The organism is Gordonia sp. YC-XJ4, from assembly GCF_059511865.1.
Map to the genome: position 1 here is coordinate 3,622,244 of NZ_CM183447.1, position 57,671 is coordinate 3,679,914.

The following is a 57,671-nucleotide window of genomic DNA, read 5'->3' on the forward strand; positions in this document are numbered from 1 at the left end:
CCGAGCATGCCGTCGACCACGATGCTCACCATCATCGCACCGGTGAACCCGGCCAGGATCAGCAACAGCGTGAAATAGAAGGCGGACAAACCATTTCCGGAGCCGTCGGGCAGCGGTGTCGCCTCGATGACGTCGACCTTGACCGGCTGCCACAGGGCCAATTGCGCCGCCCCGGAGAACGCGACGTCCGCCTTGGCCAGCTGGGCGCGCACGGTGTCGGTGAGTTGTTGACCCATCTGCGCGTTGACCTGCTCGGAGATCCGATCGGCGAAGGTCGTGGTGACCGCCGAGGCGAAGGTCCCCGACCCGCGGTTGATGTAGACGTCGATGGTGACCGGCTCCGGCCGGGCCTGCAGCACGGTGGCCTTGCCCAGTGCGAGAACGGAATCGGAGAAGTTGGCGCCGAGTGCCACCACGCCGTAGACCTTGCCGCCGTTGAGCTCGTTGAGTGCGGTGACCCGGTCGGTGCGGTGCACGGCGATGCCGCTCTTGGCGGCGTTGGTGATGATGCCGTCGGCGACCTGCTTGCCGTAATCGACCTGCGTGGAGGTGCCATTGCCGTTGTCGAGACTGCCGCCGCTGTCCTCGTTGACGATCGCGACCGGGAAGTTGTGCAGGTTCTTCTCCGGATCGGCGATGGCGCCCATGTAGAGGGCGGCCATGAACGACATCACGACCACCACCAACAGCAGCGGGAGCAGCCAGAACCGGGGCGAGGCCAGGACCCCGGAGATCGTGGTGGTGACCCGGACGTCCCGCTGTGGACGTTCGTGTTCGCCCGGCCGAGCCAGTTCCTCACCCTCGGGGACGTGCCCGGTCTCCTCGTGCCTGCCCATCGCTACCCCTCCGGTCCGCGGTGCGGGCCCACCTCGCCCGCACCAGCCTGCGGTGTCCTAGAAGCCCATGCGGCGCAACTGCTTTGGGTCGCGCTGCCAGTCCTTGGCCACCTTCACGTGCAGGTCAAGGTACACCTTCACACCCAGCAGCGCCTCGATCTGACGGCGCGCCGTGGTGCCCACTGCCTTCAGACGGGCACCCTTGTGGCCGATGATGATGCCCTTCTGGCTGTCACGCTCGACGTAGAGGATTGCGTGGACATCGACCATCGGCGCCTGCTCCGGTGCCCGATCCTCGCGCGGGATGATCTCCTCGATGACCACCGCCAGCGAGTGCGGCAACTCGTCGTGAACTCCCTCGAGTGCGGCCTCGCGGATGAACTCGGCCATCAGGACCTGTTCGGGCTCGTCGGTGAGTTCTCCGTCGGGATAGAACGCCGGGCCGGGCTCCATCAGCGACACCAGCACGTCGGTCAACACGTCGATCTGCTCACCCGAGGTCGCCGAGACGGGTACCACTTCCGATGTGGGTCCGAGCAATTCGGAGAGGGCGAGCAGCTGGGCGGCGACCTGCTCGGGCTCGACGCGATCGATCTTGGTCACGATGCCGAGCACCGTGGTCCCCGGCGCCATCTGCCGGACCTGCGAGACGATCCACCGGTCCCCCGGACCGATCCGCTCGTCGGCCGGGATGCAGACACCGATCACGTCGACCTCGGAGTAGGTGTCGCGGACCAGATCGTTGAGCCGCTGACCGAGCAGCGTGCGCGGCCGGTGCAGCCCCGGGGTGTCGACGAGGATCAGCTGCGCGTCGGGCCGATTCACGATTCCGCGGATGGTGTGGCGGGTGGTCTGCGGCCGATTCGAGGTGATCGCGATCTTCTCGCCCACCAGCGCATTGGTCAAAGTCGACTTGCCGGTGTTCGGCCGGCCGACGAAACACACGAAACCCGAACGGAATTCGGTCATGAAGCCGTGTCCGCCCCGGCACCGGCGCGGACCCGGTCGAGCACGGTGCCCGCGGCGTCGGTGACCACCAGCAGTGCGTCCGGGCTGATCTCGGCGAGCGTCGCGCGGCCCGGGTCGTCGGCGCCACCACCGACGATCACCGCTGCCTCGAAGGACTCGGCGCCACTCGACAGTGCGGTGACCACCGCGACCTGTAGTGCCGACAGTTCCAACGAGGCGGTACGCACGTCGGCACCGGCATAGGTTCGGCCGTCTCCCTCGCGGACCGCCGCGCCCGACGGCGACTGCGCCCGGCCACGCGCGCCGCGGGCGAGAGTCACCAACTTGGCGTCTTCGTCACCCAATGGCTCGCTCACATGGCCTCCTTCTGCTGGGCGTCCCGGCGCTCAGCGTATTCGCCGTTGCGTCGGGAGCGTTCGCCGCCCCGCGAGCCGCCACGCCTGCCCGGCGTGTCGTTGCGCTCGTCCTCTCGGGCATCGAGCGGATCCCGCTCGGTCTCGGGCTCCTCGATCTGCTCGACGAGCACGGTCGTGATGCGCTGGCGGCCTTGCCGATTCGGTCCGCCCTCGGCCACCAGTTGCAGGCCGTGGCTGGCGACACGAGCCCCCGGCAGCGGCACCCGGCCGAGTTCGAGGCCGACGAGCCCGCCGACGGTTTCGACCTCGTCGTCGTCGATGTCGATGTCGAACAGTTCGCCGAGATCCTCCACCGGCAGTCGCGCCGAGACCCGGTACCGACCGTCGCCGAGGTCTTCCACGGGGGCGACCTCACCGATGTCGTACTCGTCGGTGATCTCCCCGACGATCTCCTCGAGGACGTCCTCGATGGTGACCAGCCCGGCGATGCCGCCGTATTCGTCGACGAGCAACGCCATGTGGTTGTGGGTGCGCCGCATGTCCTCCAGAACCCGGTCCAGCGGTTTGGAGTCGGGGATGAACTCCGCCGGGCGCATCACCGCCGAAACGCTCACCGAGCGGGCGTCCTCGCCGCGCATCGAGCGCTCCACGAGATCCTTCAGATACACCACCCCGAGGATGTCGTCGGGGTTCTCCCCGATCACCGGGATACGCGAATGCCCGCTGCGCACAGCCAGACTCGTTGCCTGCGCGGCGCTCTTGTCACTCTCGATCCAGATCATCTCCGGTCGCGGCACCATCACCTCGCGGGCGTTGGTGTCGCCGAGTTCGAAGACCGACTGGATCATGCGGCGTTCGTCGGCGGCCACCACCCCGCTCGCCTCGGCGAGGTCGACGACCTCACGCAACTCGACCTCGGTGGCGAACGGCCCGTTGCGGTATCCCTTACCCGGCGTCACCGCGTTTCCGATGAGGATGAGCAACCGGGTCAGCGGGGTGAGGATCACGCCCAGGATCTGCAGCGCCGCGGCCGAGGCCAGCGCGATGGTGTAGGCGTGTTGACGACCGAGCGTGCGCGGGCCGACCCCGGCCGCCACATATGACACCATCGCCATCCCGGCGATGGCGACGGTCAGTCCCCACCCGATGCCCAGTTCGGACACGGCGATCACCGCGACCAACGCGACGGCAGCGGTTTCACACACCACCCGCAGCAACACCGCGAGACCGACATAGGTCGCGCGGGCGGCGAGCACCCGCATGAGCCGCACCGCACCCGCGCGCCGTTCCTTGACCATGTCCTCGACACGGGCGATCGACACGGTCGACACCGCGGTGTCCACCGCGGCGAACACTCCGCTGAGGACGACGAGGACGACGGCGGACAGCGCGAACCACAGATAGGCGGCCCCGGTCACTGCTCCGTCGAGCCCGCGGGCCGCTGCTGCGCGGAGCCCTCGTCACCTCCCGGGAATTCGGGGAACGGGGAGTCGGTGAACCCGATGTTGGTCAGCAGACGGGTGTCCCGATCGGTCTGGCGTTGCTGCTGGGCCTCGCGGTGCCGCTGTGCGTAGAACTCTTCGAGCAGACGGTTCTGCAGGCCGAACATCTCCTTCTCCTCGTCGGGTTCGGCGTGGTCGTAGCCGAGCAGATGCAGGACGCCGTGGATGGTGAGCATCGCCAGTTCGTGTTCGAGTGAGCGCCGGGCCTCGCGGGCCTGTTTGGCGGCGAATTCGGGGCAGAGCACGATGTCGCCGAGGATGGCGGGGCCCGGCTCGGCGGCGTCGGGCCGCCCGCCGGGCACCAACTCGTCCATCGGGAAGCTCATCACGTCGGTGGGACCGGGCAGATCCATCCATTGCACGTGCATGTCGGCCATCGTCGGCTCGTCGACACAGAGCACCGAGAGTTCGGCCCCGGGATGGACGTCCATCGCCTCGGTCGCGAATCGTGCTGCGGCGAGCACCAATTCGGCGGGGACGTCGACGCCGGACTCGTTGGCGAATTCGATGCTCATGAGCGTCGTCCCTGACTTGCCGAGCGCCGCGCGGCGCGATTGGGGCCACCGATGCGATCCGAGTCACGCAGTCGCGGGTTGTCCCGCGCCGCCTCCTCGGCCCGCCCGTAGGCGTCGACGATGTCGGCGACGAGCCGGTGCCGGACCACGTCCTGACTGGTCAGGGTGGCGAAGTGGATGTCGTCGATGCCGTCGAGGATGCGGGTGGCGGCCATCAGTCCGCTCTGCGCACCGCCGGGCAGGTCGACCTGCGTGGTGTCGCCGGTGACCACCACCTTCGACCCGAAACCCAGCCGGGTCAGGAACATCTTCATCTGCTCGCCGGTGGTGTTCTGCGCCTCGTCGAGGATGATGAAGGCGTCATTGAGCGTGTTGTGGGTCAGCAGGAAGTCCTCGGTGACATAAAGCGAATCCTCCGCCGCCACCCGGATGCAGACGGCTTCATCGGTACCCACCGATTCGATGCTCTCGATGTAGCGCTTGGGCGGCTTGGCCGTGGTCGCACCGTATTTCTGCGCCTTGCGTGTCATCCGGAACGGAGCGAGCCCATCCGGGAGACGAATGTCGAGGACGTGGGCGTCGTGTCGGTACAACACCTCTCGACCCCGTGCTTTACCAGGGGGCCGTCCCTGCGCGACGCGGGTTCGTCCGTAGACGACACCGCCCAGCGATCGCACCAGGAACATCACGTCATCGCGCAGCTGGTCCGAGACTGTCACGTACTGCACACGGCAGGACCGGCCGGTCTGGGTGACCGGGCCGCCATCGGTGTCCAGAAGCCCCTGCAGCACTGCCAATCGGACGTCGGACGAGTTGAGAAGGTACTGCTTCGGTACGAACTTCGTAGGGGACTTGGTGCCCCACAATCCGAGTTCGCGCATGGCGTGGGTGACCGGGTTCTCGATCGTGATCGGCTCACCGGGAGTAGTGATCCGGTTGAGGACGTAGTCGACGTCGGATCGCTGCCGTGCGCGAATACCCGGCACGGCCATGACCAACGCATCGACCAGCTCTCGGTCGGCTGTCGTGAACGATGGCGTGGCCATCCCCGCCATGCAGCCGTCACCCAGCATCAGACCGAGCGCATAGGGGTCGAGCGGCACCGGTTGGCGAGGAAACTCGGCAGCGCCACTCAAGAGCGGCAACTCGAACCGGTGATAGTGCGCCGCCCGGAGATTTCCGATCATCTCCTTCGTCTCGAGTACCCGCGGGCCGGTGCCGCGACGACGGTCGTCTCGCGTGTACACCGACCACAGGTGATCGGTGGAGCAGAGGGTGGACGCACCGTCCTGAGTGGTGACCCGCACGATGTCCTTGAACCCCTGCGGGTAGACGCCGAGGACCTCGGTCGGCGAGCCGTTCGAGCCGATGACATGGTCGCCGACCTCGATGTCACCGACCGGACGAAAGCCCTGTGGCGTGAGGACCCTGGTCGACACCGGCTGCGCCCGGCCACGCATATATGCCAGTGGCGCCACCTCGATCACCCCGGCGGCCATGAGCTTGGGGATCGACTCGGGGTCCATCATGTCGTGCAGTGCGTCGTAGAGCGGACGCAGATACGGGTCGATTTTCTCGCTGAGTGTGCCGGGCAGAAAGCCCAGTCGCTCACCGGCTTCCACCGCGGGCCTGGTGAGAATGATGCGGTTCACGCTCTTGGATTGCAGTGCCTGCACCGCCTTGGCCATCGCCAGATAGGTCTTGCCGGTACCGGCCGGGCCCAGACCGAACACGATGGTGTTGGCGTCGATGGCGTCGACGTAGCGCTTCTGGTTGAGCGTCTTGGGCCGGATGGTCTTTCCGCGCCGCGAGAGGATGTCGAGGGACAGGACGTCGGCGGGTGATTCGGTGGCGCCCTCGGACAGCATCGACACGCTGTGGCGGACGAGGTCCGGGGTCAGCGGGGTGCCGCGACCGACGAGGTCCACGAGCTCACCCATGACGCGCTCGGCGGCGGCGACGTCGGCGCCACGGCCACGCAGCGTGATCTGGTTGCCGCGGACGTGGATGTCGGCCGGGAGGAGTTGCTCGAGCGTGCGCAGATTGACATCGCTGGTGCCGAGCAGCCCGAACACCACCTCGGGAGGGACATCGATGGTGGAGGTGACCACAGGTCCGGCCCCTGCGGCGCCGCGCGCCGGCACGCGGCCGTCGGGGTTGTCGTCACTCACGTATCAGATCACTCCTGGAGTTCGGGGGGCGCCGTGCGGCGATGTGAGGTCAAGTCTATCCCTGCCCAACGGGCGATCCGCGATCGAATATTCCGTTCGCCGAAGTTGTCGGACCCTCCGCCTATCCTCACCTCGATGCAGTGCCGCATCGGTCCACACCTCCCCTCACACACATCGGAGAACGCAGATGAGCACGCATCCGGACACCACCCACACCCTCGGCCCCGCTGCCGCACCCACCACCGACCCGGGAATCGACCTCTACGCGCGATGGGCGGATCTGTGGAACGGACTGATCACCGCCGATGCACTGATGGCGCCTCGATTCCGTCTGCGCTACGCGCAGGCCGGTGCCGAACCGATCAACGAGATCGACGATCCGGCCACGTTCACCGACTTCATCGGTGAGTTCCGCGCGCAGCGGGCGGGTATCCACTACACACCGGATGACCCGGTGCTCACCGATATGGGCGCGGACGGGACGGGACACGTGTGCCGGCCCTACCTCGCCGTGATCCCGGCGACCGACGCCGAACCCGAACGCCGGATCAATGGCACCGACATCCTGCGCGCCGAGAATGGGCGGATCGTCGAGGTGTGGTCGGTGTCCTCACCCGGCCGGCCGTTCCGGCCCTGAGCGCCCGGGTCCTGGTTGCCCGGCCCTGATCACCACCGATCACAGCCCGCTACCACCTACAATCCCAGCGCCCGAATCGTCTGCCGATTGCACACGCTGCGCGGATCGACGAACGCGTCGTGCCCCTCCTCGGGCACGACGATCAGTTCGGCGGACTGACCGCGCGCGCATACCGTGCTGACGTAGCGGCGGCTGAGCTCCACCGGAATGGCGGTGTCGCGGTCGCCGTGGATGACCACGACATGTGCGTCGAATGGATCCTGCTCCATGGGAGAGGCGGCCCGATAGCGCTGGGCCGCCTGTGCGTAGGGACGGCCGATCAACGCCTGCACCGACTCCCGGCCGGCCTGTCCCGCGGCCACGAGATCCAGGGCCGCCGACTGGGCGACAACGGTGGTGATGCGGGTGTTCGCGGTCTGTGCCCGCAGCTGCGCGGTGGCCCACACCGCAAGCTGACCACCGGCCGAATGTCCCACGACCGCAACCGAATTCCAGTCGACGCGGTCGGCGACGGGTGCGGGCAGAGCCTCCCGGACCGGCCCGTCGAGCGCGTTGATCGCAGCGACGACGTCACGGCCGGTGTGCGGCCATCCGCCGCCGTCCTCCCCCACGCGCCGATACTCGATGTTCCAGACCAACGCGCCACGTTCGCCGTACTGCCGGGCGATCGCCGACTCGATGGTCAGCGAGAACTCGGTGGTCCAGTAGCCGCCGTGGATCAGCACGATCGGCCGCATCGTGGCGGGGAGATCGGCCTCCTCGGCAGCGTGATAGATGTGCCCGAACTGCGAGTTCGCCTCGCCGTAGGCGATCGCCGTCCGGTGCACCGCGCAGCGTCTCATCGGTCCCGCCGATCGGGTCTCATCGGGCCCACCGATCGGTGAGGACGCCGAGCGCGCCGAGGGCGACCGACGCGGCCGTCGAGGTGCGCAACACCTCCGGCCCCAGGATCACCGACTGCGCGCCGAGCGCGGTGAGGTCGGCGATCTCGCTGTCGTCGAGACCACCCTCGGGCCCGACCACCAGCATGATCGCGCGTGCCTGCGCCAACGGTAGGGTCCGCAGCGACACCGCAGCGGCCTCGTGCAGTACCGCGACCACACCACCGGCGGCGATCACCTCGGCGGCGTGGGCGCGCACGTCGATCGTGGAGGCGAGGTCGGTGACCTCCGGAATCCACGGGCGCCGACTCTGTTTGGCGGCCGCGGAGGCCGCGGCCCGCCATTTGGCGACACCCTTGTCGGCCTTGCCCGCCCAGCGGGCGACGCACCGTGCCGACTGCCACGGCACGATCCGGTCGACACCGGCCTCGGTGGCGAGGTCGACGGCCAGCTCCGAGCGTTCGGATTTCGGCAACGCCTGCACCAGGGTCACCGACGGCCGCGGACGGTCGGTGAACACGAACCGGTGGGCAAGCGCCGACAGCGCATCCTTGCCTTCGACCGCGGTCACCTCGCAGGTGGCGACCGACCCGGCGCCGTCACCGAGCAGCAGGGGCTCCCCCGGCCGCAGCCGCGCCACGGTCACCGCGTGGCGGCCTTCCGGCCCGGACAGCAGGGTGGTGGTGCCGGCCGGCGGGACCTCGTCGACCCAGAACAGGGGCGGGCTCACGTCCGGCCGATCAGCGTCCCGCGAAGGCGTTGCGCAGCCGGGAGAACAAACCGCCCGGCGCTGCTGCCGCCGAGGTCGTGACCAGGTCGATGGAATCGTCGGAGGCCTCGCGGAAGGCTTTCAGTGCCTCGGTCTGCGCGGCGGTCAGCTTGGCCGGTACCGCGACGTCGAGATGGACGTGGAGGGTGCCGCGGGCACCGGTGTTCACGTGCGGCATGCCCTGGCCCCGCAGTTTGACGACCTGCCCGGGCTGGGTCCCCGGCTCGATGGTGACGGTCGCGAGATCGCCGAGGATCGTCGGGACCTCGAAGCTGCCGCCGAGCGCGGCGTCGGCGATCGGTACCCGCAACGTGCAATGCAGGTCGTCCTTGTCGCGGATGAACACCTCGTGCGGGCGCTCGCTGACCTCGACGTAGAGATCTCCGGCCGGTCCGCCACCCGGCCCGACCTCACCTTGGCCGGCCAACCGGACCCGCATGCCGCTCTCGATCCCTGCCGGGATGCGCACGGTCATGGTGCGGCGCGAACGCACCCGCCCCTGGCCGCCGCACTTGTGGCACGGATCGGGGATGATCTCGCCGGTGCCGTGACAGGTCGGGCACTCGCGCACCGTCATGACCTGGCCGAGCAGCGAACGCTGCACTGCCTGGATCTCGCCGGCACCCTTGCAGGTGTCGCAGCTGATCGGCTTCGAATCGCCGTTGGTACCCGACCCGTGACACACATCGCACAGGATCGCGGTGTCGACGGTGATCTCCTTGTTCACCCCGGAGGCGCACTCCTCCAGATCGAGCTCGACGGCGACAAGCGCGGGCTCACCGGGCTGCACACGCGAGCGCGGCCCGCGGCTACCACCGAAAGTACTGCCGAACCCACCGCCGGAGCCGAAGAACGCCTCGAACACGTCGCCGAGGCCGCCGCCGCCGAAATTTGCGCCGAATCCACCTGCTCCCGGACCGGCCAGCGGATCGCCGCCGGCGTCGACGATGCGTCGCTTCTCCGGGTCGCTGAGCACCTCGTAGGCGGTCGTGACCTCCTTGAAGCGTTCCTCTTCTCCCGGGTTGACGTCGGGATGCAGTTTGCGGGCCATCTGGCGGTAGGCCCGCTTGATCTCCTGGTCGGTCGCGCCCTTGGCGACGCCCAGGATTCCGTAGTAGTCAGTTGCCACGGTTGTCTCGGTCCTTCGTTCTCACAGCTCACGTATGGCTCCGGGGATACCCTCACGGAGCCGGTGCATCGGATACCTCACCGAACGCGACGCCGGCCGCGCGCATTTCCTCTTCGAGGCGGATCTCCGCCGCCTCCGGTTCAGCGCTCGGCGAGCACCTCGCCCACATACTTGGCAACGGCCGCCACCGACGCGATGGTTCCCGGGTAGTCCATGCGGGTGGGCCCGACGACCCCGACCCCGCCGAACACGGTGCCCGAAGCACCGTACCCCGTCGACACCACGGAGGTGCCACGCAGGTTCTCGGTCTGTGTTTCCTCCCCGATCTGCACCGTCACCCGGCCCATCCGCTGACTCGTCGCCAGCAACTTGAGAACGACGACCTGCTCCTCGAGAGCCTCGAGGACCGAATCCATCCCGCCGTTGACCGGGGCGAAATCGGCGGCGGCCCGCGCGAGATTCGACGTGCCGGTCACCACCACGCGGTCCTCGCCCCGTTCGACGAGGGTCTCGACCAACACGGTCGCGACGTTCACCGTCGCGTCCCGCAGATCGGCCGGTGCGTTGTTGGCCAACTCGGCCACCGACGCCGAGGCCTCCTCGAGCCGCTTGCCGTGCAGCGCCGCGGAGAACATGTCCCGCAGACGGACGATCTCGTCCTCGTCGAGGTCTTGTGAGAGGGCGACCATGCGTTGCTCGACACGGCCGGTGTCGGTGATCACGATCAGCAACAGCCGCGACGGTGACACGGTGATCACCTCGAGGTGACGCACCGTCGCCGTGGAGAGCACCGGATACTGGATGACCGCGACCTGGCGGGTGAGCTGGGCCAGCAGTCGCACCGACCGGCGCAGCACGTCGTCGAGATCGACCCCCGAATCAAGTACCGACAGGATCGCGCGACGCTCGGCCGCCGACAGCGGTTTGACCTCGCTGATGCGGTCGACGAACATCCGGTACCCCTTGTCGGTGGGTATCCGTCCCGAACTCGTGTGTGGTTGCGCGATGTAACCCTCGGCCTCGAGTACCGCCATGTCGTTGCGGACCGTGGCACTGGACACGCCGAGCTGATGCCGTTCGACGAGTGCCTTGGAACCGATCGGTTCCTGTGTGGCAACGAAGTCGGTGACGATGGCACGAAGAATCTCGAACCGCCGATCATCGGTGGTCGACACAGGCCAGACCTCCTCTCGAACCCGCCCTCTGCCCTACAGTGGGTGGGTTCATTCTACGAAACACCGCCACGAAGTACGGGTGCACGTGTTCGACCGGCGAGGCGCCGACGATCTCCGCCGCCCCGGCGAACGCCGCCCACGACAGGAAGGTCGCGATGATCTTCAAAGGCGTCCGGGAGGGCAAACCGTATCCCGACCACGCGTTGACCCATCGCGGATGGGCCAAGATCCCGCCTCGACAGTTCCGCCTCGACGAGCTGATCACGGTGACGACGGTGCTCGCCCTGGACAAGCTGCTCAGCGAGGATTCCACGTTCTATGGGGATCTGTTCTCCCACGTGGTGCGCTACGACGGAAACCTGTATCTCGAGGACGGTCTGCACCGGGCCGTCCGATCGGCGCTGCGTAACCGCACGGTCATCCACGCACGGATGCTCGATCTCGACGCGCTCGATCTGCGGCAGGGGGCGCCACCGCTCGACGAGCAACTCGGCACCGAGACCGACGAGCTGCCCGCCGTCGGGGCCGCGCCGCCGCCCGTGGAGTCCCCGGCCGGCGGGGTGCACCGACGCGCGGCCCGCAGTACCGGCTGGACCCCGCCACCGCAGCGCTGGTGAACCCGACGCCGGCCGAGTCGGACCTCAGGCGTCCATGGTCTTCTCGGTCGGCAGGTCATAGACCGGACAGTCGGCCACACCGATCGTCTCGCGGGTGATCGCCTCGACCGCGTTCTGGGTGGCCTCGGCATCGGTCACCCAGTTGCGATAGAAATCGAACGGGCACTCCGCGATTCCCTTGTCACCGTCCCCGCCGGCATACACCCCGGTATAACCCCGGTGCAGCAGTTTGAACAGGTGATTCTGCGACTGATCATTCGCGCGCGCATCCCGGATCGTCGACAACGACAATTGCGCGTACTGCACCCCGTAATCCTCCTCACCGCACTCGCCGAGGGTGCGTCCGTCGAAGCCGATGATCGCGCTGTGCCCGAAATACGAGTACACACCGTCGAATCCGGTCGCATTCGCCACCGCCACATAACAGTTGTTGGCCCAGGCCATCGCCTTGGCCATCAGCACTTGCTGATCCTTGGCCGGATACATGTAGCCCTGCGGCCGCACGATCAGTTCGGCCCCCTTCATCGCGCAATCACGCCAGATCTCCGGATAGTTGCCGTCGTCGCAGATGATCAGCGAGATCTTGAGGCCTTTCGGCCCGTCGGTCACATACGTCTGCTCCCCCGGATACCAGCCCTCGATCGGAGTCCAGGGCAGGATCTTGCGGTACTTCTGCACGATCTCCCCCGCGTCGTTGATCAGCACGAGCGTGTTGTAGGGCGGCTTGTTCGGGTGATCCTCGTGCCGCTCCCCGGTCAGCGAGAACACGCCCCAGGTCCGGGCCTGTCGGCACGCGGCGGCGAAGATGTCGGTTTCCTCCCCGGGGATCACCGCCGCCGTGTCAAACATCTCGGCGTTGTCGTACATGATGCCCATCGTCGAATACTCCGGGAACACAACCAGATCCATACCCGGGAGACCCGCCTTCATCCCCACCACCATCTCGGCGATCCGGCGGGCGTTGTCGAGGACCTCGGCCTTGGTGTGCAGCCTGGGCATCTTGTAGTTGACCACTGCCACCCCGACGGTGTCGGGGCTCGATGAGATGTCGCCGTGTCGCATGAAACGCCTCCTGAGAGTGGCCGCGCACCCACGTTGCCCGACCCGATTATTGCTTCCGTATGGAAGTGATACCACGGTTTTCCATCCGCGCGCTCCGCGAACTCCCGATATTTATGGTTTCATTCGGAAGCATTACGCGACGTTCACACGAGGAGGACCGATGTCGGGTTACCTGGCACGCAAGGTCGATGACATCAACTCGGGTCAACAACTGTCCCCCGGGCGGAACCAGGCCTTCCGGATGGGCAGAGCGTCCTCGCCCGCACAGCTTTCATCGGCGCTGAGATCCGCGATCATCGGGCAGGACGAGGCCATCGATTCGGTGGTCCGCGCCCTGACCATCGCGGCCGCCGGCATCGGTGACCCGCGCCGGCCGATCGCGTCGTTGTTGTTCGTCGGTCCGACCGGTGTCGGCAAGACCGAGCTGGCCCGCCGGCTCGCCGCGGAGATCACCGGCGACGCCGACAAACTGTGCCGGATCGACATGAACACCCTGGCCCAGGAGCACTATGCCGCATCCCTGTCCGGGGCACCCCCGGGCTATTCGGGCGCGAAGGAACAGTTCACCCTCTTCGACCGGGAACTGGTGGAGGGCAACGCCTCTCGACCGGGCATCGTCCTGTTCGACGAGGTGGAGAAGGCGCACACGACGGTGCTGCGCTCGTTGCTGCAGATCCTCGATTCGGGAACCCTGCGCCTGGCGGCAGGCAACTCGACGATCGACTTCCGCAACGCCATCGTCCTGCTCACCTCCAACCTCGGCTCGGCCGAGATCGCCGCCCATCACCGGGCCCGGTCACGCGGATGGCGCACGTTGCTGCCGATGCCGGGCTCCCGACGGCGCGACGCAGGCTCCGACGCCGTGGACCGAGCCGTCGAGGAGTTCTTCGATCCCGAGCTGTACAACCGCTTCGACGAGATCGTGCGGTTCGATCCAATCGGCCCGCAGGTCGCCGCGGCGATCGTCGACGTCGAGTTGCGCAGACTGACAGCACAATTGGCCGCCCGGCAGATTCGGTGGGAACCCGACGACCCGCTGCGCAGCCACCTCGCCCGGATCGGCTTCGACCCGGTCTACGGGGCGCGCGATCTGTCGCGCACTCTCCGGATGCACCTGCATGCACCACTCGCCGAGGCAATCGTCAGCTGGGACCGCGAGCCCGGAACCGCACTCCGCATGCGCACGTCGGTGGACTCCGGAAAGATCAGCGTCGCAATCGAACCCGTCAGCACCGAACCCCTCAGCGGACCGACCAATTCGACCCCGGTGAACGGTCAGGCGCGATGAATCCGGTCGACGACGTCGAGATCGAGAGCACCGGCGCTGGCCAGGTAGATGTCCTGGTCGACGCGGTTGTCGGTCAGGCGCAGGGTTCCGCGGGTGGCATCCATGACGAGCCCATCGGCGGCGGCCTGTATCGGGGACACCGCCAGCGAACCCGCCCGGTCGGCAAGGGCCGCGAGAAGCGTGATCGCCTCGTAACAGGACTGGCCGATGCTGTTGAGTACCGGTGCGGTGTCCCCGAGTACACGGTGGTACCGGCCGGCGAAATCGGCGGTCGCCGCGGTGACCAGCGAGTCGAAATAGCCTGCGGCTGCATACATGTTCGCCGTGGCCGCCGCACCCATGCCCAGCACCTGGTTCTCTTCGAGGATCGGGCTGAAGCGCACCATCGTGGTGTCGAGTCCACGTCGAGCGAACACGCGACCGAACCGCACCGCGTCGTCGCCGATCAACAGAACCAGCACGGCGTCACACGCGGTCGTCTCGAGCCATCGCAGGGTCGGCTCGAAGTCCCGCGTTCCCAGCGGGAGGAAAGTCGAACCGCAGTGGGTCATCCGGGTCCCGGCCAGATGCGCGACGGCGTGGCTCGCGAGCTGACGCGGCCAGATGTAGTCATTGCCGACCACACACCAGCGTTCGGCACCGCGGTTGCGCCGCAACCAGTCCAATGCGGGAAGCACCTGCGACGACGGCGACTCCCCGATCATGAACAGGCCCGGTGTGCGAAACTCGCCTTCGTGCAGAGCCGCATACACGTAGGGCAACTGACCACCGACGAGCCGCAGGATCTCCTTGCGCACCGCCGAGATGTGCCAGCCGGCGATCGCGTCGATTCGCCCCGCCCGCCAGAGCTGCGCCACCTCCTGGGCGACCTGCGTGGGTGCGCGGCCGCCGTCGACGACGACCAACTCCACCGGTCGGCCGAGAATCCCGTCGGCGGAGTGCAATTCGGCGAGGGCGAGTTCTCCGCAGGCCTCACACGACGGACCGAAGATGCCTGCGATGCCTTGGACCGGAACCACGTAGGCAATCCGCACGGTGCGCCGTGCGGAGTCGGTGCCAACGGCAATGGGGCGGACTGTCATGGGTACCTCGTGCGATGGGTTGTCCGGTGAGTCGCCAGGCTACTCCCGACACCCGATCCCGGCGCGACGACCACGGCGCCGCCACCGACCCACTGCTGCTGCAGCTGCTGCGCGCCGCACACCGGGTCGAGTCACAGATGTCGGCCGACCTCGCCGAACTCGGGGTGTCACCCGAGCAGTGGCGTCTGCTCTCGGTGCTCGCCGTCGAGGACGGCCGGACCATGTCGGAGCTGTCGCGGCTGGCCGTCCTGCCGCCGGCGAGCACCACACGTGGGGTCGACCGTCTCGTGACCCTGGGCCTGGCCTATCGGCGCGCCGATCCGGTCGATCGGCGGCGGGTCGTCGTCCACCTGAGCGCCCGTGGCCGGCGTCGCATCGCTGCCGTACGACAAGCCGAGGCAGCCGTCGAGAGCGACGTCGCCGACGCACTCGGCGCACGCGGCTACGTCGGTCTGATCGAGGCGCTCGGCCGGATCGGCACCTGATCGCCCGGCGCCTTCAGCCGTCCTCGCCCGCGATGAGGATGTCGCGCACCACGGCGTCGGCGAGCAGGCGACCGCGGTCGGTGAGGACCCACGCATCGCCGGTCGGACGAAGCAGTTCTCGCGCGACGAGTTCCTCGGCGCACGACACCTCCACCCCGGAGAGGAGCTCACGGCGTAACCCGCTGCGGCACCGCGCGGTCAGCATCACCGATTCGACGTGGCGGTCCGCGGTGGTGAGCACCTCATGGGTGGCCACCGGCAGCGTGCCGTCGGCCAGGGTGCTCGCATAACGCGCCGGATGTTTGACGTTGGACCACCGCACCCCGTGCACGTGCGAGTGTGCACCGGGCCCGATTCCCCACCAGTCGTGGCTGTACCAGTAGGACAGATTGTGACGACATTCCGCGGCAGCCGAGCGCGCCCAGTTGGACACCTCGTACCACTCGAAACCGTTGTCGCCCAGGCGTTCATCGATTCGCTGATAGCGAGAGGCGAGCACGTCGTCGTCGGGGGCGGGCAGTTCACCGCGGCGGATCCGCCGTGCCAGCGCGGTGCCGTCCTCGACGATCAGCGCGTACGCCGACACGTGATCGACGGGGGTGGCCAGTACCGCATCGAGGCTCGCGTCGAGGTCGGCGTCGGTCTCGCCGGGTGTTCCGTAGATGAGGTCGAGATTGATGTGGGCGAAACCGACGGCGGCCGCCTCGCGGGCCGCGGCGACGGCGCGGCCGGGGGTATGCGTGCGGTCGAGGGTGGTCAGCACGTGGGGGGCCGCGGACTGCATCCCGAGCGAGATCCGTGTGAAGCCCGCCTCGAGCAGCCGCGCGAAGAACTCCGGTGAGGTCGACTCCGGATTGGATTCGGTGGTGATCTCGGCGTCGTCGGCGAGATCGAATCGGCTGCGCACGGCGTCGAGCAGACCGGCGAGGCCGTCACCACCGAGCAACGACGGCGTGCCGCCGCCGACGAAGATCGTCGACACCGGGCGCGCAGGGGTCATCAGTGCCGCGGCATGGTCGAGTTCGCGGCCCACCGCCTCGAACCACGAATCCGGGGACGCCGACGACCCGAGTTCGCCCGCGGTGTAGGTGTTGAAGTCGCAGTATCCGCACCTCGACGCGCAGAACGGGACGTGCAGGTAGAGCCCCAGGCCGACACCGGGATCGACGGCCCCGCAGGCGTCGCCGACCTCGGCCGGCACGGCGGCGGTGGAAACGGACGTCACCACCCCATGATGCGCGCCCACCCCGCCCAGCCCCGAATCGCCCAGCCCCGAATCGGGGAATACCCACCAACGCGTCGGCCTTGCTCTCGGTACGCAACCACATTCGCGACGTCGGTCTCGCAGCGACGCCGACATCGCCGCAGGCCACTTTGCCTCACCGTGGTGCAAAGTATTCCCAAGTAGACGCGAGACGGATGGTCGTGGCACTATGGAGCCCGTGAATTTCCCCGGGGTGTGGCTCGCCGCGCGACGCCACGTCGATCTCAAGCGCGTCTGCAGCGCTACCTGTCGTCTCTAGACGACGTTCCGGCCCCGGAGAGTCCCCGCATCTGACGCGGGTATGCCGCCACGTCACAGCCCAGACCGTGCGATCGCCGGTGCTCTGTGCGCCGGTACAGGAGAGTTCATGACGTCAACGACGGACCTCACCGAGGCGGGCAACTCCCCCGTCCCCGAGGAGTCCTCCCCAGCCCCCCGCGCCCGTTCGGCACGCGCCGACACCGCGACATCCGGCGCCGCGACATCCGGCGCCGCAAAGACCGGTGCCGCAAAGACCGGTGCCACCGAGCGTCCGGCCCGTAAGAAGGCCCGCCCGACCAAGCGGCGCGCCGAGGGACAGTGGAAGCTCGGTTACCGCGAGCCCCTGAACCCCAACGAGCAGGTCAAGAAGGACGACAACCCGCTCAATGTGCGGGCGCGGATCGAGAACATCTACTCCAAGCAGGGTTTCGAGTCGATCGACAAACAGGATCTCCGTGGCCGCATGCGCTGGTGGGGTCTCTACACCCAGCGCGCCGAGGGCTACGACGGCACCTGGACCGGTGACGAGAACATCGACATCCTCGAGGACAGCCACTTCATGATGCGCATCCGTTGCGATGCCGGCGCCCTCAACGTCGAACAACTGCGCACCCTCGGTCAGATCTCGACCGAATTCGCCCGCGACACCGCCGATCTCTCCGACCGGGAGAACGTGCAGTATCACTGGATTCGCATCGAGGACGTCCCCACCATCTGGGAGCGCATCGAGGGCGTCGGGCTCAAGACCACCGAGGCCTGTGGCGACTGCCCGCGCATCATCCTTGGATCGCCGTTGGCCGGAGAGGCCGTCGACGAGGTACTCGATCCGACGCCGGCGATCGATGAGATCGTGCGCCGCTACATCGGCGACCCGCAGTACTCGAACCTGCCGCGTAAGTTCAAGACCGCGATCTCCGGTTTGCAGGATGTCTCGCACGAGACCAACGACATCGCCTTCATCGGCGTCGAACATCCCGAACACGGTCCGGGGCTTGATCTCTGGGTCGGCGGCGGTCTGTCGACGAACCCGATGCTCGCCCAGCGGGTGGGTGCATGGATCCCGCTCGACGAGGTCCCCGACGTCTGGGAGGGCGTCGTGTCGATCTTCCGCGATTACGGTTACCGCCGCCTGCGCACCAAGGCACGCCTGAAGTACCTCATCAAGGACTGGGGCATCGAGAAGTTCCGTCAGGTCCTCGAGGACGAATACCTGCACCGTAAGCTGATCGACGGCCCGGCGCCCACCCCGCTGACCCAGCCGCGCGATCACGTGGGTGTCCAGAAGCTCAAGAACGGTCTGAACTCGGTGGGCTTCGCCGCCATCGCGGGCCGGGTGTCGGGCACCAAGCTCACCGCCGTCGCCGAGGCCGCCGAGCGCGTCGGCTCCGACCGCATCCGGTTCACCCCGTACCAGAAGCTGGTCGTGCTCGACGTCCCCGACGACAAGGTCGAGGTGCTCATCGCCGACCTCGCCAAGCAAGGTCTCATCGCCCGGGCGTCGAACTGGCGCCGGAACCTGATGGCGTGCAGCGGGATCGAGTTCTGCAAGCTGTCGTTCGTCGAAACCCGCAAGCGCTCGCAGGTGCTCGTACCCGAACTCGAGGAGCGTCTGGCCGACATCAATTCCCGGCTCGACGTCCCGATCACCGTGAACATCAACGGCTGCCCCAACTCCTGCGCCCGATCGCAGATCGCCGACATCGGTTTCAAGGGACAGCTCGTCGAGGACGGCCAGGGCGGACAGACCGAGGGATTCCAGGCCCACCTCGGTGGCAGCCTCGGCCAGGACGCAGCATTCGGCCGTAAACTGCGCCAGCACAAGGTGACCTCCACCGAGCTCGGCGACTACATCGACCGCGTCGTCCGCAACTTCATCGATCAGCGCGAGGACGGAGAACGGTTCGCGCAGTGGGCCGTTCGTGCCGACGAGGAGGCACTCCGATGACCATCTCCACCGCAACGACCACCGGGCGGCGCTTCAGCGAGGACGAGCTGCGCGCGATCGCCGAGCAGGGTGCCGCCGACCTGGGTCCCGACGCCACCCCCGAGGAGCTGTTCGCCTGGACCGCCCGGACGTTCGGCGACAACTTCGTCGTCGCCTCCAACATGCAGGATGCGGCGCTGGTCGATCTCGCCGTCACACACATCGATCGCGACCTCCTCGGCGGGGATCCGGTCAAGGTCCTGTTCCTCGACACCGGCTATCACTTCGCCGAGACGATCGGCACCCGCGACGCCGTGGAGCAGGTGTACGGCGTCGACATGATCAACCTGACCCCCGAACACACCGTCGCCGAGCAGGACGAACTGTTGGGGCGCAACCTGTTCGCCCGCGATCCCGGCGAATGCTGCCGCCTGCGCAAGGTGGTGCCGCTCAAGTCGGGTCTGCAGTCCTATGACGCCTGGGTGACCGGCATCCGCCGGGTGGAGGCCCCCACCCGGGCCAATGCGCCGCTGATCTCGTTCGACGAGGGCTTCGGGCTGGTGAAGATCAATCCGATCGCCGCATGGTCCGACGAGCAGATGCAGTCCTACATCGACGCCCACGGTGTACTCGTGAATCCTCTTGTCGACGAAGGCTATCCGTCGATCGGCTGCGCTCCGTGCACGGCCAAACCCGAACCCGGATCCGATCCGCGCAGCGGCCGTTGGGCCGGCCGCGCCAAGACAGAATGTGGGCTGCACGCATGACCATCACCGATCCCGTCACCAGCGCCGACCGCGAGGTGGACAGCAGCGACGACTTCACCACCCTCGACGCCCTCGAGTCCGAGGCGATCCACATCTTCCGTGAGGTCGCAGGCGAATTCGAGCGTCCGGTGATCCTGTTCTCCGGCGGCAAGGACTCCACCGTTCTGCTGCATGTGGCCCTCAAGGCGTTCTGGCCTGCGCCGCTTCCGTTCTCGCTGCTGCACGTCGACACCGGGCACAACCTGCCCGAGGTCCTCGAGTTCCGCGACCAGGTGGTGGCCCGCCACGACCTGCGACTGCATGTGGCCAAGGTGGAGGACTACCTCGCCGACGGTCGGCTCACCGAACGTCCCGACGGGGTGCGCAACCCGCTGCAGACGATCCCGCTGCTCGACGCGATCACCGAGAACCGCTTCGACGCGGTGTTCGGCGGCGGGCGCCGCGACGAGGAACGCTCACGCGCCAAGGAGCGGATCTTCTCGCTGCGCAACGCCTTCGGCCAGTGGGATCCCAAGCGTCAGCGCCCGGAGCTGTGGAACCTGTACAACGGACGCCACGCCCCTGGCGAGCACGTCCGGGTGTTCCCCCTGTCGAACTGGACCGAGCTCGACGTGTGGCGCTACATCGCCCGCGAGCAGGTGCTGTTGCCGTCGATCTACTACGCCCACGAGCGCGATGTGTTCGAGCGCGACGGCATGTGGATGACCCCCGGTGTCTGGGGCGGTCCGCGCGATGGCGAAGAGCTCCAACGTCTTTCGGTCCGTTACCGCACCGTCGGCGACGGTTCGTCGACCGGTGCGGTGCTGTCCGAGGCCGCCGACAATGAGGCCGTCCTCGCCGAGGTCGCCGCATCGCGACTCACCGAGCGTGGTGCGACCCGCGGTGACGACCGGGTGTCGGAGGCGGCCATGGAAGACCGTAAACGCGAAGGATACTTCTGATGGCCAACAACACTCTCGGACACGTCCCCGACCTGCTGCGCATCGCGACCGCCGGCAGCGTCGACGACGGCAAGTCGACCCTGGTCGGCCGGTTGCTCTACGACACCAAATCGGTGCTCGCCGACCAGATCGACGCGGTCACCCGCGCCTCGGTCGATCGCGGACTGGCCGGGCCGGACCTGTCGCTGCTCGTCGACGGCCTGCGCGCCGAGCGCGAGCAGGGCATCACCATCGACGTCGCCTACCGCTACTTCGCCACGCCCGCACGCTCGTTCGTGCTCGCCGACACCCCCGGCCACGTACAGTACACGCGCAACACCGTGTCGGGTGCCTCCACCGCGCAGCTGGTGATGCTGCTCGTCGACGCCCGCAACGGCGTGGTCGCCCAGACGCGCCGGCACGCGGCGGTGATGGCCTTGCTCGGTGTTCCGCAGCTGGTGCTCGCGGTCAACAAGATCGACCTCGTCGAGGATGCGGCCACCGTGTTCGCCGAGATCTCCGACGAATTCCGCTCCCTGACGCGCACCCTGGGCTGGTCCGACGAGCAGGTCACCGCGATCCCGGTGTCGGCGCTGCACGGCGACAACATCGCCACCCGGTCGCAGAACACGCCGTTCTACGACGGCCCGACGCTCATCGAGCATCTCGAGACGGTCCCGAATGGCACCGACGCCGGGAGCGCAGCGAGCGGGTCGAATGGCACCGACGCCGGGAGCGCAGCGAGCGGGTCGAATGGCACCGACGCCGGGAGCGCAGCGAGCGGGTCGGATCGGTCGGAGGTGGGTCTGCGGTTCCCGGTGCAGTACGTGATCCGGCCGCGCACACCGGAATACCCGGATTATCGCGGGTATGCCGGGCAGATCGCCGCGGGCCGGGTCTCCGTCGGTGACGAGGTCGTCGTGTCACCGTCCGGGGTCCGCACGACCGTCACCCAGATCGACACCGCGGACGGTCAATTGGCGACCGCGCACACCGGTCGCAGTGTCACCCTGCTGCTCGCCGACGACGTCGACATCTCCCGTGGTGACCTCATCGCCTCGGCCGTCGATGCCCCCGAGCCGATCCAGCAGTTCTCCGCGACGGTGTGCTGGCTGGCCGACAAACCTCTGCGCCCGGGTGCCCGCCTGTTGCTCAAGCACGGCACCAAGACCACCCAGGCCATCGTCGGCACCCTCGACGTGTTGTTCGACGAGCAGAACCTGGCGTTGACCGATGCACCGGACTCGTTGGAGCTCAACCACATCGGCCGTATCACCGTGCAGACCGCCGAGCCGATTCCGGCCGACGACTACCAGGTGAACCGGGAGTCGGGCAGCTTCTTGCTGATCGACCCGCAGGGTGGCAACACGCTGGCTGCCGGGCTGGTAGGTGACGCCCTGGCGTCCCTGCACCTCCAAGAGTTGGTGTGAGCGCGAGTCTCCTGCTCGTCGCGCACGGCAGCCGGGACCCCCGGTTCGCCGACACGGCTCGCCGTGTGCGGCACGCCGTCGCCCGTCGTCTCCCGGGTACCGATGTGCGCCTGTCGTTCCTCGATCTCGATGAGCCGCTGGTGGCCGACGAGCTGGCGGAGATGCGTGGGCGGGTCGTCGTGGTGCCGCTGTTGCTGGCACCCGGCTATCACAGCGACATCGATCTGCCCGAGATCGTCGCCTCGACACGGGCGCCCGGTGATGTGGTGATCACCAGTGTGATCGGCACGACCTCGTTGTCGGCGGCGTTGGCCGATCGTCTCGAACAGGCCGGGCTCGCCGACTCCGACGGCCTCCTCGTCACGGCCGTCGGTTCGACGAATCCCGCTGCCGCGCTGGTCGTCCGGCGACGCGCCGTCGAGCTGTCGACCCGGCTGCACCGCCCGGTCGATGTGGTCTTCGCGACCCGGCTCGGTACCGGTGAGACCGCCCTGCGCACCGCGATCCGACGCCTGCGTGGTGCCGGGGCCGGGCGCATCGCTCTCAGCCCCTACTTCTTGTCCGCAGGCCTGTTGACCGAGCGCGTCGAAACCGCACTGGACCGGCTCGCCCCGGGCGCCCTGGTCGCCGGTCCGCTCGGCGCCCATCCGGATGTGATCGAGGCGATCGCCGACCGCTACACGACGGCGGTGGCCGGCTCTCCTCTCGGCGGTCTGACCGCCGATCACTCGCGATGACGGCCCTGCCCCGGAAACCGCTCGGCCCCGGGACCGCTCAGCTCTCCGAGAGCGCCGCGACCTTGGTGGCCCGCGCGTAGACGGTCTCGCCGGCCTCCAGATTCAGCGCGTTCTGATCGCCGCGGGTGATCTGCGCGGCGAACTCCTCACCCGAGGCCACCGCCACGAGTTCCACCCGGGTTTCGAATCCCAGATTCACCACTCGTTGCACCGTGGCCTTGAGGACCCCGGTGTCCAGGGTCGGGTCCGCAGACGGCCACGCCATCTCCGGGGTGCGCCCGATCCGGATGTCGTGCGGGCGTACCAGTTCGCCGTTGAGTCGCACCGTGGAACCGAGGAACGATGCGACGAACGGGTTGATCGGTCGGTCGTAGAGATCGTCGGGCGCACCGACCTGTTCGATGCGGCCCTTGTTGAGCACGGCGATCCGGTCGGAGACGTCGAGGGCCTCCTGCTGGTCGTGGGTCACCAGCACCGTGGTCACGTGAACCTCTTCGTGCAGGCGGCGCAACCACTTTCGCAGGTCCTCGCGCACCTTGGCGTCGAGTGCGCCGAAGGGCTCGTCGAGGAGCAGCACCTTGGGATCGACGGCCAGGGCGCGGGCCAGGGCCATGCGCTGGCGTTGGCCGCCGGACAACTGCGCGGGAAACCGCCGCTGGAACACGGTGAGCCCGACGACCTCGAGCAACTCGTCGACCTTGGCGTCCACCTCGGCCTTGGGCTTCTTGCGGATCTTCAACCCGAAGGCGATGTTGTCGCGCACGGTGAGGTGTTTGAAGGCCGCGTAGTGCTGGAACACGAATCCGATGTCACGCTTCTGCGGTGACTTCTTGGACACGTCGTTGCCGTTGATGATCACGGTGCCCGAGTCGAGGGTGTCCAGGCCCGCGATCGCCCGCAACAGTGTCGATTTGCCCGACCCCGACGGACCGAGCAGCGAGGTCAATTGGCCGTCGGGGATGTCGATCGAGACATCGTCGAGAGCCGCGAAGTCGCCGTAGCGCTTGTTCGCTCCGATCACCGAGATGGACATGTCACACGCCTTTCTCACGGGCAGAGGCATTTCGGGGGGTCGAACCGTGTGGCGCGGCGTCGTGGTGGACATGCTCGGTGACCACCTGATGGGCGTCGATCGACTCCGGACCGTGCGGCACGGTCAGTTGGGTCTCGACAACCGTGTCGGGCGAGGCCGGACCGTCGGCACCGGTGCCACTGGCATCGGCGACACGGGATTTCGCGCGGCGCTCGATCAGCGACATCAGCACCAGCACGACGATCGCCACGAACATCAACAGCGTCGCCGCCGCGTACGCACCGAACTCGTTGTAGTCGTCGGTGTAGCGCGAGTTGACCAACAGCGTCAGCGTCTGGGAGATACCCGGATAGTTCGACGACACCATGGTGACGGCGCCGTACTCGCCGAGCGCGCGGGCCACCGTGAGCACCACACCGTAGGTCAGGCCCCATCGGATGGCGGGCAGGGTGATCCGCCAGAACACCTGCCACGCATTGGCTCCCAGGGTTGCCGCAGCCTCCTCCTGTTCGGTGCCGATCTCACGCAGCACCGGCTCGACCTCGCGCGCGACGAACGGCAGTGTGACGAACAGGGTGGCGAGTACCAATCCCGGGAAACCGAAGATCACCCGGAAGCCGAGGCTCTCGACGCCGCCGAACCATCCGCCGTACCCCCACAGCAGGATCAGCGCGACGCCGGCGACGACCGGGGACACCGCGAACGGCAGATCCACCACGGCCTGCAGGACGCCCTTGCCCGGGAATCGTCCGCGCGCCAACGCAAGTGCGGTCAGCACACCGAAGACCACGTTCAGCGGCACGACGATCACCACGATCAGCAGGCTCAGCTGCAACGCCGAGATCGCCGCCGGTGTGGTGATCCATTCCCAGAACTGCACGATGCCGTGTTCGAAGGAGCGATAGAAGATGGTGCCGACCGGCACGATCAACAGGATGAACAGATAGATCAGCGCGATCGCGCGCAGCCCGTATCGGGTCAGGGGCGACACTTTCATCGGTCGGCGTCCTCCCGGGTGGACTGCCGCCGGCCCGCGATGCGCAGGATCAGCAGGGTCACGAAGGCGATGAGCAACAGCACCACCGAGATCGCCGCGGCGCTGACCGGCGAATCGATCTCGATCTGTTGCTGGATGTATTGCGAGGCGACCTGGGTGTCGCCGGGAATGTTGCCGCCGATGAGGACCACCGAACCGAATTCCCCGATCGCGCGGGTGAAGGCCAACCCCGCCCCGGTCAGGATCGACGGCAGCAGCGCCGGCAGCACGATCTTGCGGAACGTCGTCCAGTTGCGCGCGCCGAGAACCGCGGCGGCCTCTTCGACGTCGACGTCGAGTTCGAGCAGCACCGGCTGCACCTGTCGCACGACGAACGGCAGTGTGACGAACGTCAGGGCGATCACCAGCGCCGGTTTGGTCGCGTTGAGCTGGATGTCGATCGGACTGTTGGGACCGTAGAGCGACAGCAGCACCAGGCTGGCCACGATGGTCGGTAGGGCGAACGGCAGATCGATGATCGCGTTGACGAATCCCTTGCCGGGGAACTCATCCCGCACCAGCACCCAGGCGATGATGGTTCCGAAGACGACGTTGATCAGCGCCGCGAACACCGAGACGAGCACGGTGATCCATAGGGCGTCGAGTGCGGCGGGCGCGGTGACGGCGTCCCAGAACCCACTCCAGCCGTCGTCGAAGGACTGCACGGTGATCGCGGCCAGCGGCAGCAGCACGATGACGCTGAGCCACAGCCAGGCCAACCCCACGGTGGCCGGGCTGACCCCGGTGAACGTGCGTGCACGTCCCAGGAATCCGCCGGGCGGCGCGGCGTCGGGCGGCGGTGCGCCCGTACCGGGATCGGTCGTCGAGACGTTCGAGGTCACTGTCTGCCCCCTGCGTCGTAGATCTTGGTGATCGCCCCACTGGTGCCGAAGAGCGCCGAGTCGACAGCCTTCCACCCGGTGAGATCCACCCCGTCGTTCTTCGCGGCGGTCCCGGCACCGAGAACCTTGCCCAGCTCCTTGATCGTCCACAGCTTCTCGATGGCCCCCGGGAACAGGTCGCGGGTCTGCTCGGCGATCGCGGGGACGACCGGCCGGAAGCCCTGCTGAGCCCAGATCCGTTGTGCCTCATCGGTGAACAGGAAGCCGACAAACGCGCGGGCGCCGGCGAGGTCGGAGGTCGTGTTGACGATCGCGACCGGATTCTCGATCTTGAACGTCTGCGGCGGAATGAGGTACTCGACCTGGTTTCGCGGACTCGCGGTGGCGTTGGCCCGGTCGAGCATGATGGCTTCGTTCTCGTAGCTGATCAGCACATCGCCCTGCCCCTGCTCGAAGGCCGTGGTGGCCTCGCGACCCGATTTGGGGACCACACGCACATGGTCACGGACGAGCTGGGCGACGTAGTCGAGACCGGCCTGCGGGTTGCGGCCGCCGTCGCTCATCGCCGCGTACGGCGCGAGCAGATTCCATTTGGCCGAACCCGAGCTACCGGGATTCGGGGTCACCACCTGCACCCCGGGCTTCAGCAGGTCGTTCCAGTTGTGGATGTTCTTCGGGTTGCCCTTGCGCACCACGAGCGCCACGACCGAACCGAATGGCGTGCTGTTGTACGGGAATTGGGTCTTCCAGTCCTTGTCCACCAGACCGGCTTTCACCAGGCGGGTGATGTCGGGCTCGACGGAGAGGTTCACGACGTCGGCGGGCACGCGGCGCGCGACCTTGCGGGACTGGTCCCCGGAGGCCCCATAGGAGGCCGAGAAGCCGATGTCGGCGCCTGCGGAGGTTGCCCGGAACGCCGGGATGATGTGGTCGAATCCCGATTTGGGCGTCGCATACGCCACCAGGTCGAGGTGTCGGCTGCCGCTGGAGATGTCGACTCCGTCGGGTTCGTCGGTGGAACCGCCGGCGCACCCGGAGATCAGGACCATCGCGAGGGCCAGCAGACACACCAGCACCGGTGTGCTGCGTCGCGTGACGGTGACAGCACTGCTGGGCACACGTTCCTCCGTGACTGAGGTGGCCATGACGGGCATGACCGGGCTGGGCATGAATCGCGCTCGCCGGGCGGCGGACATCCACCACGTCGGTGGGTCCGTGCCGTCCGGCGGACCGACTCACGCTAGCAACGCGCAAGACGGGTGGGCCGAGCATCACCCACCACCCCTTTACACCGTCGAGCGACGATGCTATCGAGTCAAGAGCCAGGCCAACAGGACCAGAACGATGAGCGCCAGCAACGCCCAGGTCACACGTGAACGGATCACCGACTACAAACCCTTCCTGTCGTCATCGGCGAACCGACGACGATCGATCACCGACATCACGCCGTCGACCAGCGCGTTCAGTGCGATGGCCACGAGGATCGCGCACGGCACCAACACCACGAGGGTGACCAGGAGCTGTGGGACGAAGGCCAGGCCGGTCAGCCATTCCTCCACTCCGTCCCACCAGGCGAGTAGCCCCTTCACCAGTGATCACCTCATCTGTCGCCGATCGTCCCGGGGTTTTGATCAGCGTGATTCGAATTCGTGGATCGTGCGATCCGGTCTCGCTCGGCGCCTGCCCCGGGCCGTTCGCCATCATAGGCCCCGACCCGGTCGACTCAGTCCGGTGCGTCCAGCCGCCAGGGTTCGTAGGCGCGTGGGTCGTCGATCGGCTCCATGTGAATCGTGACCCGAAGGTGGTCGAGAGTCGCGTGCAGTTCGTCCTCCACCGCCTCGGCGAGGTCGTGGCCGCGATCGATCGTCCATTCGCCCGGCACGAGCATGTGCAACTGGACGAATCGCTCGTGACCGGCCTCGCGGGTGCGGACGTCGTGGAAATCGACCTTCTCCGAACGGAATCGGTCGAGGACGCCGGAGATCTTCACCAGGTCGGCGGCGGGCAGCGCCGCATCGAGCAGTCCGTCACCGGATCGCCATACCAGGCGCCCGCCGACGAACAAGATGTTGATCGCAACCAGGATCGCCACGATCGAATCCAGCGGCTGCCATCCGGTCACCAGAACCAGGAACACACCGACGACCACCCCGACCGTCGTCCACACATCGGTCAGCAGATGTTTGCCATCGGCTTCCAGTGTCATCGACCGATACCGCTTGGCCGCTCGCAGCAACAGCACCGCGACCGCACCGTTGAGGACCGTGGCGGCCACCGAGATCAGCAGACCCAGCCCCACCGACTCGAGTTCGGCCGGGTGGGCGAGTCGCTCGGCTGCCGCGACGACGATCGCCACGGCGGCCGCGACGATGAGCACCCCCTCGAACACCGCCGAGAAGTACTCGGCCTTGGAATGGCCGAAGTTGTGCTCGGCATCGGCGGGACGCGCGACGACCCGCAGCGCGAGGAATGCCGCGATCGCCGCCGCCAGGTTGACCAGTGACTCGAGGGCATCGGACAGCAGACCGACCGATCCGCTGATCCGCCACGCGAGCAGCTTCATGACGATCACCACGATCGCGGTGACGATACTGAGCAGCGCGTAGCGCGTCAGATCCTGGCGTGCCTCGACGGACCCGGAAGCCATGGATTCATTGGACCACGAGTACCCCGACCACGAGCACCGCGACCACGAGCACCGAGGCGCTCACCCGCTCACGACGCTCGGGTCCGGCGCCCCACGGGTCGCCAGCAGATTCTCGATCGCCTTCTCGGTGTAGACCCGATAGCCGAAGTCTGGCCGGTAGCCGTGGATCTCGGGGGTGTCGAGCGTGGTGATGAATTCGAGGATGTTCGCACTGAAGACCTGCCCGGGCACGAGGACGGGGAACCCGGGTGGGTAGGGGGTGACGAAGGTCGCCGACACCACGTCCCGTCCCGAGGCGATCCGCTCGAGAATCTTGTCGGCCGAGAGGTATTCGCAATTGGCGTCGTCATAGGCGAGGTAGAACGCGGTACGCAACGCACGTCACCTTCCGGTGTCTGTTCGGTGCCGGAGGTGTCGCGGAAAGCCGGGTGGAATCCGCTGAAGTCGGGCATTGCGGGCGCTCGTTCGGTCAGCCGGCGGACCGTCTGCTCGAATCGCGCGCGCTCATCGATCCCCATCTCCTCGACGTTCTCGTCGAGCTCCCGGACGATGTTGACCATCACTTCGACGAGGAAGGCCACCGAGCTTCGTGTGGTGCCGATGTTGGTCATGAACAACACGGTGTTGCGCGAGGTCTTGTTGATCTGGACCCCGTACCGATCCATCAGTTGTTCACGCTTGAAGGTGTCACCGTCGTAACCGGTGCGCCCGATGGAAAAGGTGATCCGCGACGGGTCGAGGACGAATTCGTCTTGGCTCCATGCGGTTTGCATGTTCCGTAGGCCCGACCGTAACGGCTGATCGATGCGTGAGGGCCGATGGGCGACCGGGATGAGGTCACTCGTGCGCAGACACCGGACGTAGCGTGCCAGCAACGGATGGTTGTCGATGGCATCGCGAAGGCGCATTGCGTTCTCGATCTGCCGCTGGACGAGTTCGACACCTTCGAGCGCCACCTGGCGTCGACCGAGATCCAATGACGCGAGGATCTGGTAATTCGGCGAGGTCGAGGTGTGTGCCATATAGGCCTCGTGGAATGCCTCGGCAACCTTCTGGTCGAAGTCCTGGTCGAAGACGTGGATCATCGAACCCTGTCGCAACGACGTCAACGTCTTGTGGGTGGATTGCGTCGCGTACACCCGGACTCGTGCGAGGGCTGGGTCGGGCCGCAACCTCGTGCGCAGCAATTCCTCGTCGGTGACCTCGGAGTGTGCGGAGAGGTGGTCCTCGTAGGACGCCCGGTACCCCGGATCGGCGAAACGCCGACGAAGTTCGGCCGCACTGTGCATCGCGGTCCGGTTGCGGTAGACCGGATGGAAGCGGGCGAACGCGAACCACGCTTCGTCCCAAAGGAATACGAGGTCGGGCTTGATCGCGAGACATTCCTCCATGACGCGAATCGGATCGTAGACGATGCCGTCGAACGTGCAGTTGGTGAGCGAGATCAGCTTGACCCGATCCAGTTTCCCGGCACGACGAAGCGCAAGGAGCTTGCCCTTGATCTCCTGCATCGGTACCGCGCCGTACATCGAGAAATCGGGCAGCGGATAGGCTTCGAGATAGGTCACCTGCGCGCCGGCGAGCAGCATGCCGTAATGGTGGGACTGGTGGCAGTTGCGGTCGAGCAGCACGATGTCGCCCGGCGCAACGAGCGACTGGGTCACGATCTTGTTGGCGGTCGATGTGCCGTTGGTGACGAAGTACGTGTGCCTACTGCCGTAGATCTTGCCGGCCAGTTCCTGCGCGTCGCGCAGCGGCCCGGTCGGTTCGAGGAGCGAATCGAGACCCCCGCACGTCGCCGATGTCTCGGCCATGAACACATTGAGCCCGTAGAAACTCACCATGTCCTGAATCCAATGCGACCCCACGATCGACTTGCCCTGGGAAATGGGCAGGGCGTGGAAAACCCCCGTGGGTCGGTGACTGTATTCCTTCAGTGCGCTGAAGAACGGCGTCCGGTAGCGCTCGGCAACACCATGCAACAGACTCAGGTGCAACTCCAGAACGCCCTCGCGGGCATGGAATACCCGGCGGAAGTGTGCGCCGAGCCTGCCCGCCATGTCCTCGACCTCGATCTCGGTCATCAGGTAGAGGTCGAGTTCGGGTCGCAGACCACTCAGTGCGCCGGCCAGGATCTGCGCGCGTTCCTCGGGTGAGAGGTGTTGCGCCAACGACTCGGACAACTCACGATCGACGAAGTCGTCGAGGCCGGTGAGATCTCGGGCGGACGCGTGCGAGAACCGGCGACGGATCACCACCGCCTGCAGGTTCGCGTTGAGCCGAGCAGCGATCATCGCCTCCTCGCCGCTTCCGACGACGACGAGCTCGTAGGCACACTGATCGTCGGGGCGGCGCCAGCTGCGGACCTCTTCTCGCAACGCACGTTCGGCCGCCTCGGTCATCGACTCGACAACCAGGACCTCGAAGTACAACTGGCCCTGCGCATTCACCGGTCGATGCTCGATCTCACGAGGATCGGTCGGGAACATTCCCGCATCCTTGTCGGCCATGGCGTCTGCGTCTCGGTGACGGTAGGACTCCGTGGTCAACGCATTGTTGATGTCGGCCACCATCTTGCCGAAGTGACGATGATCCCCGGAGCCGAAACGGCGCTGCAGTCGCGCGAAACGCGACGGACCCGGAAAAGCCCAATAGGGTTCGAGCGTGGCCAGTTCGGTGATCAGACCGCGACAGATCTCCAGATATCGCTCACGCCGCTCGCCGACGGTATCCGGGCGATTGAGACGATCGGCCGCTTCGTCGAGGCGGCACCACAGATCGCCGCGCAGTTGCCAGACACTGTTGTAGGCGTGACCGTTCTCGACCATGGCAAACCCTCTCGACGCCGGGTATCCCAGAGTCGGCGCCCCGAGGGTCGAGCAGGCGAATGCCGATCGAACATGCGATGGCGTTCTGGTGAGCGGCCCACCACCAGCTCACCGGCGGCTGGTCACACGTCCTCGGTGACCAGCCCGCGCCGTCGCATCAACGGCCCGATTTCGGGCTTGTGTCCGATCAACTCCTCATGCGACACAAGCGGATCCACGCTGTTGCCGCGGGACAGCGTCGAGGCGGCAAAGCGGGCACCGTTCTCCCGGCGCAAACCGCCCTCGGCGAGGAACCACCGTTCGGTCTCGGCGTCGAGCACCTCCGACCAGATGTAGGAGTAGTAGCCGGCCGAGTAACCGCCGCCGAAGATGTGATTGAAGTAGGCGCTGCGGTAGCGGGGTGGGATCAGGTCGGTCCCGATGCCGGCGGCGCGCAGGGCTTGCCTCTCGAATGCCTCGACGTCGTCGACCGCCTCGGCGTCGGCGACCGACAGTCGGTGCCAGGCCAGATCGAGTGCCGACGCGGCGAGATACTCGATGGTGCCGTGGGCGGTGTCGGCACCCGCGTTGGCCCGTGCGGCGTCGGCGAGTTCGGCGGGAATCGGCTCCCCCGTCTCGTGGTGGCGCGCATAGTGGGCGAGGACATCGGGGTGCAACGCCCACATCTCGTTGACCTGCGAGGGGAATTCGACGAAGTCCCGCGGCACCGACGTCCCCGACTGCGACGGATACGCCACGGCCGAGAGCAGGCCGTGCACTGCGTGGCCGAACTCGTGGAACAGCGTGGTCAGCTGATCGATGCTCAGCAGAGCGTGTTGTCCCGCATCGGGTTTGGGGATGTTCAACACGTTGACGATGACGGGTTGGGTCGCGAGCAGAGACGACTGATCGACGATGTTGTTCATCCACGCCCCGCCCCGCTTGGACGGCCGCGCGAAATAGTCACCCAGGAACAGTCCGATGCCGGCGCCGGACTCGTCGAAGACCTCCCAGATGCGCACATCGGGGTGGTAGGCGCGCAGATCCGGGCGCTCGGTGAAGCTCAACCCGTAGAGGACACCCGCCGCGTAGAACACACCGCGCGTGATCACGGTGTCGAGCTCGCAGTAGTCGGCGAATGCGTCGAGATCCACCTCGGAACGTGAACGACGTTGCCGCGCAAGCCAATAGGTGAGGTCGGCGGCACCGATCCGGACGTCCGGGTCGACGCCGCGTGCAAACTCGGTCAGCGCGGCGATCTCCCGCTCCCCCGCGGTGCTCGCCGAGCCGATCAACTCGGTCAGCAACTGCTCCACGGCCGTCGCATCGGGCGCGGTCTGCTCGGCGATCACATAGTCGGCGTGATCGCGATAGCCGAGCAGTTGTGCGCGCCGGGCACGCAGCACGACGATCTCGCGCAGCAACTCCCGCGTGTCGAACTCGTTGTCGCGCGCGCATCGGGAGATCGAGGCGTCGAAGACCCGCTGCCGGGTCCGCGGATCGGACAGTTCGGTCAGCACGGACTGACTCGTGGGCAGTTCCAGGCTGATCAGGTAGCCGGACTCGTGACCGGCCTCGGCCGCGGCACGCCGCGCCGAGGCGATCTGGCCGGCACCGAGCCCGTCGAGCCGGGAGACGTCGTCGACGAGCACCGCCGAGGCATTGGTGTCGTCGAGGATCTTCTGTGAGAACGTGGTCGTCAGATACGCCAGGCGCGAAGAGATCTCACGCATCTGGGTCTGCCCGGACGCATCGAGACCCGCACCCGCGCGTACGGCATCGCGGTAACTCTTGTCGAGGAGACGGCGCTGCGGCTCGGTCAGTCCGAGTTCCTCGGCGCGCCCGTGCAGGTCCGAGATCCGGGCGAACAGCGCCGGGTTCATCGCGATGGTGTTCGCGTGATCGGTCAGCCGCGTGGACAACTCCTGGGAGATCTCGTTGCGCCGCGGATTGGTGTCGGGGCCGACGAGGTTGAAGAAGACACCCGCGGCGCGGGCCAGATCGCGGCCCGACAACTCGAGCGCCTCAACGGTGTTGGCGAAGGTCGGCGGTTGCGGGTTGTCGGCGATCGCCGCGACCTCGTCGAGGTGGGTGCCCATGGCCTCGGTGAAGGCGGGCAGGAAGTCCTCGTCGGAGATCGACGCGAAGTCTGGCAGTCCGTGCGGTAAATCGCTTTCCGCGAGAACGGGATTCATACTCGGTCCACCGGCGGTCATCATTTCCCCTTCGGCTTGTCGCCCTGCGAATCGGTGGACAACGCCGCCACGAAAGCCTCCTGCGGCACGTCGACCCGCCCGATGGTCTTCATGCGCTTCTTGCCCTCTTTCTGCTTCTCGAGCAGTTTGCGTTTACGGCTGATGTCGCCGCCGTAGCATTTGGCCAGCACGTCCTTACGGATCGCTCGAATGTTCTCGCGCGCAATGATCTTCGACCCGATGGCGGCCTGGATCGGCACCTCGTACTGCTGGCGCGGGATGAGCTCCTTGAGTTTGATCGCCATCTTGTTGCCGTAGGTGTAGGCGGCATCGCGGTGCACGATCGCACTGAAGGCGTCGACCGCCTCGCCCTGCAACAAGATGTCCACCTTGACCAGATCGGCCTCCTGCTCACCGGCCTCCTCGTAGTCGAGACTCGCGTATCCGCGGGTCCGGGATTTCAACGAATCGAAGAAGTCGAAGATGATTTCGGCCATCGGCATGGTGTAGCGCATCTCCACCCGGGTCTCCGAGAGATAGTCCATGCCGCCGAGTTCGCCGCGCCGCGACTGGCACAACTCCATGATGGCGCCGATGAACTCACTCGGCGCGATGATCGTGGTCTTGACGATGGGCTCGAAGATGTTGCGCGCCTTACCTTCCGGCCAATCCGACGGGTTGGTGACGATGTGCTCGGCGCCGTCTTCCATGACCACCCGGTACACCACGTTGGGTGCCGTCGAGATGAGGTCGAGATCGAATTCGCGCTCGAGTCGCTCACGGGTGATCTCCATGTGCAGCAGGCCGAGGAACCCGCAGCGGAACCCGAACCCGAGGGCGACCGAGGTCTCCGGGTCATAGGTGAGCGCAGCGTCGTTGAGCTGCAGTTTGTCCAGCGCATCGCGGAGCACCGGGTAGTCGGATCCGTCCACCGGATACAGGCCGGAGTAGACCATCGGTCGAGGCTCGCGATATCCGGTGAGCGGCTCTTCGGCACCGTGCCGGGCCGTGGTCACGGTGTCGCCGACCTTGGACTGCCGCACATCTTTCACACCGGTGATCAGGTAACCGACCTCACCGACGCCGAGCCCCTTGGACGGCTTGGGCTCGGGGGAGACGATGCCGACCTCGAGCAGTTCGTGGGTGGCGCCGGTGGACATCATCGCGATCTTCTCGCGCGGCACGATCGCGCCGTCGACCACACGCACATAGGTGACGACGCCCCGATAGGTGTCGTAGACGGAGTCGAAGATCATCGCGCGCGCCGGTGCGTCCGGGTCGCCCTGCGGCGCCGGGACCTGGCGGATCACCTCGTCGAGCAGCGCAGGCACACCCGCGCCGGTCTTACCCGAGACCCGCAGCACCTCGTCGGCCTCGCACCCGATGATGTGGGCGATCTCGGCGGCGTAGCGATCGGGATCGGCCGCGGGCAGGTCGATCTTGTTGAGCACCGGGATGATGGTCAGGTCGTTGTCCATCGCGAGGTAGAGATTGGCCAACGTCTGCGCCTCGATACCCTGCGCGGCGTCGACCAACAGCACGGCACCCTCGCAGGCCTCGAGCGCGCGCGACACCTCATAGGTGAAGTCGACGTGGCCGGGGGTGTCGATGAGGTGCAGCACGTACTTCTCGTCGGTGCCGTCGGCACCGGTCACCGTCCACGGCAGCCGGACGTTCTGTGCCTTGATGGTGATGCCGCGCTCGCGTTCGATGTCCATCCGGTCGAGGTACTGCGCCCGCATGTCCCGATCCGAGACCACCCCGGTGAGCTGCAACATCCGATCGGCGAGGGTGGACTTCCCGTGGTCGATGTGCGCGATGATGCAGAAGTTCCTGATCTGCGCGGGATCGGTGAACGTGGTGTCGGCGAAGGTGGGAATCGGACTACTCCTCGGTGGTAACACGGTGCTGCGTCGTACCAGTTTCTCATGACCTCGGTCCCACACGACCTCGGTGCGGACCCGACCCGATCACCACGCAACCCCCGACAGCGCCCGCTCCACCCTCGACAGCGCTCTTCTGACCGCCGACAGCGCCCAGCGCCTGCCCCGCGATACCGTGTCGCTGTGGCGGCGAACACCGGAACCGAACCCTACGACGAGGGCTCGGTCGTGGCGACCATCCATCATCCCGAGCAGACGCCGCGGGCGAGCGTCGTCCTGGCACACGGCGCCGGGGGCAACCGGGACACCGCGATCCTGCTCGCCTACGCGAGTGAACTCGCCGGCCGCGGATTCGCCGTGGCCCGGATCGACCTGCCCTACCGTCAGCGCCGCCCCAAGGGGCCGCCGAGTCCCTCGACCGCGGCCGCCGACCGCGACGGTATACGTGCCGCCTGCGCGACCTTTCGGTCGTTGTCGGCGGGCCCGCTGATCGTTGGCGGGCACTCCTACGGCGGTCGGCAGGCCTCGATGGTTCTCGCCGAGGACGGCGCTGAGGTGGCCGACGGCCTGTTGTTGAGCTCCTACCCGTTGCATCCACCGGGAAAACCCGAGAAGGCCCGCACCGAGCACCTGCCGTCGATCACCGTCCCGACGCTCGTCGTGCACGGCAGCACCGATCCGTTCGCCACGACCGACGAGATCGGCGCGGCGATCGACCTGATCCCCGCCCCGACCCGGCTGGTGGAGATCGCCAAGGCGGGCCACAGCCTCGATCCGACGAAGAAACCGACAGCTCCCCTCGCCGCCGACGCGGTCGAGCACTTCCTGCTCCGGGAGATCGGCGCATGATGGCAGATCGACGCATGAGCCGCCGCACGATGCGCCCCACCGCCGAGGTGGCCAGATCCATCAGCTACTCCCCCGACCTCGACGGGGATGCCGATCCCGGTGAAATCGTCTGGACCTGGGTCGAATTCGAGGAAGATCCGTCACAGGGCAAGGATCGGCCGATACTCGTCGTCGGCCGCGACCCGGCCGAGAACCCCACAGCCGAGGCCGGCAGCGGCACAGCGGGGCACGTCCTCGCACTCATGCTGTCCAGCAAGGATCATCACCGCGACGACGACACCTGGCTCTCGATCGGCGCGGGTAGCTGGGACTCCGAACATCGCGAGAGCTTCATCCGCCTCGACCGCGTGCTCGTCGTCGACGCCGACGGCATCCGACGCGAGGGCGCGATCCTGGACCGAGCCCGATTCGACAGGGTCGCAACGCAACTGCGCGATCGATTCGGCTGGCGGTGATCACGCCAGCCGCGTGATCTCCACGACGACATCGAGGTCTGTGGCCTGACCACCGGTGTAGATGCCCTTGAGCGGCGAGACGTCGGAGTAGTCACGACCCACGCCCACCGACACGTGCTGTTCGGTGATCTCGGTGAAGTTGGTCGGGTCGAATCCCCACCACCCACCGGTCCAGGCCTCGATCCACGCATGGCTCTGACCTTCGACCGTCTTGTCCACGGCCGCATTGGGTTTCGGATGCAGATACCCCGAGACGTAGCGGGACGGGATACCCAGACCGCGCAACATCAGCAGGGTCAGGTGCGCGTAGTCCTGGCACACGCCCTTGCGCTCGTTCCACGCGTCGACCGCGGTGGTGTGCACACCGGTGGTACCCGGGACGTACTGCATCTCGTCGTAGACGTAGCGGCACACCGCCTCGACGGCCTCTTCGGGATCGAGGCCCTTGGTCAGCCGCTTGGCGGTCGCCACCAGACTGCGGTTGCGGGGCACATACGGCGTGTTCGACAGCGCCTCGTCGTAGCGGTCCTCGACCTCCTCGTTGCGGATACCGTCCCACTCACGTTTGCGGTCGTCCTCCGGGCGTTCGCCGGGTTCGGTTTCCACCACCGACATTCCCGAGACCTCGAGTTCCTCGTGCGGCGCGTGCAGATCGAAGGCGGTGACCGCGGTTCCCCAGTAGTCGGTGTAGCGGTACGAGCGGGTCGCCGGGACGGTCTCCACACGGTTGACGATGACGTTCTGCCTGCTGTCGCTGCGCGGTGTCAGCCGGGCCTCGTTGTAGGACGAGGTGACCGGGCTCTGGTAGGCGAAGCCCGTCGAATGCACGACCCTCAGTCGCCAGCTCACAGTTCACTCTCCTCGATGACATGTTCCTCACCGTCGCTGACGCGGGCATCGGCCCACGACACGTACGGCGACACATGGAAGTACTGGGCGGTGACCGCCTCGTTGACCGCACGACAGGTGTCCTGCAGATCGAGCAGGCGCTCCTGCAATCCATCGAGCAGATCGCCCGGCTCCAGGAACTCCAGCGAGCTGCGCGCCCGCCCGAGCAGGAGCAGCGCCTCGGCCTGGGCGCCGGTGCGGCTCGGGCCCTTCTCCAGATCCGCCAGATTGTGTTCGGCGACGCTGAGTGCATGGAACACCGACCGCGGGAAAAGCCGGTCCAGCAACATGAATTCGACGATGTTCTCGGCGTTGATGACGCCGCGGTACGTCCGCAGGAAGGTGTCGTGCGCACCCGCGGACACCAGCACGTTGACCCACGCGGGCGAACCGGCGCGGTCCCCGGCGCGCGCGAGCAGCATGCGGATGGTCATGTCGACCCGCTCCACCGACCGACCCAGCAGCAGGTAGCGGTATCCGTCGTCGTGGCTGAGCGTGGCGTCGGCGAGTCCGGCGAACATCGCGGCGCGATTCTTCACATACGACAAGAATTCATGGGGACCCAGGCGGCGGGATCGGCGCTCGGCGTCGGCCAGACCGTTATAGGTGGTGTTGAGACACTCCCACATCTCACTCGAGGTGACTTCGCGTGCGCCCCTGGCATTCTCGCGGGCCGAGCGGATCAGGTCGACGATCGATCCGGTCGACTCCTTGGCGTAGGCGACGCGTTCGGTCAGCGACCAGACATCGAGATCGGTTTCACTGGCGGGCGCGTCGAGTCCCAGGACCTGGATGACCAGCCGCACCGACGAGTCGACGTCGGCGGTGGCATCCTCGAGCAATTGGTGGATCGCGACGTCGAGCAGACGTGCCATGTCGTCGGCACGCTCGACGTATCGCCCGATCCAGTAGAGCGATTCGGCGTTGCGGGCCAACATCATCGGGCATCACCGTCCTGGGTCGGCACCACTGGTGACGGCTGGGTCTGGGTCATCTGGGTCTGGGTCATCTGGGTCTGGGTCATCGAACCCAGTGTCTGTGTCTGCGCCGAGTGCATGCCGACACCTTGCTGTTGTTGCTGCTGTTGGGTTTGTGCCACCAGCGGGTCCGGTGCGCTCTCGGCGGGCCGGGCCGCGGCGACACCGCTCTTGGTGACGACCTTGGCACCGGCGAGTTCTCGTTCGCCCTCGGAGCTACGGGTCGCGAGCACCCAGGTGTCCTTCGACCCACCGCCCTGACTGGAGTTGACGACCAGCGATCCCTCCGGCAACGCCACCCGGGTCAGCCCGCCGGGCAGCACCCACACCGATTCGCCGTCGTTGACCGCGAACGGACGCAGGTCGACGTGACGCGGGCTCAGGTTGTCGCCGGCCTTGGTCGGCACCGTCGACAGTTGCACCACCGGCTGTGCGATCCATCCGCGCGGATCGTTGCGCACCTTGCGGGCCAATGTGTCGAGTTCGGCCCGGGTCGCGTCGGGACCGAAGACGATTCCGTAACCGCCTGATCCCTCAACGGGTTTCACCACCAGCTCGTCGATGCGGTCGAGGACCTCCTCGCATTCCTCGGGAAGCCAGCACCGCAGCGTGTCGACATTGGCGATGATCGGTTTCTCGCCGAGGTAGTAGTCGATGATCTCCGGCACGTAGGTGTAGATCAGCTTGTCGTCGCCGACGCCGTTGCCCACCGCCGAGGAGATCACCACGTTGCCCGCGCGTGCGGCATTGAGCAGGCCGGCGACCCCGAGCATCGAATCCGGCCGGAACTGCATCGGATCGAGGAAGTCGTCGTCGATGCGCCGGTAGATGACGTCGACACGCTGCTCGCCCTCGGTGGTGCGCATGTAGACGACGTTGTCGCGGCAGAACAGGTCACGTCCCTCGACGAGTTCGACGCCCATCAGTCGAGCGAGCAGTGAGTGCTCGAAGTAGGCCGAGTTGGCCACGCCCGGGGTGAGGACCACGATGTTCGGGTCGGCCTCGTTGAAGGCCGCCGAGGCCCGTAGCGCCCGCAGCAGATGGCTCGGATAATCGGCAACCGCGCGGACCTTGTGCGAGGAGAACAGGTCCGGGAACACCCGGGCCATGGTGCGCCGGTTCTCCATCACGTACGACACACCCGACGGAGACCGCAGATTGTCCTCGAGTACCCGGAAATCGCCGTTGGCGTCGCGGATCAGGTCGATTCCGGCGACGTGGATTCGGACGCCGTTGGGCGGCCGGATGTTTGCGGCCTGCCGGTGGAAGTGCTCACAGGAATGCACGAGCCGCTTGGGCAGAACCCCGTCGCGCAGGATCTCCTGCTCGCCGTAGACGTCGTCGAGAAACAACTCGAGCGCCTGCACGCGCTGGGTGATACCGGCTTCGAGTTTGGACCATTCCGATGCCGAAATCACCCGCGGCACAACGTCCAACGGGAACGGTCGTTCCTTTCCAGAGAGGGAAAAGGTGATGCCCTGGTCGATGAAGGCGCGACCGAGCGCGTCGATACGGCCCTCGATGTCGGCACGCTCGGATTCGGCCATCACCTTGAAGATCCCCCGGTAGGCCGACCGGACCTCACCCTGGTGATCGAACATCTCGTCGTAGGCCACACCGAAGGACTTCGCCACCTCGTAATCCGCGAAAATCCCTGTTTCCGTGGGCTTTACGGAGGTGGTGGCGGTCTTCGCCCGGCCCGTCCGCCCATTCGACGCCGGCTTGCCGTCCGGTTTCGCGGTCGACGTCCGATTCGCGGTCGTCTTCGCCGAAGAGGTCTTACGCGCCTTCTTCGCGGGCGTTTCCGTCGGTGCAGGGCTCATAACCTGACATGTTGCCTCAGATTCAACGATTCGGCATGGTGGTCCGCGGACCCCGACACCCTCGCCGACCCGGGTGATCGGCCGACGCGGGACTCAGCCGCCGATCGAGCGCCGTAGGGCCAGGACCCGTCGGCGCGCGCGCCGCACCAGATTCATCGCACGCGTTTGCGCGGCCGGGCGTGTCACCGGCATCGGCGCCCGGATGATCATCTCGGCCAATGTGTCGAGTGCCGCAGTGAGGACCTCCTCGGCCTGCGGTGCCGCCGCGGCGTCGTCGAGCTCGCGCGGCACCTGCAGGTCGTCGAGCGAGCCGACCACCGGGTAGCCCGCAGATCGCAGCCCGGTGATCATCTCTGCGGATCGATCCGCAGCCCATGCCCGCTGTTCGTCTGACAAACCGTGCGGAGCACCATCGGACCGGCCCGACATGATGTGGGCGACGACCTGCTCCTTGAGGACCCGCTCGTATCGCTGCCACTCCACGACGTCGGGCTGCAACCGGGTGTTGAGCAGGCGCAGCATCTCGGTCTGGGCCGCCGACAGAGACGTGTTGAGGTTCGGGACCGGAACGGTCAACGGTGCCGGGTCGACACCGAGCACCGACAGGAATCGCTCCCACAGACCGTCGCCGCCACCACGGATGCGTGGCACGGTCACCACGTGCACCCGCTCGGCGCCGACCACCTCCGACCAGCGGGCCAATATGCGCACATGATCCTGGAACTCCCAGAACGGCTCCTCCTCCGGCAGGTCACCGGGCTCCCCGCCCCCACGGTCCGGCGACGCCGCATGTGCCCGCACCGAGGTCACGAACTCGTCGAACGAGGCACGACGCTGGTTCTTGACGTTCTCCTGCCAGACCGACGGCAACTGACGCGCCAGATCTCGGACGGTCGCGATGACATGGACCTCGTCGGCGAAAGACAGATCCGCGACGAGGCGCCGCGCCTGATCGACGGTGGCGGTGGCGAACAGTTCGTGGGAGACCAACGAGGTCTGGGGCCACGGTCGCATCTGCCCGACCATCGACGCCCACGTCCGCGCATGGGCCGGATCGACCCAGTCGAGGTAGCGGTCGGGCTGCAGATGTGCGGCGGCGTGGAAGTGGTCGGAGATCTCGTTGCCCGGGTACAGCAGCCCCGACTCCTGCAGGGCGAGGTCACGGTTGTGCCAGAGCCGATCCTGTAGGTGCGTGGTACCGGTCTTGGGCAACCCGATGTGGATGTAGACGACGGACATGATGACCGTCAGGATAGTGCCCGATATCTCCGATGCCGCTGAAGCGATGCTGGGTATCGGCTGCCGGTTCGGCTCGCCGGTGAGCTGTCCACGAGGCCACGCCAACCGATCGCCCGCCGCGATTTTGGGGGCAGGTGTCCGGCTGGTAAACTCGATCGCTGTCGCAGTGTCGCCCGACCCCGACCATCGGAATCGGGTCCGGCCTGCTCGGGAGCGTCTGGAGATCCGGCCCGAGCCCATCGATCACCGATCGGGGTTCGTCGGGTTCATCGCAACCCGACGAGACACGACCGAAAAGCACGAACACCAGACACACGAACTACACAGACGAGGTACATACGCGTGGCAAACATCAAGTCCCAGGTCAAGCGCAACCGCACCAACGAGATCCGTCGGCAGCGCAACCAGTCGGTCAAGTCGTCCCTGCGCACCGCGATCCGCGGTTTCCGTGAGGCCGTGGACGCCGGCGACAAGGACAAGGCCGGCGAGCTGCTGGTGACCACCAGCCGCAAGCTCGACAAGGCCGCCAGCAAGGGCGTCATCCACGCCAACCAGGCCGCCAACAAGAAGTCGGCGATGGCACTCGCCCTCAACAAGCTCTGAACCGTCAGCAAGCCCTGAACCGTCTGCAACCCTGACTGGTCAGCGCGATCTGATTCGCCGGCACGCCTTCCCGACTGCGAGCGCCTGAAACGGCTGCTGCGGCCCGGAGGGATTCGAGGCGTTTCTTCTCCTGCACTTCACCCCGGTGATCCCCACGCGGTCACCGGGGTGAAGTGCGTGGGTCGTCACCCATCCCCTACCCCGCGCGTCGGCGACCCGCGGGTCGCAGTCCCGCGACCCGGACCACCGCATCGGTCAACGCGAAATCCGCGTCCGCGGCCTGTCCCTTGACATCCCCGTTGAGTGCGGCGACGACCACCACCGCCGCGGCAATCGACTCCGAATCCCACGCCCGCCCCTGGGCCTGGGCGTTCTTCACCCGGCGCGGCGACATGCCCAATTCGGCTGCCGCGGAGGCATCGACGTTCCCGAGGGCACGCACACGCGCGATCGCATGCACCGCCTCGGCCAAGGCATCGGCCAGCAGCACCCGCGGGACACCGTGGTGCAACGCCCACGCCAGTGACTCGAGTGCACCCGCGCGGTCTCCGGCAACCGCCTTGTCGGCGACCTCGAAGCCACTCACCTCCGGGCGGCCCTGGTAGTACAGCCGCACCGACTCCTCGTCGACCTTGCCGCCGGTATCGGCGACGAGCTGGCTGCACGCGGCCGCCAGTTCACGCAACTGGGCGCCGACGGATTCGACGATCACCTCCACCACATCGTTGGAGACCCGCACTCCCAGGGTCCGGAACTCGTTGCGGACAAACGTCATACGCTCCGACGGCCACCGCGGCGCCACACACTCGTGCACCGTGGCGTCGGCCTTGCGAAGATCCGTGGCAAGCGACTTCGCGCGGCCTCCCCCCGTGTGGATCACCAGCAGGGTGATGCCCTCGGGCAGCGCCCGTGCCGTCTCGGAGATCAGCGCCGCCGGCTGCTTACCGGCATCGGCAGCCGACTCGACGACCACCACCCGCTCGTCGGCGAACAACGACGGGCTCAGCAATTCCGCGAGTTCCGGGCCGGTGACGTCACCGGCACGCACCCTGGTCACCGGGACGTCGGTCCCGGCTGCCGCCGACCGCTGCGCCACCACATCGTCGATGACACGGCCGGTGAGGAAGTCGTCGTCCCCGAGGAGCAGATGCAGACGTTCGGTCACGGGCCCCATCGTGCCAGACCCCGCCGACACCGCAGCACCGCGATCCGCACCGAGTCGGCGTCGATGTGGCGGACCGCCGCAGCGACGGCGACGATCACGGCCGAGCACATCAGCGACACCATCACCCCGGGCCAGCCCTCCGGTATCCCGATCACCGCCCACCGCCACGACCCGAGGCGATCGGCACACGTGATCATCCACCACACCTCCGGTGCCATGGCGCGGATCAGCAACTCCGACACCATCATCGGGATTCCGTCCACCCTTCCGAACGCCCCGATCAGCGCTGCCGCGGTGCCGACGATCCCGACGACGGCCACCACGGGCGCAACCGCCACGTTCGCCAGCACGGTGACCAGACTGAGGGTGCCGGACAGGTACGCGATCATCGGGGAGGTGGTCACCGCGGCGGCAACGGCCATCGCCGTCACCTCGGCGATCCCGGCGGGCACCCGGACCGCGCGCAGCGCATCCCGGATACCCGGGGCGACCATCACGAGGCCCGCCGTGGCAACGACCGACAGCACGAATCCCGGTTCTCGGGCCAGCTCCGGCCACCACAACACGCCCCCGATGACGGCCGCGCCGAGCGCGGGCAACGCCTGCGAACGCCGCGAACTCAGCAATGCCAGCAGGCCCACCCCACCCATCATCGCCGCGCGCAGCACGCTCGGTGACGGACGCACGAGGATGACGAAGCCGACGATCGTCAGGGCACCGGCGACGGCCACGACCTTCGGTGACGCGCCGGCCAACCGGAACGCGAAGATCACCGCGCCGCACACCACCGCGAAGTTGGCGCCGGAGACCGCGGTCAGATGGAGCAGACCGGCAGCCCGGAAGTCGTCGCGAACCTCCGACGACAGCGCGCTCTCGTCGCCGAGGACCAGACCCGGGAACAATCCCGACGCCTCCGGCGACAACGCCCGTACGGCGCTGCGCTGCAACCGTTCCCGGATGTGACCGGCGACCCGCTGGTGCGGCGGGGGCCGTCCCAGCAACGTCGGTGCCCCCGACTCCGTCACCCGCGCGACGACGAGTTCTCCCGGCGGCGGCGGACGTACGGTCACCAGGACCCGCACACGTTGCCCCGGAAGCACACCCGCCCATGACTGTGCCCGACCAACGAGTTCGGCCGCTGCCGTGGACACCGATCGCCGTGCGACGGCGTCGATCTCGACCCGGGCCCGCACCATCCCCGCCGCGGCGGGACCGAACGCCACCGGGTCCTCACGCAGCGTCAGCCACATCGTCGCCTTGCCGCGCATCTCGTGCACCGGATGACGGTCACGGATTTCCAGCCGCAACGCCATCGCCGTCGCACACGTGGCAGCGAGCACCGCACACACCACTGCCGGGCCGGCGATCTCCCACCGCAGGCGACGCGTCCGCCACATCAGCGCGACGACGACCGCGACCACCGTCGAGGACACCGCGATCATCACCGCCATGCGCACCGTGGCGCCGAGGCATACCGCCGTGATGATCCACACCACCACCGCCGGCGACAGCAGGCGCAGATCCTGATCACGCATTCACACCGTCACCAGGCCGCGCAGCTTGGCCAACCGGGACGGACCGATCCCGTCGACCTCGCCGAGCTGATCGACGGAGCTGAAAGTGCCGTTGCGCGTGCGGTAGTCGATGATCGCCTGCGCGGTGACCGGACCGACGCCGGGTAGCGCGTCGAGTTCGGACTCCGATGCGGTGTTCAGATTGACCAGACCGCCCGGATTCCCGGCGGCGGCGGCCGGGGCCGGCGAGCCCCCACCTGCCGAGGCCGACCCTCCGGGGGCACCGGTCCCCGACGGGACCGGGGTTCCGGCGGCGGATGCGCCGCCCGAGGCCACGACCGCGCTGCGCAATGCGAGCCTGCCCTCCTGCGCCGCGTAACCCACGAGGATCTGGTCACCGTCGCGAACGGGCTGCGCCAGGTTCAACGAGACCGTGTCGGCGCCCTCACGCGTGCCGCCGGCGGCGGCGAGTGCGTCGGCGATCCGGGCGTCGCTGTGGAGTCGGACCAGACCTGGCCGGTGCACCAGTCCGACGACACTGACCACCACCTGTGCATTGGCGGCAGGTGGCTGCCCCGCACCCGAGGCGGATGCGCGCGACGGTGCGGACGTGACATCCGAGGGGTTCGACGACGTGGCCGGCCCGCCCGGTGCGCCGAAGTCCACCGCGGGTGCCTCTCCGGAATCGCCGAACAGGCCGAATCCGGCGATCACACATGCCACGACGCCGACGAGAATGATGGCGATCGCGGCCGGCGGGGCGACGGCGAAGCGGCGGCGCGGCCGGTCGTCGAGTCCGTCCTCGACGTCGTCGTCGAGATGGGGGTCGTCGAGATGGGGGTCGTCGAGATGGGGGTCGTCGGGATGGGCACCTGGGTCATCGTCGGAGTGCGGGTCGCCGCCCACCCCAGGGTTGCCCACACGGGCGGAAGCGGTCCCGGCGGGCTTGGAGCGGACCGGGGCGGGATCGGTGGCGACCGGATCGAGCCAACCCGGCAGTGCCACCGCACCCCACCCGTCGTCGACCGCGGTCCGCATCGGCGACGGGTCGCCGCCGGGGTGTGCGTCGGAATTGCCCTGCGGCGCCGGATCATCGAGTTCGACGGGTGCGAGCGCACCGTCGGTGACGCGCTCGAGCCCGGAGAGTCGGTCGAGTGCCGAGCGGCGCCGGGAGCGGGCGTGAGAGTCCTCGGCGCCGGCCCGACGCGGTGTTCGTGAGGTGTCACTCATGGCGGCGAGCCTAAGGCGACGCACAGACCCGTGCGGCCGCCTGCGCCGTCGTCACCGGCGATCTGTGCAGTATCGCGGTTCTGTGGACTGCGGATCGGGAAATGCCGGCGGGTCAGTCGATCTGGTCGGCGCCCTCGATCGGATCCAGATGGGTGGTCACGGTCAGGCCGAGTGCGCCCGGTCCGATGTGACTGCCGAGGATGGGACCGAGATCGACGGTCAGCGCTGAGGTCACCACACGCAGCCGTTCGCGGACCGTGATGGCGAGATCGTGTGCGGCGTCCGGGATCTGGCAGTGCTGCACGCCCAGGGTCACCGCCCGGCCGTCGGCGAAGTCGACCGCGGTGTCGGTCATCTTCGCCACGGCCCGCGAGAACGTCCGTTGTCGCTCGCGCAGGGTCAGGATGCCGTCGTCGATGGCGAGGATGGGTTTGATCGACAACGCCGACCCGAGCAGTTTGCCCGCCGCACTGATGCGTCCGCTGTTGCGCAGGTTGTCCAGACTCTGCACGCAGATCAGCGATTCGGCGGTGGAGGCCTGCCGGATCGCCGATTCGTAGACCCGGTCGCGGTCGGCTCCGGCGGCCGCGGCCTGCGCTGCGGCGATCGCCGCGAAGCCCAGGCCCAGCCCCACCGAGCGGCTGTCGACGACCCGGATCAGGCCGGGATGATTCTCGGCGGCCAGTCGCGCCGCACCCCACGTCCCGGACAGTCGCCTCGACATCATCACCGCGACCACGCCGGCACCGTCGCTGGCCGCGACTGCGGTATCGAATGCCGCGGCGAGTTCCTGCGGATTGGCGCCCGAGGTCGTCACACCCGATCGGGTGATCAGATCGTCGGGGATGTCGTCGATGCCCTCGCGGTAATCGACACCGTCGAGGGCCAGGTGCAACGGGACCACCGAGATCCGATAGTGCTCGGCGATCGCCGGTGGGAGGCGGGCCGAGGAATCGGTGACGACGACGACAGGCACGGGTCTACGTTAGCCGTTGCATCCGGGTGTCCCACGCCGGTGCGGGTCACTCCGGGGTGGTGTCGGCCACGCGCTCAGTCGGTCAGGATCGGGTCGAGGACCCCGGCGACCGCATCGGCGATCTGCCGGTGACAGTCGAACCCCCAGTGAATCCCGTCCGGGTTCATCTCGGCGGCGGGGTCGTCGAAGTGCGCCCGGGTGATCGAGTAGAACTCGACGGTCGGCAGACCCGCCGATGACGCCCACCGTTGCATGGCCGCCGTCGTCGGGATGCGACCGGAATGGACGTTCCCGTAGTGGGGACTGCGGTGTGTCGGTGGCAAACACACCACGATCGGCAGATCGGGACGTAGCCGGGTGAGCGCGTCGGCCACCTTGTCCAGATGCTCGACGGTCACCTTCGGCGGGAGCGCCACCGGCCAGCCGAGGCGCGACGCGCGTGGTTGCCACCACTGATATCCGGTGCGCACCGCCTGCCGCAGCCGGGGCGGACGCAGGTACCGGATCTGTTCGCGCAGCGCCGTCGGCAGTGGCGACGGCAGGCTGTCCATCCCGCCGATCGCGAGGACGACCGCGCGCGCCGACGGGACCACCGACCAGATGTTGGGGTCCTGGGTCAGCGCCCACCACACGTCACGGCTGGTCCAGCCCACCCGGCCGAACAGCCGGGTCGGCAGGCCAACATGTGCGCCGAGAAGGTTCGGCCAGATCCGCGGATCGTCGGCGGGCAGTCCGCCGCCGGGACCGTAGTACGCGAGTGAATCCGACAGTACGAGCAGGCAACCGTCGGCACCCGCGGCCGGTATGGGATCGGGCCCCGTCGGATCGGGCACCCTCACTGGATTGCCGCGTCGGCCACCTCGGCCGAGGCGTTCCACACGTCCAGGCGCCATCGCGGATTCTCACCGGGAGCCGCATGCCCGGACAACTGCACCCAGCTGGTGTTGGCCAGGCCACCGAGAATCGGCCACCGCGCCACCGGCAGATCCAGCAGGGCGGCGGTCATCGCGGCGATGACCCCGCCGTGCGCGACCAACACCACCGGCGACTCCGGGGATGCGCCTGTCCCCCAGTCCTCCAGTGTGGCAACGAGTTCGGTGACGACCGGCACCGCCCGAGCGGCCACGTCGGTGCGGCTCTCGCCACCCGGCGGCGCCCAGGTGGCGTCGTCGCGCCAGATCACCCGGGCACCGGGTGCCTGCGCGTCGACCTCCAGATGGGTCAAGCCCTGCCACTGCCCCAGGTGTGTTTCGCGCAGCCGCTCATCGGTCTCGACCGACAGTCCGGTCGCCAGCGCCAACGCCTCCGCGGTGTCGCGGGCGCGACGCAGATCCGACGACCGAATCATCATGGGATTCTTGTCAGCCAGCGCTGCTGCAGCCGACTTCGCCTGTTGCACACCGAGTTCGGAGAGATCGGTATCGAGCTGTCCCTGCATCCGGCTGGTCGCGTTGTAACCGGTCTGTCCGTGCCGCAACAGGATCAACCGGCGCACGATCGGCGTGAGGCGTTCGACGGAGGTGTCGCCGCTGTCGGGACCGCCGCTCACTCGGACTCCTGATCGCTGGTGACGTCGACGGTCGGGCAGTCCTTCCACAAGCTCTCCAGCGCATAGAAGGCGCGCTCGTCGGCATGCTGGATGTGGATCACGATGTCGATGTAATCCAGGAGCGCCCAACGGCCTTCGCGAGTACCTTCTCGGCGCACCGGCTTGTATCCGGCCTCGCGCATCTTGTCCTCGACCTCGTCGGTGATCGCATTGACCTGACGCTCGTTGTCGGCGGATGCGATGACGAACAGGTCGGTGATCACCAATTGTTCGGAGACGTCGATGACGGCGACGTCGTGACCGAGTTTGTCCTCGGCCGCCAGCGCAGCCACCCGCGCCATCGCCAATGCCTCGGCTGATGCAGTCACACAAGTCCTTTCATTACGGCGGCCGCCCCGAGCGGGGCGTGATGTCGATCGGCGGGGTCGGTCACGGCGCCGACACCCGGGCGGAGTTGTTGCGCAGCGGTCGATAGAGCCGGCGCTTGGCGATGTACTGCACGACGCCGTCGGGAACGAGGTACCAGACCGGACGTCCCTGCGCGGCGCGCGCCCGGCATTCGGTCGAGGAGATCGCCAGGGCCGGGATCTCGAGCATCTGCAGTGTTTCCGGCGGCAGATCCTGCAGATGCTGGGCGAGGTGACTCGCATTGAGTTCGTAACCGGGCCGGCTGACGCCGATGAAGTTGGCCAGCTCGAACAGCTCTTCCCAGTTCTGCCAGGACAGGATCGATTCGAGCGCGTCGGCACCGGTGATGAAGAACAGTTCGGCGTCGGGCAGGATCGCGTGCAGATCACGCAACGTGTCGACGGTGTAGGTGTTTCCCTCGCGGTCGATGTCGACGCGGCTCACCGAGAAGCGCGGGTTGGATGCGGTCGCGATCACCGTCATCAAATAGCGGTCCTCGGCGGGTGAGACCTCTTTGCTGCGCTGGTCGTTCTTGCGGCGCTGATCGACACTGTGGAGCTCATCAACGCCGTCGGTCCCCGATCCTTCGTCCTCGCCGAGTTTCTGCCAGGGCCGGCCGGTGGGTACGAAGATGACCTCGTGTAGCGAGAACCGGTGTGCGACCTCACTGGCCGCCACCAGGTGACCGTTGTGGATCGGGTCGAACGTGCCACCCATCACGCCGATGCGGCGGCGCGCCTGCGGGCGGTCGGTGGACATGAAGGGTGAGTCTACGCGGTGGGACCCGGCGAGCCGGTCGCGACGGCGGGCGGGCGCATCGTCACACCGGTAGCAGGTCGGCGATGACGGTGGCGAGCTGACGGGCGTTGCGGCACTCGAACATGTCGATGACCTCCGCGTAGTCGTCGGCGGCGGAGTCACCGGTACCCCATTCGGCGCCGGCCTCGGGGTTGAGCCAGTAGGCGTGGCGCGCGCGTTCGACGAGTTGGGCGAGCAGTTCGGTGCGGGGGAAGCCGAAGTTGGTCCGGGCGTCGCCGAGGATCAGCAGGGCGCCGCGGTGGGTGAGCGTCTCGGCGTACTCGTCGACGAAGCCGCGCAACATGTTGCCGTAGTCGGAGTGCCCGTCGCGGGTGATGAGCCGGGCGGTCGAGATCATCCGGCGCATCGCCGCCCGGGCGTCACCGCCGAAGCCGGCGTCGGCGTCGTTGCGCGGGTCGAACAGATCGGTCACCTCGTCGACGGTGTCGATGAACGCGAACACCCGGACCTTCGAGAACTGCTGGCGCAGTGCGTAGACGAGGTTGAGGGTGAATTGGGAGAACCCGGCGACCGAGCCGGAGACGTCACAGATGACGATCAGTTCGGGCCGTCCGGGTCGGGGTTTGCGATGGCGGAGTTCGATGGGCACCCCGCCGGTCGACATCGATGCGCGCAGGGTGGTCCGCACGTCGACCGGCCCGCGGTGGGCGCGTCGGCGGCGGATCTCCAACCGCGAGGCCAACAATCGAGCCAGCGGGTCGATGGTGCGGCGCAGTTCGGCCTGTTCCCTGGCGCCCGCGGTGAGGAAGTTGATGTTCTCCGGCAGGTTGGGCACCGCGTACTCGCCGACGCGTTCGCGTCCGTTGCGCGCCGACATCCGGCGTTGGGTTTCGCGTTCGATCGCCGCACGGACCGCTGCGGCCCGATCACCGGCGGCGCGGCGGAACATCGGTTCGGTACCCAGATCGAGCTCCGACGGCGACCCGCCGGCCATCGCCGCCGCGATCCGGGCGATCAGGGTCTGCGGGTCGATCGAGGACAGCGCCTGATATGCCGAATACGCCTCGCCGCGGGCGGATTCGTACCGCCCGAGCATTTCGACGATCTCGGCGACCATCGCGTCGAGACGGCCGTCGGCCTCCGAGTCGGGGTCGGCGAGCAGGGCGGCCAGTGCGTCGCGGGTGGCGGCGATGTCCACCTCACCGTCGGCGGTGCGCGGCAGTTCCTCGGTGCTGGTGCGCGCTCCGGGTGCGGCCGGGAACCACAGGTCGAAGAGCCGATCGAAGGCGGGCCGGTGCAGGTGGTCGGCGAGCAGTGTCGCCGCGAGTCCCTCCCGCAGACTGCTGCGGTCGAGCAGGTCGAGGACCTCGACGGCACGTGCGGCGTCGATCAGGTTCGACGGCCCGACCACCACTCCGCGTCGGCGCAACTCGTCGACGAAGTCGGTGAGGTGTGCGACGAGCGGCGCGGTTTCCGGCACGGCCGACATCAGCCGAGTTTGAGTTCTTTGATGGCTGTGGTGAGATCCGGCCGGTGTTTGAGCACGACACCGAGGGTGCGCGCGATCAGTCCGTTGTCGAGCCCACGTCCCGACGACCCGGAGGTGGGTTCCCCGGCGCCGAGGGCGAGCAGGGTGTTCGCCCAATCGATGGTCTCGGCCACCGACGGCTTCTTGCGGATGTCGAGGGTGCGCAGGACGCCGACCACCCGGACGAGTTCGGCGGCCAGCGACTCGGTGAGCGCGGGCACCCGGGAGGCGAGGATGTCCTTCTCCCGCTTGGCGTCCGGGAAATCGATGTACAGGTAGAGGCACCGCCGCTTGAGCGCCTCGGACAGTTCGCGGGTGGCGTTGGAGGTCAACAGCACGATCGGGCGACGGGCGGCGACGACGGTGCCCATCTCGGGGATGGTGACGGCGAAGTCGCTGAGCACCTCCAGCAGCAGACCCTCCATGTCGACGTCGGCCTTGTCGATCTCGTCGATGAGCAGCACCGTGGCACCGGGCCGCGAGATCGCGGTCAACAGCGGCCGCGGCAGCAGGAACTCCTCGGAGAAGATGTCGGTCTTGGCCTCCGCCCAGTCCCGGGTTCCGGTCGCCTGGATGTGCAGGATCTGCTTGGCGTGGTTCCACTCGTAGAGCGCCCGCGCCTCGTCGATGCCTTCGTAGCACTGCAGCCGCACGAGTTCGGCGTCGGTGGCGGCGGCGATGGCCCGGGCCAGCTCGGTCTTGCCGACCCCGGCGGGACCCTCGACGAGAAGCGGTTTGCCGAGCCGGTCGGCCAGGAAGGTGGCGGTCGCGGTGGCGTCGTCGGGGAGATAGCCGGTGCCGCGCAGACGGGCGGCCACGTCGGGAACATCGGTGAAGGACGGGTGCACCGTCGAGTTGGTGTCGGTGGGTGTTGTGCTCACAGGGACTCCTCTCACGCCTGGCGGATGTGGCCGTCGCCCCAGACGACCCACTTGGTGGAGGTCAGTTCGGGCAGACCCATCGGACCGCGCGCGTGCAGTTTCTGCGTCGAGATGCCGATCTCGGCACCGAATCCGAACTGCTCACCGTCGGTGAATGCGGTGGAGGCGTTGACCATCACCGCGGCGGCGTCGACCCGGTCGGTGAACTCCTGGGCCGCGGCCAGATCGGTGGTGATGATGGCCTCGGTGTGTCCGGTGCCGTAGGTGTCGATGTGGGCGACGGCGGCGTCGAGATCGTCGACGATCTTCATCGCGATGTCGAGTGAGAGGTACTCGTCGGCCCAGTCGGCGTCACTGGCAGGTTCCATGTCGGCCTCGTCGCCGTGGATGACGACTCCCTGCGACCGGAGGGCCTGGCTGATCTTGGGCATCGCCTCGGCGGCGATCGCCTTGTCGATGAGCACCGTCTCGGCGGCGTTGCACACGCTGGGCCGCCGCGTCTTGGCGTTGAGGACGATGCGGGTGGCGACGTCGACGTCGGCGAGCGCGTGCACGTAGACATGGCAGTTGCCGGTGCCGGTCTCGATGGTCGGCACGGTGGCGTTGGCGACGACGGCGTTGATCAGCCCGGCTCCGCCGCGCGGGATGACCACGTCGACCAGTCCCCGCGCCCGGATGAGGGCCGTCACGCTGGCCCGGTCCTCACTGGGCAGCAATGCGACCGCATCCGCGGTGACGCCGTTGGCGCGCAGGTTGTCCCGCAGGACCCGTACCAGTTCGGCGTTCGACGCCGCCGCCGACGACGAGCCGCGCAACAGCACGGCGTTGCCGGATTTGAAGGCGATTCCGAAGGCATCGACGGTGACGTTGGGCCGCGCCTCGTAGACGATGCCGACCACCCCGAGCGGGACACGTTCCTGACGCAGTCGCAGTCCATTGGGCAGTGTCTTGCCCGCGACGATCTCCCCGATCGGATCGGGCAGTGCGGCGACCTGCCGCAGACCTGCGGCGATTCCGGCCACCCGCTCGGGTGTCAGCCTCAGCCGGTCGAGCAGGCTGCCCTCGATCCCCGATTCCTCGGCGCGGGCGAGATCCTCGGCGTTGGCGGCGATGATCGACTCGGTCGCGGCCTCGATCTGCTCGGCGGCTGCGATGAGCACCTCGTTCTTGGCGGCGGTGGTCAACCGGCCCAGAGCGCGGGATGCGCTCTTGGCGGCCGTGGCCAGATCGGTGACGGTCTGCTCGACACCGCTGTCGGTGGGGCTGACGGCGGGTGCGCTCATGGATTCTCCCGGTGCTGTGCGGCGGTGCGTGTTCGGTGATGTCTCCTGGTCGGCACGCCTCCTGGTGGGCTATGACGACCAGCAGAGGCCGACCACCAGAGTACGTGCGGCCACCGACGGCTCCCCACGTCGGGCCCACCCGCCGACGATGCCTCAGCGCTGCACGGTCATCACCCGGCTGTGCCAGCCCGTCGCGCCGTCGGGAATGGGTGGCACGCGTGTGTCGGGCTGGGTGGCACCGGTGGCGTCGGTGGCCCGGCAGTAGAGCGTGTGCTGGCCCGGTTGCGCGTCCCAGGTCCAGGTCCATTGCCGCCAGGTGTCAATGGAGTACTCCGGTGCGAGTGTCGCCTCCTGCCACGGCCCGTCGTCGACACGGACCTGCACCGAACGCACGCCGCGGTGTTGGGCCCAGGCGGTTCCCGCGACCACCACCGGCCCCACCGGCAGCGAGGCGAAGGGCGCGGGCCGATCGATGCGCGACGCCGTCTTGATCGGCGCCTTCTCGCCCCAACCACGCTTGGTCCAATACGACTGCGCTCGGTCGAATCGCGTGATCTCCCAGTCGATCACCCATTTGCAGGCCGAGACGAAGCCGTACAGTCCGGGGATCACCTGGCGTACCGGGTAGCCGTGCTCGAGCGGTAGGGGCGCCCCGTTCATCCCGATCACCAGCATCGCGTCGCGGCCATCGGTGATCGCCGACAACGGCGTACCCGAGGTCCACCCGTCGACGCTCGTCGACAACAACATGTCCGCGTCGGCCTCGGCACCGACCCGGGCGAGGATCTCGGCCATCGGGTAGCCGAGCCATCGGGCGTTGCCCGCGAGGTCGCCGCCCACCTCGTTGGACACGCATGTCAGCGTCACCACGCGTTCCCGCGCGGGCATCGCCATCAGATCCTCCCAGTCGAGGGTGAGTTCACGGGCCACCATGCCGTGGATGCGCAATCGCCACTGCCGGGTGGTGAGTTGCGGAACCGCTAGTGCGGTGTCGATTCGGTAGAAGTCGGCCGCGGACGTCAGGAACGGGGTGGCACCGGGGACTTGTAGGTTCATCGAGGCAGCGATGGGCGGTGCGGCCTCACGAACCGCGGGCAGACGAAGTCCCATGCGTTCGGCGACGGCGCCCCCGGTCGCGGCGATCCGGCGGGCGGCATAGCCGGATACCGCGATCAGGACGGCGACCCCACCGGAGACCGCGACGAAGCGACGGCGCGACCACCCGACGGTGGCGACAGGTCGGGCGTCGTCGGGGTCCGGGTGTTCGGGTCCGGGCTGCCCAGGTTCGGTGTGCTCGGGCTGGCCACGGGTACCGATGGCACGCCGACACAGGACGACGAGCACGACAATGCCGATCACGCCTGCGCACAGCGACGGCACCGCGTAGAGCGCGGTGCCGGTCGGTCGGGTCACCGCACAGACGGCACCCACGACACCGAAGGCGCCGATCACCGCCGCACCCATCGGGGGTCCGATGACCTGCAGGACTCCGGCGATCGCAGCGAGGACGACGACGGCCACCGAGATTCCGCTCAGCAACGCGGTCTTGTCGGAGGTGCCGAAGGTGGTGATGGCCCACTCACGGATCGCCGACGGCGTGTGGTCGATCAGTTGCGCACCGACCACGCCCACCGGCGATGCGGGCGCGACGGCCAGGGCCGCGATGAGTTCTCCGGCGACGAGACCCACCCCCACCGACAGCACCCCCACCGTCATCGCCCGTAGGTATCGTCCTGCGGTTCGATGCATTGATCGACCTCTCGCCGTGGTGACATGCCGACCGGTCAGCCGGCTGCCTCGTCAAGGGTTCGCACGGTGTCACCCAGCGGATGGGTCCGTGCCTCAACGGATCTCCAACGCCTCCGCGCCGCACGCACCGCGGGACGCACCGGAAAGTTTTCTCGGCGCGCGACCCATCCGTGGCGCCGGGGGAAGCGAATGACTGTGTGAGCACGCCCACTCGGGCAGGCTCATTCCGTCCACAGTGAGGAAGAACATGCGAACCACCGCAGCAACCCGAATCACCCTGGCCGCATCGGGTTTCGTACTCGCAGCCGGCCTGGTGACCGGATGTTCCAGTAGTGACGACTCCGGCTCGTCGACGTCGACCGCGACGAGCAACATGTCCGGGATGAGCGGCATGACCAGCATGAGCGAAAGCGCCGCCCCGGCGGCGGATCTCGTCGGAAGCGGTTGCGCCGCATACGCACAGGCCAACCCCAGTGGTCCGGCCTCGGTGAACGGGATGGCCATGGCACCGGTGGCTACCGCAGCGGCAGCCAACCCCGAACTCAAGACACTGACGCAGGCCATCTCCGGCAAGCTCAATCCACAGGTCAACCTGGTGGACACGCTGAACAACGGGCAGTACACCGTCTTCGCGCCGACCGACGCCGCCTTCGCCAAGCTCCCCGCCGCGACCGTCGATCAGCTCAAGACCGACTCGGCGATGCTGACCAAGATCCTCACCTATCACGTTGTGTCCGGCCAGATTCCGCCCGCCGACATCGACGGCCAGCACAAGTCGCTGGAAGGTGGCACGGTGACGGTCACCGGGTCCGGCAACGACATCAAGGTCAACGACAACACCTCGGTCGTCTGCGGTGGCATCAAGACCGCCAATGCGACGGTTTACCTTGTCGATTCGGTGCTGATGCCCCCGAGCTGACGCCGCTTCGGCATCGAAACCACTGACTCCCAACAGGATCGGTCCTCAACAGGAATCGAGTACGTCGGTGAGCACCTGCCGGCTGGACGCATCGACGGCCAGCCGGTAGGTGTCGGCGACCGCGACGAACTGAATTGAATACCGGCAGTGGAACGCACGCAGCGGCGGCATCCACACGGCCGGCTCTCCGTCACTCTTGGCCTGATTCGATGCGGCATCGACCGCAACCAGATTGGCGGGGTCATTGGCGAACTCGACGCGACGCTGCGCCGGCCACGACCATGCACCCAGATCCCACGACAGTGACAGCGGCACAATGTGATCGATCTGCACGCCGATCGCGGACCGGTCCCGGCGAAAGACGACGGTCGCACCGGTGTACGGGCTACGGAACTCGCCGGTCAGCACGGCCGTCGGGCAACTGCGTACCGACCCGACGGTGACATCCGACAGATCACGCATCAGGATGTCATTTCGGGTGTCGCAACCGTTGTGTCCGCCGGTGACCGAGACCGCGTCGGTCCATGCCACACCGAACGCCGACCGTTGATAGTCGTCACGATCGGGTCGGTGGGGTACCACAGTCATCCGGCTCAGCGACTGCAGCGCGCGGCGGGCATCGGCGTGCAGGGCCGCATCGGGCGCCGGTCCGTCGAGATGGACGGTCACCGCGACGGTCACTGCCGTGGCCACCACCGCCAGAAGCAGCACCCACCGCCGCCGCGGCCAGGTGATCCCAGCGGGCGCGACGAGCCGACCGAGACCGGCTCGGCCGCTACGACTTCTCCAGGTATGCGATCTTGTCCGGTACCAGGATCGCGTCCACCAGAGCACCCATCGTAGGGTGGTCGGCCAGTGTCCGGTCCGCAGCGACGATGTCCTGCGCGAGATCCCGCGCGTCGGCGATGATCTCGGCGTCGTCGAGCAGCGACAGGAAGTGCAGTGACGTCTTGCCGCCGGACTGCAGCGAACCGAGGACATCACCCTCCCTTCGCTGTTGGAGATCGATCTGGGCGAGCTCGAATCCATCATTGGACGCAGCGACCGCCTCGAGTCGTTCCATCGACTTCGAACCCGGTGACACCCTGGTCATCAACAGACACAAGCCGGGTAGTCCGCCGCGGCCCACACGTCCGCGCAACTGATGGAGCTGACTGACGCCGAACCGGTCGGCGTCGACGATCACCATCGTCGTCGCATTCTTCACGTCGACACCGACCTCGATGACCGTCGTCGACACCAGGATGTCGATCTCGCCGCGGCCGAACGCATCCATCGTCTCGGCCTTCTCGTCGGCCGGCATGCGCCCGTGCAACATCGCGATCCGGTGTTTGCCGAGCGGTCCCGCGAGCAGTTCGTGGAACTGGTCGATCACCGCGACGGTTTCCTCCTCGGGCCCGTCACCATCGGCGTCGGCACCTCGTGCGGGCGTGCGGCCCTTGCGCGCTGTCGCTTTTTTCGGCGCTGCCTTCTTCGGCGCCGGCGAGTCGGGATCGTCCCCGATGCGTGAGCACACCACGTAGACCTGACGGTGCGCGGCAACCTCCTCGTCGACGCGCTCCCAGGCCCGATCGACCCACCGTTGCTTACCCATGGGCACGACGTTGGTGGTGATCGGCTGGCGACCGGCGGGCAGTTCGGTCAGCACCGAGGTGT

General features: G+C 67.5%; 53 protein-coding genes and 1 pseudogene (2 of these 54 running past the window's edge). 13 read left to right on the forward strand and 41 right to left on the reverse strand.

Going from position 1 to position 57,671, the window contains the following annotated elements:
• The 6 genes in view from AC5ZH6_RS16110 to AC5ZH6_RS16135 are tightly spaced (at most 57 nt apart) and all read right to left on the reverse strand, a layout consistent with a single transcriptional unit that may run on beyond the window.
• Positions 1-836: the 5' portion of a YhgE/Pip domain-containing protein gene (locus AC5ZH6_RS16110; RefSeq protein WP_020170817.1), read on the reverse strand. Its footprint begins 679 nt before the window's first position; 836 of the gene's 1,515 nt are visible here — the first part of the coding sequence; it begins with the start codon at positions 834-836; its stop codon lies off the left edge, out of view.
• A 57-nt stretch (positions 837-893) separates the two neighbouring features.
• Positions 894-1,805, reverse strand: a complete 912-nt coding sequence (gene era, locus AC5ZH6_RS16115; RefSeq protein ID WP_020170816.1) for a GTPase Era — start codon at positions 1,803-1,805, stop codon at positions 894-896.
• Positions 1,802-2,161 carry a cytidine deaminase gene (locus tag AC5ZH6_RS16120; protein ID WP_006371464.1) on the reverse strand — a complete coding sequence of 120 codons (360 nt, stop codon included), beginning with the start codon at positions 2,159-2,161 and terminating at the stop codon, positions 1,802-1,804. The genes era and AC5ZH6_RS16120 overlap by 4 nt, the downstream gene beginning before the upstream one ends.
• Positions 2,158-3,579, reverse strand: a complete 1,422-nt coding sequence (locus AC5ZH6_RS16125; protein ID WP_496167503.1) for a hemolysin family protein — start codon at positions 3,577-3,579, stop codon at positions 2,158-2,160. Before AC5ZH6_RS16125 ends, AC5ZH6_RS16120 begins: the two co-directional genes overlap by 4 nt.
• The gene (gene ybeY / locus AC5ZH6_RS16130; RefSeq protein ID WP_014360468.1) at positions 3,576-4,178 is read right to left on the reverse strand and encodes an rRNA maturation RNase YbeY; all 603 of its coding nucleotides are present in this window, start codon (positions 4,176-4,178) and stop codon (positions 3,576-3,578) included. The genes AC5ZH6_RS16125 and ybeY overlap by 4 nt, the downstream gene beginning before the upstream one ends.
• Positions 4,175-6,349 carry a PhoH family protein gene (locus AC5ZH6_RS16135; RefSeq protein WP_496167504.1) on the reverse strand — a complete coding sequence of 725 codons (2,175 nt, stop codon included), beginning with the start codon at positions 6,347-6,349 and terminating at the stop codon, positions 4,175-4,177. Before AC5ZH6_RS16135 ends, ybeY begins: the two co-directional genes overlap by 4 nt.
• Before the next feature lie 187 nt (positions 6,350-6,536).
• Here AC5ZH6_RS16135 and AC5ZH6_RS16140 point away from each other — a divergent pair, with 187 nt between their 5' ends.
• On the forward strand, positions 6,537-6,986 hold the full coding sequence (locus tag AC5ZH6_RS16140; RefSeq protein ID WP_496167505.1) for a hypothetical protein: 450 nt from the start codon (positions 6,537-6,539) through the stop codon (positions 6,984-6,986).
• 56 nt (positions 6,987-7,042) lie between these two features.
• On the opposite strand, the gene AC5ZH6_RS16145 is transcribed toward AC5ZH6_RS16140, so the two are convergent.
• The 4 genes from AC5ZH6_RS16145 to hrcA all read right to left on the reverse strand — a co-directional run bounded on the left by AC5ZH6_RS16145 (position 7,043) and on the right by hrcA (position 10,940).
• On the reverse strand, positions 7,043-7,813 hold the full coding sequence (locus AC5ZH6_RS16145; RefSeq protein WP_020170813.1) for an alpha/beta hydrolase family protein: 771 nt from the start codon (positions 7,811-7,813) through the stop codon (positions 7,043-7,045).
• A 34-nt stretch (positions 7,814-7,847) separates the two neighbouring features.
• Positions 7,848-8,597, reverse strand: coding sequence for a 16S rRNA (uracil(1498)-N(3))-methyltransferase (locus AC5ZH6_RS16150; RefSeq protein WP_496167507.1), 750 nt, complete (start codon positions 8,595-8,597; stop codon positions 7,848-7,850).
• Positions 8,598-8,607: 10 nt separating this feature from the next.
• A complete protein-coding gene (dnaJ, locus tag AC5ZH6_RS16155; protein ID WP_006370642.1) occupies positions 8,608-9,765 on the reverse strand; it encodes a molecular chaperone DnaJ in 1,158 nt (385 codons plus the stop codon).
• Between the two features lie 140 nt (positions 9,766-9,905).
• The gene (gene hrcA, locus AC5ZH6_RS16160; RefSeq protein ID WP_006370641.1) at positions 9,906-10,940 is read right to left on the reverse strand and encodes a heat-inducible transcriptional repressor HrcA; all 1,035 of its coding nucleotides are present in this window, start codon (positions 10,938-10,940) and stop codon (positions 9,906-9,908) included.
• Between the two features lie 155 nt (positions 10,941-11,095).
• Here hrcA and AC5ZH6_RS16165 point away from each other — a divergent pair, with 155 nt between their 5' ends.
• A complete protein-coding gene (locus AC5ZH6_RS16165; protein WP_020170811.1) occupies positions 11,096-11,557 on the forward strand; it encodes a type II toxin-antitoxin system VapB family antitoxin in 462 nt (153 codons plus the stop codon).
• A gap of 24 nt (positions 11,558-11,581) precedes the next feature.
• Here AC5ZH6_RS16165 and AC5ZH6_RS16170 read toward each other — a convergent pair whose 3' ends face one another.
• The gene (locus AC5ZH6_RS16170) at positions 11,582-12,619 is read right to left on the reverse strand and encodes an aliphatic amidase (protein ID WP_020170810.1); all 1,038 of its coding nucleotides are present in this window, start codon (positions 12,617-12,619) and stop codon (positions 11,582-11,584) included.
• A gap of 160 nt (positions 12,620-12,779) precedes the next feature.
• On the opposite strand from AC5ZH6_RS16170, the gene AC5ZH6_RS16175 reads away from it, so the two are divergent.
• Entirely contained in the window at positions 12,780-13,907 is a 1,128-nt protein-coding gene (locus AC5ZH6_RS16175) for an AAA family ATPase (RefSeq protein ID WP_020170809.1), read from the forward strand.
• On the opposite strand, the gene AC5ZH6_RS16180 is transcribed toward AC5ZH6_RS16175, so the two are convergent.
• Positions 13,895-14,989 (reverse strand): substrate-binding domain-containing protein, encoded by a 1,095-nt coding sequence (locus AC5ZH6_RS16180; RefSeq protein WP_020170808.1) that lies wholly within the window; start codon positions 14,987-14,989, stop codon positions 13,895-13,897. The genes AC5ZH6_RS16175 and AC5ZH6_RS16180 overlap by 13 nt on opposite strands.
• Positions 14,990-15,015: 26 nt before the next feature.
• On the opposite strand from AC5ZH6_RS16180, the gene AC5ZH6_RS16185 reads away from it, so the two are divergent.
• Positions 15,016-15,474, forward strand: coding sequence for a MarR family winged helix-turn-helix transcriptional regulator (locus AC5ZH6_RS16185; protein WP_231386646.1), 459 nt, complete (start codon positions 15,016-15,018; stop codon positions 15,472-15,474).
• A gap of 13 nt (positions 15,475-15,487) precedes the next feature.
• Here AC5ZH6_RS16185 and hemW read toward each other — a convergent pair whose 3' ends face one another.
• Positions 15,488-16,699 (reverse strand): radical SAM family heme chaperone HemW, encoded by a 1,212-nt coding sequence (gene hemW / locus AC5ZH6_RS16190; RefSeq protein WP_035734780.1) that lies wholly within the window; start codon positions 16,697-16,699, stop codon positions 15,488-15,490.
• A 406-nt stretch (positions 16,700-17,105) separates the two neighbouring features.
• Here hemW and AC5ZH6_RS16195 point away from each other — a divergent pair, with 406 nt between their 5' ends.
• Genes AC5ZH6_RS16195 through AC5ZH6_RS16215 form a run of 5 tightly spaced genes read left to right on the forward strand, consistent with a single transcriptional unit; the run spans position 17,106 to position 22,777 of the window.
• Positions 17,106-18,944, forward strand: a complete 1,839-nt coding sequence (locus AC5ZH6_RS16195; RefSeq protein ID WP_288335864.1) for a nitrite/sulfite reductase — start codon at positions 17,106-17,108, stop codon at positions 18,942-18,944.
• A complete protein-coding gene (locus tag AC5ZH6_RS16200) occupies positions 18,941-19,690 on the forward strand; it encodes a phosphoadenylyl-sulfate reductase (RefSeq protein ID WP_006370633.1) in 750 nt (249 codons plus the stop codon). The genes AC5ZH6_RS16195 and AC5ZH6_RS16200 overlap by 4 nt, the downstream gene beginning before the upstream one ends.
• Positions 19,672-20,631, forward strand: coding sequence for a sulfate adenylyltransferase subunit CysD (cysD, locus tag AC5ZH6_RS16205; protein ID WP_020170806.1), 960 nt, complete (start codon positions 19,672-19,674; stop codon positions 20,629-20,631). The genes AC5ZH6_RS16200 and cysD overlap by 19 nt, the downstream gene beginning before the upstream one ends.
• The gene (locus AC5ZH6_RS16210) at positions 20,631-22,040 is read left to right on the forward strand and encodes a sulfate adenylyltransferase subunit 1 (RefSeq protein WP_288335863.1); all 1,410 of its coding nucleotides are present in this window, start codon (positions 20,631-20,633) and stop codon (positions 22,038-22,040) included. The genes cysD and AC5ZH6_RS16210 overlap by 1 nt, the downstream gene beginning before the upstream one ends.
• Positions 22,037-22,777 (forward strand): sirohydrochlorin chelatase, encoded by a 741-nt coding sequence (locus AC5ZH6_RS16215; RefSeq protein ID WP_006370630.1) that lies wholly within the window; start codon positions 22,037-22,039, stop codon positions 22,775-22,777. Before AC5ZH6_RS16210 ends, AC5ZH6_RS16215 begins: the two co-directional genes overlap by 4 nt.
• Positions 22,778-22,814: 37 nt before the next feature.
• On the opposite strand, the gene AC5ZH6_RS16220 is transcribed toward AC5ZH6_RS16215, so the two are convergent.
• From AC5ZH6_RS16220 to lepA, 10 genes and pseudogenes are all read right to left on the reverse strand, one after another.
• Entirely contained in the window at positions 22,815-23,810 is a 996-nt protein-coding gene (locus AC5ZH6_RS16220) for a sulfate/molybdate ABC transporter ATP-binding protein (RefSeq protein WP_006370629.1), read from the reverse strand.
• 1 nt (position 23,811) lies between these two features.
• Positions 23,812-24,807, reverse strand: a complete 996-nt coding sequence (cysW, locus tag AC5ZH6_RS16225; protein ID WP_288335862.1) for a sulfate ABC transporter permease subunit CysW — start codon at positions 24,805-24,807, stop codon at positions 23,812-23,814.
• The gene (cysT, locus tag AC5ZH6_RS16230; RefSeq protein ID WP_006370627.1) at positions 24,804-25,688 is read right to left on the reverse strand and encodes a sulfate ABC transporter permease subunit CysT; all 885 of its coding nucleotides are present in this window, start codon (positions 25,686-25,688) and stop codon (positions 24,804-24,806) included. Before cysT ends, cysW begins: the two co-directional genes overlap by 4 nt.
• A complete protein-coding gene (locus AC5ZH6_RS16235) occupies positions 25,685-26,737 on the reverse strand; it encodes a sulfate ABC transporter substrate-binding protein (RefSeq protein ID WP_288335887.1) in 1,053 nt (350 codons plus the stop codon). The genes cysT and AC5ZH6_RS16235 overlap by 4 nt, the downstream gene beginning before the upstream one ends.
• A 339-nt stretch (positions 26,738-27,076) precedes the next feature.
• Entirely contained in the window at positions 27,077-27,277 is a 201-nt protein-coding gene (locus AC5ZH6_RS16240; protein WP_006370625.1) for a hypothetical protein, read from the reverse strand.
• A gap of 134 nt (positions 27,278-27,411) precedes the next feature.
• The gene (locus tag AC5ZH6_RS16245) at positions 27,412-28,335 is read right to left on the reverse strand and encodes a cation diffusion facilitator family transporter (RefSeq protein ID WP_288335856.1); all 924 of its coding nucleotides are present in this window, start codon (positions 28,333-28,335) and stop codon (positions 27,412-27,414) included.
• 60 nt (positions 28,336-28,395) lie between these two features.
• Entirely contained in the window at positions 28,396-28,617 is a 222-nt protein-coding gene (locus AC5ZH6_RS16250; protein ID WP_496167511.1) for an Orn/Lys/Arg family decarboxylase, read from the reverse strand.
• A 365-nt stretch (positions 28,618-28,982) separates the two neighbouring features.
• A pseudogene (locus tag AC5ZH6_RS16255) lies at positions 28,983-31,163 on the reverse strand (PLP-dependent aminotransferase family protein); the annotation flags it as partial.
• A 122-nt stretch (positions 31,164-31,285) separates the two neighbouring features.
• Complete coding sequence (locus AC5ZH6_RS16260) at positions 31,286-33,361, reverse strand: M3 family metallopeptidase (RefSeq protein WP_496167512.1); 2,076 nt, start codon at positions 33,359-33,361, stop codon at positions 31,286-31,288.
• Positions 33,358-35,241, reverse strand: a complete 1,884-nt coding sequence (gene lepA / locus AC5ZH6_RS16265) for a translation elongation factor 4 (RefSeq protein ID WP_288337668.1) — start codon at positions 35,239-35,241, stop codon at positions 33,358-33,360. Before lepA ends, AC5ZH6_RS16260 begins: the two co-directional genes overlap by 4 nt.
• Positions 35,242-35,403: 162 nt before the next feature.
• On the opposite strand from lepA, the gene AC5ZH6_RS16270 reads away from it, so the two are divergent.
• Positions 35,404-36,069, forward strand: a complete 666-nt coding sequence (locus tag AC5ZH6_RS16270; RefSeq protein ID WP_211544485.1) for an alpha/beta hydrolase family protein — start codon at positions 35,404-35,406, stop codon at positions 36,067-36,069.
• Positions 36,069-36,524, forward strand: coding sequence for a type II toxin-antitoxin system PemK/MazF family toxin (locus AC5ZH6_RS16275; RefSeq protein ID WP_211544483.1), 456 nt, complete (start codon positions 36,069-36,071; stop codon positions 36,522-36,524). Before AC5ZH6_RS16270 ends, AC5ZH6_RS16275 begins: the two co-directional genes overlap by 1 nt.
• Here AC5ZH6_RS16275 and AC5ZH6_RS16280 read toward each other — a convergent pair whose 3' ends face one another.
• The 4 genes from AC5ZH6_RS16280 to AC5ZH6_RS16295 all read right to left on the reverse strand — a co-directional run bounded on the left by AC5ZH6_RS16280 (position 36,525) and on the right by AC5ZH6_RS16295 (position 41,451).
• Positions 36,525-37,373: a transglutaminase family protein gene (locus tag AC5ZH6_RS16280; protein WP_006370618.1), complete on the reverse strand. Its 849-nt coding sequence runs from the start codon at positions 37,371-37,373 to the stop codon at positions 36,525-36,527. It lies immediately after the preceding gene.
• On the reverse strand, positions 37,370-38,353 hold the full coding sequence (locus tag AC5ZH6_RS16285; protein WP_006370617.1) for an alpha-E domain-containing protein: 984 nt from the start codon (positions 38,351-38,353) through the stop codon (positions 37,370-37,372). Before AC5ZH6_RS16285 ends, AC5ZH6_RS16280 begins: the two co-directional genes overlap by 4 nt.
• Positions 38,350-39,990: a circularly permuted type 2 ATP-grasp protein gene (locus tag AC5ZH6_RS16290; RefSeq protein ID WP_496169236.1), complete on the reverse strand. Its 1,641-nt coding sequence runs from the start codon at positions 39,988-39,990 to the stop codon at positions 38,350-38,352. The genes AC5ZH6_RS16285 and AC5ZH6_RS16290 overlap by 4 nt, the downstream gene beginning before the upstream one ends.
• A 315-nt stretch (positions 39,991-40,305) precedes the next feature.
• On the reverse strand, positions 40,306-41,451 hold the full coding sequence (locus AC5ZH6_RS16295) for a sulfotransferase family protein (RefSeq protein WP_288337665.1): 1,146 nt from the start codon (positions 41,449-41,451) through the stop codon (positions 40,306-40,308).
• Between the two features lie 342 nt (positions 41,452-41,793).
• Here AC5ZH6_RS16295 and rpsT point away from each other — a divergent pair, with 342 nt between their 5' ends.
• A complete protein-coding gene (gene rpsT, locus AC5ZH6_RS16300) occupies positions 41,794-42,054 on the forward strand; it encodes a 30S ribosomal protein S20 (RefSeq protein WP_006370614.1) in 261 nt (86 codons plus the stop codon).
• A gap of 196 nt (positions 42,055-42,250) precedes the next feature.
• Here rpsT and holA read toward each other — a convergent pair whose 3' ends face one another.
• From holA to AC5ZH6_RS16360, 12 genes are all read right to left on the reverse strand, one after another.
• Entirely contained in the window at positions 42,251-43,228 is a 978-nt protein-coding gene (gene holA / locus AC5ZH6_RS16305; protein ID WP_026920020.1) for a DNA polymerase III subunit delta, read from the reverse strand.
• Positions 43,216-44,754, reverse strand: coding sequence for a ComEC/Rec2 family competence protein (locus AC5ZH6_RS16310; protein ID WP_288337664.1), 1,539 nt, complete (start codon positions 44,752-44,754; stop codon positions 43,216-43,218). Before AC5ZH6_RS16310 ends, holA begins: the two co-directional genes overlap by 13 nt.
• Positions 44,755-45,963: a ComEA family DNA-binding protein gene (locus AC5ZH6_RS16315; protein WP_288337663.1), complete on the reverse strand. Its 1,209-nt coding sequence runs from the start codon at positions 45,961-45,963 to the stop codon at positions 44,755-44,757. It abuts the gene before it with no gap.
• A 112-nt stretch (positions 45,964-46,075) separates the two neighbouring features.
• Positions 46,076-46,939, reverse strand: coding sequence for a DegV family protein (locus tag AC5ZH6_RS16320; RefSeq protein WP_006370610.1), 864 nt, complete (start codon positions 46,937-46,939; stop codon positions 46,076-46,078).
• 74 nt (positions 46,940-47,013) lie between these two features.
• The gene (gene octT / locus AC5ZH6_RS16325; RefSeq protein WP_211544471.1) at positions 47,014-47,772 is read right to left on the reverse strand and encodes a diglucosylglycerate octanoyltransferase; all 759 of its coding nucleotides are present in this window, start codon (positions 47,770-47,772) and stop codon (positions 47,014-47,016) included.
• A 2-nt stretch (positions 47,773-47,774) separates the two neighbouring features.
• Complete coding sequence (locus AC5ZH6_RS16330) at positions 47,775-48,488, reverse strand: histidine phosphatase family protein (RefSeq protein WP_014360495.1); 714 nt, start codon at positions 48,486-48,488, stop codon at positions 47,775-47,777.
• Positions 48,485-48,856: a ribosome silencing factor gene (rsfS, locus tag AC5ZH6_RS16335; RefSeq protein ID WP_006370607.1), complete on the reverse strand. Its 372-nt coding sequence runs from the start codon at positions 48,854-48,856 to the stop codon at positions 48,485-48,487. Before rsfS ends, AC5ZH6_RS16330 begins: the two co-directional genes overlap by 4 nt.
• 61 nt (positions 48,857-48,917) lie before the next feature.
• On the reverse strand, positions 48,918-49,655 hold the full coding sequence (gene nadD / locus AC5ZH6_RS16340; protein ID WP_006370606.1) for a nicotinate-nucleotide adenylyltransferase: 738 nt from the start codon (positions 49,653-49,655) through the stop codon (positions 48,918-48,920).
• A 61-nt stretch (positions 49,656-49,716) separates the two neighbouring features.
• Positions 49,717-51,144 (reverse strand): vWA domain-containing protein, encoded by a 1,428-nt coding sequence (locus AC5ZH6_RS16345; RefSeq protein WP_288337661.1) that lies wholly within the window; start codon positions 51,142-51,144, stop codon positions 49,717-49,719.
• Positions 51,144-52,064, reverse strand: coding sequence for an AAA family ATPase (locus AC5ZH6_RS16350; RefSeq protein ID WP_014360498.1), 921 nt, complete (start codon positions 52,062-52,064; stop codon positions 51,144-51,146). The genes AC5ZH6_RS16345 and AC5ZH6_RS16350 overlap by 1 nt, the downstream gene beginning before the upstream one ends.
• Positions 52,065-52,075: 11 nt before the next feature.
• Positions 52,076-53,347: a glutamate-5-semialdehyde dehydrogenase gene (locus AC5ZH6_RS16355; protein ID WP_288337660.1), complete on the reverse strand. Its 1,272-nt coding sequence runs from the start codon at positions 53,345-53,347 to the stop codon at positions 52,076-52,078.
• Positions 53,348-53,500: 153 nt separating this feature from the next.
• Positions 53,501-55,096, reverse strand: a complete 1,596-nt coding sequence (locus AC5ZH6_RS16360) for a molybdopterin-dependent oxidoreductase (protein WP_288438863.1) — start codon at positions 55,094-55,096, stop codon at positions 53,501-53,503.
• A gap of 247 nt (positions 55,097-55,343) precedes the next feature.
• Between AC5ZH6_RS16360 and AC5ZH6_RS16365 the strand changes: the two genes are divergently transcribed.
• On the forward strand, positions 55,344-56,015 hold the full coding sequence (locus AC5ZH6_RS16365) for a fasciclin domain-containing protein (protein ID WP_288337658.1): 672 nt from the start codon (positions 55,344-55,346) through the stop codon (positions 56,013-56,015).
• A 45-nt stretch (positions 56,016-56,060) separates the two neighbouring features.
• Here the strand turns inward: AC5ZH6_RS16365 and AC5ZH6_RS16370 are convergent, their stop codons facing one another.
• Both AC5ZH6_RS16370 and recG read right to left on the reverse strand, forming a co-directional pair.
• Positions 56,061-56,726: an HNH endonuclease family protein gene (locus AC5ZH6_RS16370; protein WP_496167517.1), complete on the reverse strand. Its 666-nt coding sequence runs from the start codon at positions 56,724-56,726 to the stop codon at positions 56,061-56,063.
• Positions 56,727-56,790: 64 nt separating this feature from the next.
• Positions 56,791-57,671 carry the end of an ATP-dependent DNA helicase RecG gene (recG, locus tag AC5ZH6_RS16375; protein WP_288337657.1) on the reverse strand. 1,444 nt of this gene lie beyond the right edge of the window, so only the last 881 of its 2,325 coding nucleotides appear in the window; its start codon lies off the right edge, out of view; its stop codon occupies positions 56,791-56,793.

Bases quoted from the DNA above. Each gene is read 5' to 3' on its own strand.
- era (WP_020170816.1), bottom strand. From the start codon at position 1,805: ATGACCGAATTCCGTTCGGGTTTCGTGTGTTTCGTCGGCCGGCCGAAC.
- ybeY (WP_014360468.1), bottom strand. From the start codon at position 4,178: ATGAGCATCGAATTCGCCAACGAGTCCGGCGTCGACGTCCCCGCCGAA.
- AC5ZH6_RS16140 (WP_496167505.1), top strand. From the start codon at position 6,537: ATGAGCACGCATCCGGACACCACCCACACCCTCGGCCCCGCTGCCGCA.
- AC5ZH6_RS16165 (WP_020170811.1), top strand. From the start codon at position 11,096: ATGATCTTCAAAGGCGTCCGGGAGGGCAAACCGTATCCCGACCACGCG.
- AC5ZH6_RS16170 (WP_020170810.1), bottom strand. From the start codon at position 12,619: ATGCGACACGGCGACATCTCATCGAGCCCCGACACCGTCGGGGTGGCA.
- AC5ZH6_RS16175 (WP_020170809.1), top strand. From the start codon at position 12,780: ATGTCGGGTTACCTGGCACGCAAGGTCGATGACATCAACTCGGGTCAA.
- AC5ZH6_RS16180 (WP_020170808.1), bottom strand. From the start codon at position 14,989: ATGACAGTCCGCCCCATTGCCGTTGGCACCGACTCCGCACGGCGCACC.
- AC5ZH6_RS16195 (WP_288335864.1), top strand. From the start codon at position 17,106: ATGACGTCAACGACGGACCTCACCGAGGCGGGCAACTCCCCCGTCCCC.
- AC5ZH6_RS16200 (WP_006370633.1), top strand. From the start codon at position 18,941: ATGACCATCTCCACCGCAACGACCACCGGGCGGCGCTTCAGCGAGGAC.
- cysD (WP_020170806.1), top strand. From the start codon at position 19,672: ATGTGGGCTGCACGCATGACCATCACCGATCCCGTCACCAGCGCCGAC.
- AC5ZH6_RS16210 (WP_288335863.1), top strand. From the start codon at position 20,631: ATGGCCAACAACACTCTCGGACACGTCCCCGACCTGCTGCGCATCGCG.
- AC5ZH6_RS16220 (WP_006370629.1), bottom strand. From the start codon at position 23,810: ATGTCCATCTCGGTGATCGGAGCGAACAAGCGCTACGGCGACTTCGCG.
- cysW (WP_288335862.1), bottom strand. From the start codon at position 24,807: ATGAAAGTGTCGCCCCTGACCCGATACGGGCTGCGCGCGATCGCGCTG.
- AC5ZH6_RS16235 (WP_288335887.1), bottom strand. From the start codon at position 26,737: ATGGTCCTGATCTCCGGGTGCGCCGGCGGTTCCACCGACGAACCCGAC.
- AC5ZH6_RS16245 (WP_288335856.1), bottom strand. From the start codon at position 28,335: ATGGCTTCCGGGTCCGTCGAGGCACGCCAGGATCTGACGCGCTACGCG.
- AC5ZH6_RS16260 (WP_496167512.1), bottom strand. From the start codon at position 33,361: ATGATGACCGCCGGTGGACCGAGTATGAATCCCGTTCTCGCGGAAAGC.
- AC5ZH6_RS16275 (WP_211544483.1), top strand. From the start codon at position 36,069: ATGGCAGATCGACGCATGAGCCGCCGCACGATGCGCCCCACCGCCGAG.
- AC5ZH6_RS16285 (WP_006370617.1), bottom strand. From the start codon at position 38,353: ATGATGTTGGCCCGCAACGCCGAATCGCTCTACTGGATCGGGCGATAC.
- AC5ZH6_RS16290 (WP_496169236.1), bottom strand. From the start codon at position 39,990: ATGTTCGATCACCAGGGTGAGGTCCGGTCGGCCTACCGGGGGATCTTC.
- AC5ZH6_RS16295 (WP_288337665.1), bottom strand. From the start codon at position 41,451: ATGTCCGTCGTCTACATCCACATCGGGTTGCCCAAGACCGGTACCACG.
- holA (WP_026920020.1), bottom strand. From the start codon at position 43,228: ATGGGGCCCGTGACCGAACGTCTGCATCTGCTCCTCGGGGACGACGAC.
- AC5ZH6_RS16310 (WP_288337664.1), bottom strand. From the start codon at position 44,754: ATGCGTGATCAGGATCTGCGCCTGCTGTCGCCGGCGGTGGTGGTGTGG.
- AC5ZH6_RS16315 (WP_288337663.1), bottom strand. From the start codon at position 45,963: ATGAGTGACACCTCACGAACACCGCGTCGGGCCGGCGCCGAGGACTCT.
- nadD (WP_006370606.1), bottom strand. From the start codon at position 49,655: ATGTCCACCGACCGCCCGCAGGCGCGCCGCCGCATCGGCGTGATGGGT.
- AC5ZH6_RS16345 (WP_288337661.1), bottom strand. From the start codon at position 51,144: ATGTCGGCCGTGCCGGAAACCGCGCCGCTCGTCGCACACCTCACCGAC.
- AC5ZH6_RS16355 (WP_288337660.1), bottom strand. From the start codon at position 53,347: ATGAGCGCACCCGCCGTCAGCCCCACCGACAGCGGTGTCGAGCAGACC.
- AC5ZH6_RS16360 (WP_288438863.1), bottom strand. From the start codon at position 55,096: ATGCATCGAACCGCAGGACGATACCTACGGGCGATGACGGTGGGGGTG.
- AC5ZH6_RS16365 (WP_288337658.1), top strand. From the start codon at position 55,344: ATGCGAACCACCGCAGCAACCCGAATCACCCTGGCCGCATCGGGTTTC.